General features: G+C 31.4%; 48 protein-coding genes and 5 pseudogenes (1 of these 53 running past the window's edge). 19 read left to right on the top strand and 34 right to left on the bottom strand.

Features of this window, described 5'->3' with window-relative positions; all coding sequences use genetic code 11:
- The 4 genes from DT250_RS13560 to DT250_RS13545 form a co-directional block, all read left to right on the top strand.
- Positions 1–155: the 3' portion of a type II CAAX endopeptidase family protein gene (locus tag DT250_RS13560; RefSeq protein WP_149213147.1), read on the top strand. 688 nt of this gene lie to the left of the window's left edge; 155 of the gene's 843 nt are visible here — the last part of the coding sequence; the start codon falls outside the window, past its left edge; it ends in the stop codon at positions 153–155.
- A 397-nt stretch (positions 156–552) separates the two neighbouring features.
- The gene (locus DT250_RS13555) at positions 553–975 is read left to right on the top strand and encodes a hypothetical protein (protein ID WP_149213146.1); all 423 of its coding nucleotides are present in this window, start codon (positions 553–555) and stop codon (positions 973–975) included.
- Between the two features lie 692 nt (positions 976–1667).
- On the top strand, positions 1668–2237 hold the full coding sequence (locus tag DT250_RS13550; RefSeq protein WP_073515827.1) for a methyltransferase: 570 nt from the start codon (positions 1668–1670) through the stop codon (positions 2235–2237).
- Positions 2238–2646: 409 nt separating this feature from the next.
- Positions 2647–4056 carry a phosphatidylinositol-specific phospholipase C gene (locus DT250_RS13545; RefSeq protein WP_149213145.1) on the top strand — a complete coding sequence of 470 codons (1410 nt, stop codon included), beginning with the start codon at positions 2647–2649 and terminating at the stop codon, positions 4054–4056.
- Positions 4057–4232: 176 nt separating this feature from the next.
- Here DT250_RS13545 and DT250_RS13540 read toward each other — a convergent pair whose 3' ends face one another.
- Positions 4233–5609 carry a lytic polysaccharide monooxygenase gene (locus tag DT250_RS13540; protein ID WP_088063493.1) on the bottom strand — a complete coding sequence of 459 codons (1377 nt, stop codon included), beginning with the start codon at positions 5607–5609 and terminating at the stop codon, positions 4233–4235.
- 1470 nt (positions 5610–7079) lie between these two features.
- Between DT250_RS13540 and DT250_RS13535 the strand changes: the two genes are divergently transcribed.
- The 9 genes and pseudogenes from DT250_RS13535 to DT250_RS13500 all read left to right on the top strand — a co-directional run bounded on the left by DT250_RS13535 (position 7080) and on the right by DT250_RS13500 (position 17462).
- Positions 7080–8123, top strand: a complete 1044-nt coding sequence (locus DT250_RS13535; RefSeq protein WP_149213144.1) for a Fic family protein — start codon at positions 7080–7082, stop codon at positions 8121–8123.
- Between the two features lie 855 nt (positions 8124–8978).
- Positions 8979–10487: a spore germination protein gene (locus tag DT250_RS13530; protein ID WP_149213143.1), complete on the top strand. Its 1509-nt coding sequence runs from the start codon at positions 8979–8981 to the stop codon at positions 10485–10487.
- Positions 10474–11577: a GerAB/ArcD/ProY family transporter gene (locus DT250_RS13525; RefSeq protein WP_149213142.1), complete on the top strand. Its 1104-nt coding sequence runs from the start codon at positions 10474–10476 to the stop codon at positions 11575–11577. Before DT250_RS13530 ends, DT250_RS13525 begins: the two co-directional genes overlap by 14 nt.
- Entirely contained in the window at positions 11574–12701 is a 1128-nt protein-coding gene (locus tag DT250_RS13520; RefSeq protein ID WP_149213141.1) for a Ger(x)C family spore germination protein, read from the top strand. The genes DT250_RS13525 and DT250_RS13520 overlap by 4 nt, the downstream gene beginning before the upstream one ends.
- A gap of 409 nt (positions 12702–13110) precedes the next feature.
- Positions 13111–13293: pseudogene (locus tag DT250_RS13515) on the top strand (DUF1796 family putative cysteine peptidase); the annotation flags it as partial.
- Positions 13290–14116: pseudogene (gene rfbG, locus DT250_RS13510) on the top strand (CDP-glucose 4,6-dehydratase); the annotation flags it as partial. The pseudogenes DT250_RS13515 and rfbG, both read left to right, overlap by 4 nt.
- A 1006-nt stretch (positions 14117–15122) precedes the next feature.
- Complete coding sequence (locus DT250_RS13505; RefSeq protein WP_097892001.1) at positions 15123–16238, top strand: response regulator aspartate phosphatase; 1116 nt, start codon at positions 15123–15125, stop codon at positions 16236–16238.
- Positions 16238–16399, top strand: a complete 162-nt coding sequence (locus DT250_RS31665; protein WP_088065107.1) for a hypothetical protein — start codon at positions 16238–16240, stop codon at positions 16397–16399. Before DT250_RS13505 ends, DT250_RS31665 begins: the two co-directional genes overlap by 1 nt.
- A 688-nt stretch (positions 16400–17087) precedes the next feature.
- Positions 17088–17462, top strand: coding sequence for a hypothetical protein (locus DT250_RS13500; protein WP_149213140.1), 375 nt, complete (start codon positions 17088–17090; stop codon positions 17460–17462).
- A 475-nt stretch (positions 17463–17937) separates the two neighbouring features.
- Here the strand turns inward: DT250_RS13500 and DT250_RS13495 are convergent, their stop codons facing one another.
- The 5 genes from DT250_RS13495 to DT250_RS13465 all read right to left on the bottom strand — a co-directional run bounded on the left by DT250_RS13495 (position 17938) and on the right by DT250_RS13465 (position 26198).
- Positions 17938–18273, bottom strand: coding sequence for a hypothetical protein (locus tag DT250_RS13495; RefSeq protein ID WP_149213139.1), 336 nt, complete (start codon positions 18271–18273; stop codon positions 17938–17940).
- Positions 18274–19835: 1562 nt separating this feature from the next.
- Positions 19836–20384 (bottom strand): fascin domain-containing protein, encoded by a 549-nt coding sequence (locus tag DT250_RS13485; RefSeq protein WP_149213137.1) that lies wholly within the window; start codon positions 20382–20384, stop codon positions 19836–19838.
- A 255-nt stretch (positions 20385–20639) separates the two neighbouring features.
- Positions 20640–23249: a putative mucin/carbohydrate-binding domain-containing protein gene (locus DT250_RS13475; RefSeq protein ID WP_149213136.1), complete on the bottom strand. Its 2610-nt coding sequence runs from the start codon at positions 23247–23249 to the stop codon at positions 20640–20642.
- A 560-nt stretch (positions 23250–23809) separates the two neighbouring features.
- Complete coding sequence (locus DT250_RS13470) at positions 23810–25078, bottom strand: glycoside hydrolase family 5 protein (RefSeq protein ID WP_149213135.1); 1269 nt, start codon at positions 25076–25078, stop codon at positions 23810–23812.
- Between the two features lie 289 nt (positions 25079–25367).
- A complete protein-coding gene (locus DT250_RS13465; RefSeq protein ID WP_149213134.1) occupies positions 25368–26198 on the bottom strand; it encodes an alpha/beta fold hydrolase in 831 nt (276 codons plus the stop codon).
- A gap of 387 nt (positions 26199–26585) precedes the next feature.
- On the opposite strand from DT250_RS13465, the gene DT250_RS13460 reads away from it, so the two are divergent.
- Genes DT250_RS13460 through DT250_RS13450 form a run of 3 tightly spaced genes read left to right on the top strand, consistent with a single transcriptional unit; the run spans position 26586 to position 28612 of the window.
- Positions 26586–27851 carry a Y-family DNA polymerase gene (locus DT250_RS13460; protein WP_149213133.1) on the top strand — a complete coding sequence of 422 codons (1266 nt, stop codon included), beginning with the start codon at positions 26586–26588 and terminating at the stop codon, positions 27849–27851.
- Complete coding sequence (locus DT250_RS13455) at positions 27848–28189, top strand: YolD-like family protein (protein WP_149213132.1); 342 nt, start codon at positions 27848–27850, stop codon at positions 28187–28189. Before DT250_RS13460 ends, DT250_RS13455 begins: the two co-directional genes overlap by 4 nt.
- 48 nt (positions 28190–28237) lie before the next feature.
- Positions 28238–28612, top strand: a complete 375-nt coding sequence (locus DT250_RS13450) for a hypothetical protein (protein WP_149213131.1) — start codon at positions 28238–28240, stop codon at positions 28610–28612.
- A gap of 95 nt (positions 28613–28707) precedes the next feature.
- Here DT250_RS13450 and DT250_RS13445 read toward each other — a convergent pair whose 3' ends face one another.
- The 20 genes and pseudogenes from DT250_RS13445 to DT250_RS13345 form a co-directional block, all read right to left on the bottom strand.
- Positions 28708–30690, bottom strand: a complete 1983-nt coding sequence (locus tag DT250_RS13445) for a methyl-accepting chemotaxis protein (RefSeq protein WP_149213130.1) — start codon at positions 30688–30690, stop codon at positions 28708–28710.
- Positions 30691–31971: 1281 nt separating this feature from the next.
- Positions 31972–32313 carry a zinc ribbon domain-containing protein YjdM gene (locus DT250_RS13440; RefSeq protein WP_016090022.1) on the bottom strand — a complete coding sequence of 114 codons (342 nt, stop codon included), beginning with the start codon at positions 32311–32313 and terminating at the stop codon, positions 31972–31974.
- Between the two features lie 132 nt (positions 32314–32445).
- Entirely contained in the window at positions 32446–32685 is a 240-nt protein-coding gene (gene dltC / locus DT250_RS13435; RefSeq protein ID WP_149213129.1) for a D-alanine--poly(phosphoribitol) ligase subunit DltC, read from the bottom strand.
- An 80-nt stretch (positions 32686–32765) separates the two neighbouring features.
- Positions 32766–33034: pseudogene (locus tag DT250_RS32240) on the bottom strand (hypothetical protein).
- A 79-nt stretch (positions 33035–33113) separates the two neighbouring features.
- Positions 33114–34877, bottom strand: coding sequence for a SulP family inorganic anion transporter (locus DT250_RS13425; protein ID WP_149213128.1), 1764 nt, complete (start codon positions 34875–34877; stop codon positions 33114–33116).
- A gap of 135 nt (positions 34878–35012) precedes the next feature.
- Positions 35013–35453: a DNA mismatch repair protein gene (locus DT250_RS13420; RefSeq protein WP_149213127.1), complete on the bottom strand. Its 441-nt coding sequence runs from the start codon at positions 35451–35453 to the stop codon at positions 35013–35015.
- A 1-nt stretch (position 35454) separates the two neighbouring features.
- The gene (locus tag DT250_RS13415; RefSeq protein ID WP_016090018.1) at positions 35455–35808 is read right to left on the bottom strand and encodes an ArsR/SmtB family transcription factor; all 354 of its coding nucleotides are present in this window, start codon (positions 35806–35808) and stop codon (positions 35455–35457) included.
- A gap of 675 nt (positions 35809–36483) precedes the next feature.
- Positions 36484–36990 (bottom strand): GNAT family N-acetyltransferase, encoded by a 507-nt coding sequence (locus DT250_RS13405; RefSeq protein ID WP_149213126.1) that lies wholly within the window; start codon positions 36988–36990, stop codon positions 36484–36486.
- Between the two features lie 724 nt (positions 36991–37714).
- A pseudogene (locus DT250_RS13400) lies at positions 37715–37984 on the bottom strand (Rpn family recombination-promoting nuclease/putative transposase); the annotation flags it as partial.
- Positions 37985–38141: 157 nt separating this feature from the next.
- Positions 38142–38789 (bottom strand): pentapeptide repeat-containing protein, encoded by a 648-nt coding sequence (locus DT250_RS13395; RefSeq protein WP_149213125.1) that lies wholly within the window; start codon positions 38787–38789, stop codon positions 38142–38144.
- Between the two features lie 92 nt (positions 38790–38881).
- Entirely contained in the window at positions 38882–39904 is a 1023-nt protein-coding gene (locus DT250_RS13390; protein WP_149213124.1) for a metallopeptidase TldD-related protein, read from the bottom strand.
- Complete coding sequence (locus DT250_RS13385) at positions 39901–41046, bottom strand: hypothetical protein (protein ID WP_149213123.1); 1146 nt, start codon at positions 41044–41046, stop codon at positions 39901–39903. Before DT250_RS13385 ends, DT250_RS13390 begins: the two co-directional genes overlap by 4 nt.
- 10 nt (positions 41047–41056) lie before the next feature.
- Positions 41057–42112: a cytochrome P450 gene (locus tag DT250_RS13380; protein ID WP_149213122.1), complete on the bottom strand. Its 1056-nt coding sequence runs from the start codon at positions 42110–42112 to the stop codon at positions 41057–41059.
- Between the two features lie 21 nt (positions 42113–42133).
- The gene (locus DT250_RS13375; RefSeq protein ID WP_149213121.1) at positions 42134–44242 is read right to left on the bottom strand and encodes a carbamoyltransferase C-terminal domain-containing protein; all 2109 of its coding nucleotides are present in this window, start codon (positions 44240–44242) and stop codon (positions 42134–42136) included.
- Positions 44239–45762, bottom strand: a complete 1524-nt coding sequence (locus DT250_RS13370; protein WP_149213120.1) for a B12-binding domain-containing radical SAM protein — start codon at positions 45760–45762, stop codon at positions 44239–44241. The genes DT250_RS13375 and DT250_RS13370 overlap by 4 nt, the downstream gene beginning before the upstream one ends.
- Positions 45737–46051 carry a hypothetical protein gene (locus DT250_RS13365; RefSeq protein ID WP_149213119.1) on the bottom strand — a complete coding sequence of 105 codons (315 nt, stop codon included), beginning with the start codon at positions 46049–46051 and terminating at the stop codon, positions 45737–45739. Before DT250_RS13365 ends, DT250_RS13370 begins: the two co-directional genes overlap by 26 nt.
- On the bottom strand, positions 46044–47189 hold the full coding sequence (locus DT250_RS13360; protein ID WP_149213118.1) for a radical SAM/SPASM domain-containing protein: 1146 nt from the start codon (positions 47187–47189) through the stop codon (positions 46044–46046). The genes DT250_RS13365 and DT250_RS13360 overlap by 8 nt, the downstream gene beginning before the upstream one ends.
- A gap of 113 nt (positions 47190–47302) precedes the next feature.
- A complete protein-coding gene (locus DT250_RS31660; RefSeq protein WP_164970745.1) occupies positions 47303–47476 on the bottom strand; it encodes a hypothetical protein in 174 nt (57 codons plus the stop codon).
- Positions 47477–47506: 30 nt separating this feature from the next.
- Entirely contained in the window at positions 47507–48715 is a 1209-nt protein-coding gene (locus DT250_RS13355) for an MFS transporter (protein WP_149213117.1), read from the bottom strand.
- Positions 48716–49435: 720 nt separating this feature from the next.
- Positions 49436–49666, bottom strand: a complete 231-nt coding sequence (locus DT250_RS13345) for a hypothetical protein (protein WP_255450120.1) — start codon at positions 49664–49666, stop codon at positions 49436–49438.
- 188 nt (positions 49667–49854) lie between these two features.
- Here DT250_RS13345 and DT250_RS13340 point away from each other — a divergent pair, with 188 nt between their 5' ends.
- From DT250_RS13340 to hfq, 3 genes are all read left to right on the top strand, one after another.
- Positions 49855–50949 (top strand): Rap family tetratricopeptide repeat protein, encoded by a 1095-nt coding sequence (locus DT250_RS13340; RefSeq protein WP_149213115.1) that lies wholly within the window; start codon positions 49855–49857, stop codon positions 50947–50949.
- Entirely contained in the window at positions 50946–51086 is a 141-nt protein-coding gene (locus DT250_RS31655; protein ID WP_179952841.1) for a hypothetical protein, read from the top strand. Before DT250_RS13340 ends, DT250_RS31655 begins: the two co-directional genes overlap by 4 nt.
- Positions 51087–51276: 190 nt before the next feature.
- Complete coding sequence (gene hfq, locus DT250_RS13335; protein ID WP_098837574.1) at positions 51277–51462, top strand: RNA chaperone Hfq; 186 nt, start codon at positions 51277–51279, stop codon at positions 51460–51462.
- Between the two features lie 307 nt (positions 51463–51769).
- On the opposite strand, the gene DT250_RS13330 is transcribed toward hfq, so the two are convergent.
- The 8 genes and pseudogenes from DT250_RS13330 to DT250_RS13280 form a co-directional block, all read right to left on the bottom strand.
- Complete coding sequence (locus DT250_RS13330; protein WP_000207868.1) at positions 51770–52063, bottom strand: ArsR/SmtB family transcription factor; 294 nt, start codon at positions 52061–52063, stop codon at positions 51770–51772.
- A 73-nt stretch (positions 52064–52136) separates the two neighbouring features.
- Positions 52137–52574, bottom strand: a complete 438-nt coding sequence (locus tag DT250_RS13325; RefSeq protein WP_149213114.1) for a disulfide oxidoreductase — start codon at positions 52572–52574, stop codon at positions 52137–52139.
- Positions 52575–52617: 43 nt separating this feature from the next.
- Complete coding sequence (locus tag DT250_RS13320) at positions 52618–52905, bottom strand: hypothetical protein (RefSeq protein WP_088113978.1); 288 nt, start codon at positions 52903–52905, stop codon at positions 52618–52620.
- Between the two features lie 73 nt (positions 52906–52978).
- Positions 52979–53182 (bottom strand): hypothetical protein, encoded by a 204-nt coding sequence (locus tag DT250_RS13315; RefSeq protein WP_149213113.1) that lies wholly within the window; start codon positions 53180–53182, stop codon positions 52979–52981.
- A 50-nt stretch (positions 53183–53232) separates the two neighbouring features.
- Positions 53233–53857: pseudogene (locus DT250_RS32230) on the bottom strand (thermonuclease family protein).
- A gap of 1255 nt (positions 53858–55112) precedes the next feature.
- Positions 55113–56309: a serine hydrolase domain-containing protein gene (locus DT250_RS13290; RefSeq protein WP_149213112.1), complete on the bottom strand. Its 1197-nt coding sequence runs from the start codon at positions 56307–56309 to the stop codon at positions 55113–55115.
- A 54-nt stretch (positions 56310–56363) separates the two neighbouring features.
- On the bottom strand, positions 56364–56798 hold the full coding sequence (locus tag DT250_RS13285; RefSeq protein WP_255450118.1) for a MarR family winged helix-turn-helix transcriptional regulator: 435 nt from the start codon (positions 56796–56798) through the stop codon (positions 56364–56366).
- Positions 56799–57028: 230 nt separating this feature from the next.
- A partial coding sequence (locus DT250_RS13280) for a methyl-accepting chemotaxis protein (RefSeq protein ID WP_255450116.1) occupies positions 57029–57671 on the bottom strand: 643 nt, incomplete at its 5' end.

Below are 57671 nucleotides of genomic sequence, written 5' to 3'. Positions count from 1 at the left end.
GCACACCTTCAGCACAACCTGAATTAACTATCATTCTTTTAATGTCTGTTGTGCTAATATCAATTGGTTTAATGTGGATTATTCCTTTTATTAGAAGACATTCTGAACTATTAAGATATGATAGTTTACCGCCTGTAAAGTACACCACAACCTAATTAAATTTGTTATGGTGTATAAAAAATAGTAATAGAAGTTTTTGAGTAGTAAACGTAATCATTTGTAGTACAGAAAAGGATAGATAAGGCTAAAATGCCTTTATCTATCCTTTTCTATCATATATTATGTGAAGGATTTTTTTGTTCTGGGGGTGCTATAAAATTTTAGCTTGATGGCGATGTGGCGCTACCCCTATTTGGTGATGCGAGTACTATTAATGATTGATCTAATTTTTTTGAGAAGTTAGATAAAATTAAAAGATAGACCTACTGCATTATTTACTGGAAAAGATTACGGATATGGAGTGAAGATGACCTAATTGGCATCTTCACTCCATATCCAGCAATAAATCTCATAGTATGCTAATATTTAGATATTGATATTAGGAGGATTTAGATGATGAAGAAATCAGTATTAGCAGTTGGTTTATCGGTTGTAATGTTAGCAGCTTGCGGCGAAAAAGAAATAGTTCAAAAGGAGCAACCAAAAACACAACAAACAACGGCGAAAACAGAACAACCAAAAGATGAGCAGACACGAATGGTGAAAAGTGTTGAACGTAGAACCAATGAGATTATAGAATATTTCGGTGGTATTGTAACAGCGGTTGAATTAAATAAAGAAAGTAACTTGTATGTCTTATATGTTTTCGTTGATAAAACAGCATTGTCAAATGCTGACGAAGGCCTACGGAAAAATTTTGGCTATAGAACAAGAACAAAGTTAAAAGACGCCGTTGCGCAGAGTGGCTTGCAAGAATACGACAAAACAACCATAAGATACTTCACATCAGATGGTAAAACAGAAATCGAATTTTAATAAGCACTCACGGGAGTGCTTATTATTTTCACTTGTTATTTCAAGGGACGAAAGATTGTTCCGAACTTTTGACAATTAACCAAGGTACGTAAAATTATTACGCTCTTTTCTTTCAATGCATCTTAACTTTGATTCTTTCTCATTATTATAAAAGCTACCATTCTAGCAAGAATAGAACTAGTTTATGGATCAATTATTACAGTTAAAAAATCGTTCAAAAGCGTACTCCCTTTGAATCCCCCCCACTTTCACTTCATTTAAAAATGAGGGATTCCTAAGTAAAGATTCTTTCAAACTCTAATTTATTTGACTATCCCCGCATCCCTTACGGTTTGAAGCCTTATCGCTTCATTCTTTAAAATAAAAAATTGTGAAATTTTATAGCATTATGTAAGACATTTGATATCAAATATACTATATTCACTATGAAATTAGTTTATTTATAGGATTTCTATTGATAAACAAGGTACTAAATTGACTCTTAAGAAGTCATTACCATTTCATTTGTCGAAAAATTGAAAAAATATGTGTAGATAGATATCATCTTAAATACATATATAATTAATTTTAATTCTCTGACATAATTCCACATAATTCTTAAACCAGTTTTTTGTGCATTATTAAATACAATATTACACAATGTCAGTCTTTAAAAGATTATATATCAAAACTTTAAGAGAGGAAGATAAACTATGAAGATGAAAAGAAAAATCATGATGACAACAGCACTTGCAGCTACGTTAGCTACAGGTGCACTACCTTCTACATCAGTGTTTGCTGCAGAAAAAGAGGCTCCTATCCAACAAAAAGAGGCACAAATGAGTATTCAACCATTAGCACAAAATAATTTAGAAACAGCTGTTAATGCTGCCTTAAATGGTCCAGAAGTCAAAAAAATAAAAGTATTTGAGCATGAATTTAATGTAAAAGAAATAGAGGTAGTAAATCTAGGTGGAGGAAAAAAATATGTTAAAGGACAAATTTCTCATCATTTAAGTTTCCGTCCAGATGATCAATTTTATTATGAGTTTACTGTGCAAGATGGAAAAGTAGTAGATAAGCCTGTATTTAATATTGATAGAGGTGGTTGGACACCATTTGCTGCTCCACTTTTATCAATTCTTGCTGCGTATAATGGAATTCCAGTTAATCCAAATGATTTAAATGCACTTGGTCAGCAGCTTGGGAAAGTTATAGATGGAAGCTGGGAACATGCAGCTCAATCTATCGCAACTGTAGTTAGTCTAAGTTTTAATGAATAGAATCTTTTAATTTTTATTAGCATTGTAGGGACCACTTTTCCTGAATAGCCTTGTTTTAAGAAATTCCTGAAACAGCTATAAATAGATTTTTACCGCTCACTCACATTATCTTAATTTGTTAACCACCTTATCATTCATAATATGTCACAAAATAGAAGTCTTTTTAAGGCTTCTGTTTTGTTTGTATACAATACAGCAAAAAGCTTATTTTTTACCTATCTATGCTTCCATTCTTTAAAAATCCGTTTGGCTATTAGATATAAATTATTACAATAAACTAATACTATCTCAAGTTAGCTTACTACCCCTTTTTCAATTACAAAAATTCATTACATTAGGAATAGAAAACAATAAATATAGTAAAAAACCATCTTATTATAGCTATTGTTTAAAGGTTAGGAGAGATAAAATGAACAAAATAAAAAATTTCTTTAAAGTTAGCATCCTCACTTGTTTTACACTAGCAAGTTTAAGTACACCATCTACAATTTTAGCTGATAGTCATCCAGGTTATTCCTATGAATCCAATATAGGTTATCAAAATCCATCGTGGATGTCAGAAGTTGCAGATTCAACAAAATTAAGTGAAATATCTATTCCAGGCACTCATGGTACAATGGCTTTACATGGAGCAAGTTTTCTTGATGAAAATTTGACAAGAAATCAAACTATGAGTCTACCCCAACAATTAAATTCTGGAATTCGATATGTAGATATGCGCGTTAAACGTGTAAAAGATTCTTTTGCAATGTACCATGGTATTGTCAATCAAAAAGCAGTATTTGAAGATGTATTAAAAGAAGCAATTCAATTTTTGAAAGATTATCCGACAGAAACAATTTTAATGCGCTTAAAAGAAGAAACTACCCCCGAAAGTGGATTCCTATCATTTGAGGAGATATTTTTAAAATATAAAAACGATAATGCTTCCTATTTTTGGGATCCTAATTCCGTACCAACTATAGACAGAAACAACCCTACTTTAGGAGATATCCGGGGAAAAATTGTAATCTTACAAAACTTTACATCCTCTCAATTGTACGGTATTGATTACGATGGATTGAATATTCAAGATAAATTTGAAATTGGAAGCGGACCAGACGAAATATATGAAAAATGGAATGCGATAAAAAATCATTTGCAAAGTGCAAATACTAACTATAATAATGGAAAAATATATCTTAATCATTTTAGTGGTACGGGTGGTGCAGCCGCATTTTTAAATAATGTATATCCTTGGTTTGTTGCAAGCGGAAAAGAGAATAGAAATACTGATAGTAACCCTAAGTTGATTCAAACGAATTCGACTCATGCTTGGAGTGATTTCCCTCGCGATAGAAATGGGCAAGTATATTATGGTGGGATGAATACACTTGGGACTGAACTCTTACAACAAGGTGGAATTAGACATTCTGGTATTATCGCAGCTGATTTTCCTGGGCCAGGTTTAATTGATAGTATCATTAAATTAAATGGTGTACATTCAAATGAAAAAGAGATATTAATTTCGCAAATTTCATCCGAATCTAGTCCTTTATCCGGACAAAAAAATCGATCCAGTCAAAACTTTAAAATTGATAGTTTACCTGCAGGTACCAAAGAATTAAAATGGGTTATTGAGCCTTCAGAAATAGATCATCCTTCTACTATCTCTTTCAATGTAATGATTGATGTTTCCCTAGGTACCGATTCTATTCGTTGGAAAAATATTTCACATGGATCTAGGACTGAAGCTTACACAAATACAAAATATTATATCGCAAGTCCAATTGGTGCCACTAACAAATTCACTGTGAAAATATACGCGATTACAAATTAGAAAATAAAGAATCCCAATGGAATACCATTGGGATTCTTTTTCGATTTCATTTCGTCAACATTAGATGGAGATTAAATTTATTTGCAAATCATTTAAACCATTCGAGAATTTATATTTTGAACGACCGTTTATTTTCAAAGAAAAATCCAAAAATGTTAACTACATTTGCCCACTTATCATTTATTCAAAACTGGCTTCCAAAGCGATAGGGCAAAAATCCAATTTGTGTCACCATTGCCTTGATAATCTTGAACTGCTTCATACACTTTTCCCTCATGTACTACTCTATCACCTTTTGTATATGCTTTTCTTGCATCCCATTTTTCATATGTGGAATCCTCTGACTTTGTTACTACATTTAATACATCACTTCTACTAGATTCATTTCCAGCTAAATCAACCGCCGTCACTACATATTTATACGATGTATTAGCCTTTAATTCTTTATCCATAAAGGATGTATTAGCCGTTGTCCCAATTTTATTCATAACTCCAAAGCTTTCTCTATATACAATATAATGGTCTACACCTACATTATCTTCAGACGGACTCCACATCAAATCAACAGTGGTCGCTGTTGTACTCATACTATGTAATCCTTTCGGTTGGGTCGGAGCTTCTATATCTGGGATTTCATTTGTTGTCTTAACCTTTAGTTCTTCACTTTCTTTTGATATGTTTCCAGCAGAGTCTAACGCCTTTATTGTATAGGTATATTCCGTATTTGCTTTTAGTTTTTTATCTATAAATGTTGTACCTGGTACCGTATCAATTACTTCCCCATTGCGTAACACTTGATATTCCTTTACACCTATATTATCCGTAGAAGCCTTCCATGTTAGTGCAACACTATTGGCAGTAACTTTAGACGCATTTAATTCAGTTGGTTGACTTGGAGCTACTGTATCGGGAGTTTCATTATTTACTAGATTTACATCAATTACATTATAAAACGCATTTGACGTATCTGCTACATCCCATACAGCTAAAATAACATGATAACCATTGCGATCAGTTGGTACATTAATTGTATGTGTTAAATTATTTGATGCGGCAGAACCATCATGTTTCACAGTTCCAATTGGTTCTAATTCAGCACGTGTTAATGGTTTATTAGGATCCCATCCCTTTTTTGTAATGTAATAATGCCATTTACTTGTAGGATGTGCAGCTGTATATTTCCATGTAAAGGTATTTGCTCCACCTTTAATCGTATTTTTGAACCAGCGATTTGATGTTTGTTGGTCAAGAATTCCTCCAAACAGTCCTCCTGCCGAAGCGATTTTTCCATCAATCGGTCCCCCATCTGGGAATCCTTTAGGTGCTTCTAGGCTTTGAGGTTCGTACATTATATTTCCACAATTTAAATTCAACGCTCCATAATTCTGACTACATAAAGCAGCACGACTGCTTGGCTTTTCAACAAATCCATGTGCATAAGCACTTTGAGGAATCATAGTAATAGCCGTCACCCCTGCGGCTAAAACACAAGCACCAATTCCTTTTTTACTTTTTCTTAATCTTTCAAATTTAGATGTAAATTTCAAATTCATTCTTGTCCCCCCAATATATTATTGCTATCGCTAATATAATAGCAATATAGAGATAAACGAACAAATTACTAATAAATATACTAATATCTCTCATACATTGGTACGTTTATTATTATTTTTAATCTCATATAAAAATAAAATAAATACAATAAGTCTATTTTGTAACATTATGTATTAATAGAGCAATGAAAACCCCTCTTATTTTCACAAAAAATTCAAATGTTAATTTAAAGAATTATATTTAACCTTATGTAAAAAAATACAGTTTTAAAGTAAAAAAGTCTGGAAGGAACTGATAATATCAGTTTCTTCCAGACTTCACATTCCCATTATATAACTTGCAAATAAGTCATTTCTAAAGCTAAATTCACGCATATTTTCTAAATCTTAAAAAATACAATAAATAACCTACTTATATTCACATGGTGAATACACACAAATCCTTTAATCTTAGACATTTACTCCTATAACCACATAACTACTGTAATTTATATATTGATTTACTTCAGAATGTTCAAACTCATATAATAAAATTACCAGGCAAAATGAACTACTCACCACTTAGCAAAACATAAAGTGGGGGCTTCTCAGTTACACGACGAAATTAACCTTTCGTTTCCCTGATCGTTTTGTCCAACTTAACTTTATAGTCCTTTTTAATAGTCATCTCCTACCCTATTAATCCTTATTTTAAACAAATCATCAAGAGAGTGATTATGTAAGATAAGAAAAGAGAATTATAAATCCAATTTTAACCATAAATTTCTACCAATTTATTATATTATTTTTACCTAATAAGGTACAGAAACAAAAGGGAAAACTTCAGTATGTTTGAGGTTTTCACTAACGTTTTTAGGGTGAAACGTTTAAAGGGTACATTACTGAATTTTTATTACATGTTCCTGTACCTAGTATTTAAATTAACTTATGTCAAAATATTTTACAATACCAGTATGAAACGTTACATATTTCTATATTTAATGATACATTTCATCAACTTACTCCCCTAATATTTATGCTAAATATAGAAAATTAAGCTCGTTTAGATTTAATTTTAGAATTCTCATAATAGCAAATGAATAGATTAGGCACATAACTGTCACAAATTAATGACTTATCTATTTTTTCATCCATGAAAACTTTATTACCACTTCAATATTTACACTTAAACTAAAACACATCTATACTCACACTTAATTAATAATCTTTCAAATGAGTCGATTCTTTTATGTTTTTTATTTTTTTATTGTACATTTGTACATTTGATGTTAGGATTATGCCTATTAAAATTGAATCCTAACGATTCTTCTTTATAATTCCTATATTTTTATTTTCAAATGAAAATACAGATTCTAAAACACGATCAAAATCAAAACAAAAATGTCGTTATTTCACAATGATGTCATGAAATACCTTTAGAATGGAAAGATGTATGCAACAACGTGTTAAGGGGTTACAGGGGGAACAAAAATGAGAGACTTTTTTGATGATAAGTATAAAAATATTGAATTAAAAAGGAGGTTAATCAATTTAATAAGTGAAATTAGCGAGTTCAAAGGAAAATTAGCTGCTTATCAGGAACAAAACCCTGAAATATTTAATAGTTTAGAAAAAACTATACCGTTACATTACATAAAAAATTTCACTACTATTTATGAGGATATAAAAGTTCCTCATAAAAGATTAAAAGAACTTATTTTAGATGATATAGTACCTCAGAACATTTCGGAAGATGCTATTTTTTGTTATTATCAAACACTTTCTTTTGTACATAAAAACTCCTGTACTTTATCAATTAATCCAGCAACTATACAGGAATTACATTTTCAACTAATACATTACATTACCTCTGACAGTGCCAATTGGCGTGAAAAACCTTTTATTATTCCAGGTATTCCCGAGCATGGAATGCACTTGAATAGTTACCGCATTCTTCCACATAAACTTATCCCACAGTTTATGGAGCAATTATGTGATCAATACAACTCATTAAATACTAGTAAGGGGCTACATTCGCTTTTATTAATAGCTCGTTTTATATTAAATTTTTATTGCATAGTCCCTTTCAATCAGGGTAATGGCAGGCTAGCATTTATGTTAATGCAGTTGCTGCTAATTAAGAGTGGACATACATTTGTAAAATACGTATGTTTGGATAAATATATTAAGAAAAATGAATCAGAATATTACAATTCGATTTATAAATCTTCGGTAAATTGGTACTGCGAGGAACATAATAGTAGCTTTTGGTTAAAAACGTTTTTAACTATTATATTAGAGGCTTACAAAGATCTGCATAACACCGTTCTAGATTCTATATGTAAACATACTAAAGTTGAAAGAATTCAGGATTTTATACTTAAACAAAAACAACCCTTTACTAAGGAAAGTATTCGTAACAGATATCCAGACATTGCAGAGAGCACAATTAGTAAGGCTTTAAATTCCTTGCAATTATTTGGCCAGATTAGGTTAGTTACAAAAGGAAGGAACGCAAAGTGGACTAAAGTTTGATCATATTTTTAAAACTCTTACAGCTCAAAAATTCAATTATAACGTTAGCAATCGTTCCCATGATTTTGGGCTTAAGTTCATTGAATTACATTCTAATTTTAAGCTATTATTACTACTTTAATTAATTCTAATTCCTAAACAACATTTTATAGGAAAAGGTACGTTTCCCTCCACCTTTTCCTATAAAAATATTAGATATTAACACATAAAAACTGTCGAAAAAAGTCGTAATTTAATATTTTTTCTTTATTTTCTGGTTGTAAACGTTTCATTTTCATGTTACCATCTTAATCAAACAATAGATGGTAACAAAACTGAAAGTATTTCTTTCCCTTAGAAACATATAAACGTACGGTAATATCAAGAAAATAAGGCCAAAGAAATATTTGATACCTACCATAATAACCAATAAGAATTTTGCGCACCAATATTTCTGTTAATTCAGAAAAACATTTTGTCCCTAAACAAAATTTATTAGCGCGCAAAATTCAATTACACTAGAACACCCAAATAAATGTAATTTCCTTTTTTATCGAGCATTAAGATATGAAAAAAGTTCTTCCTAAAAAATTCAACTGATTAACTTAAAGACATCTATATTATTACCTTAATTGCCATCTATTGTTGAGAACATATTTATCAACTATGAAAAAGAGCCCATCAAGGGTTCTTTTTTATTATAATCATTCAAATTTCAATGCTAACTTGATACTTAGATTTGCGCACAAATCACCTCTACTTTTATGCTCTCAATTTTTAATTTTTATTCCCAATTTGTTTAAATTTGTGAATAAAATCCCACCAAATAAAAATAATAAATACAACTAATCGTTACATATTAAAGAGGTGTCAATATTGTCCTTAAATGAAGAGACCATAGAAACTAAAACAAATAATACCATTGAAAAAATCCAAACAAGTAACTTAAAAGAACTTAAAAATACTTTAGATAATATCTTTGATATTAGTGCCGATTTAATTGAACACCCTTTGCAATTAAAAACTCACACGAATATTTTACTATATTATTTTGAAGGCCTTACAGATGGTGTCGCTTTAAAAGGAAATGTTGTTACCCCATTATTACAAAAGGTAAGTGAAGACAGTCAAATATTTAATTCTAATATTATTGCTACTCATACGAAAATAGTATATACATGGAATGAAATTAAAGAAGGATTACTTGAAGGTCAATGTGTTCTATTTATGGAAGGAGAAAAGCGCTCACTTCTAATAAATACAAAAGGCTGGGCAGAAAGAGCAATTCAAGAACCGATTTCAGAAGTTACTATTAAAGGATCCCATGATGGATTTATTGAAAATGCCACAAAAAATATAGGCTTAATTCGTCGATATCTCCCTTCTACAGAGTTAAAAATCAAAAAGCTGACGATTGGAGAACGAGCCACTTCTTTAGTCTATTTAATCTACTTAGGTGATGTTGCGAGCGCAGATGTAGTCCAAGAAGTAGAAAACAGAATCTGTAGAATTAAAACAGATGCTGTATTAAGCATTGGTGAACTATCCAATTTTACAAAGGATCAAAATTGGTCTCCTTTTCCACAGGCTTATTTAAGCGAACGCCCAGATGCCATTTCAAATCATATACTTGATGGAAAAGTAGCAGTGTTAATGGATAGATCTCCTGGCGCAATGATTGTTCCAATGAATTTGATTGGATTCTTTCAAACTCCAGATGATTATAATATTCATTGGCTCGTTGCATCATTTTTTCGTTTATTACGATTTGCAGGATTTATTATAGCTATTTTTTTACCAGCATTTTATATTGCTATAGTCTCTTTTCACTTTGAAATCATTCCTATAGATTTATACACTTCTATTGCAACATCAAGAGTCAAAGTCCCATTCTCTCCCTTATTGGAAGCTTTTATAATGGAAATCACACTAGAAATGCTACGTGAAGCTGGTATTCGCTTACCGCAACCAATTGGACAAACCATTGGAATTGTTGGAGGGATTGTAATTGGACAGGCGGCTGTTCAAGCGGGGCTTGTTAGTAACGTTATGGTTATTATCGTATCTATTACAGCCATTGCTTCATTTATTGTTTCTAATTATGATTTATCGAGTTCTATACGCCTTATTCGTTTTCCAATGATGTTATTAGCTTACTTTTATGGGATTGTAGGTATTGTTAGTGGATTAATGCTCTTATTTGCTCATTTTGTTTCACTAACATCTTATGGTTCACCATACGGATTGCCAATCGCACCATTTCGTCTCCAAGAGTTAAAAGACTCTTTTGTAAGATTTCCTATTTCTATGCTTACCAGCCGCTCGAGTACAGGACAGCCGAAACAAAGAAAGAAAAAAGAAGGTGGTTCACATGGGGAATCTTAAGTTCCAAAAAGTAACTTTATTCGAATTCATTATTTTCATTCATTCGCTGCAACTTGCATCTGGTATGTTAATTATGCCAAGCCCACTTGCTACTACGGCAGGGACAGATGGCTGGATTTCGATCATTCTTGGATGGATAACTACTTCTATAATCGGTGTATTTATTATATTAATGTTACAAAAAAATCCTAACAAAAATTTCTCGCAAATCTTAAAAATATACTTTGGTAAATGGATAGGGACAATTCTTTTTCTTTTATATGCCTTTTATCTATTTTTGGCTGGCTTTAATACTTTATTAAAAGCAACTGATATTGTAAAAGTGTGGATATTCCCTTCCACTCCTGCTTATCAAATCACCATATTATTACTATTACCTTTTATTATTTTAGCTCTGAGTGGGTTAAGGGCTCTTACTAGTTATTCTATGCTTGTTTTCTTCTTCACTACTTGGATGCCACTATTTCTTCTTTTTTCACTAAAGAGTAACTACAACCCTTTACACCTACTACCTATTTTTAAAGAGGGGTTATACCCTATTTTAAAGGCAACAAAAGAAACTATTACTCCTTATGCTGGCTTAGAAATTGCATATTATATATATCCGTTCTTACAAAAAAAACAAAAGGCCATAAAAGGACTACTAATAGCTAATACTGTAACCATGGTTTTCTATCTATATGTGACTATTCTTTCTTATATATACTTTAGTCCCGAGGGGATAAAAGACGTAATTTGGCCCGTTTTTCATTTGTTAAAAGGGGTTCGTTTTTCTTTCATGGAACGATTAGAAATTATTTATATCGCTTACTATTTAATTGTATTCTCCACTACTTTATATCCGTATTTATTTTTCAGTTTTAAATCTATGACCATATCCCTTCAAAAAAACGCCCGAAATTGGGCGCTGCTTGCTTTTATGTTATTTATAGTTGGCCTATTTATTTTCGTAAATCCCGATGTAGATCAATATTTGTTTATATATTCTCTTATGGATATCTTAAATGTCATTTTCTTTATTCTATTACCAATCTTATTTTTCGCTTACAGTATTCTTTTTACTTGGATTACTAGGAGGAAACAACTTTGATTCGAAAATGGATATGGATTGTAATTTGTTGTGTATATATAATTGGTTGTAGTCAGAGAATTCCTCTTGAAAAGGTTTCATTAATCCTGTTAATTGGCCTGGATAGAACCTCTAATGGAGACATAAAAGTTGGAACAAGTATACCACTCTTTCATCATAAACAGCCAAAAAGTACTATAGAACATTGGACACAAGCATCAACTGTATATACTGGATTCAGTAAGATAGATACGAAGTTAACGGGCTATCTGACAGCTTCCAAAGCTGAAATCATTTTAATTGGAAAAAAATTAGCGCAAGAAACAAATTGGTTGCAGGAACTTGATTCTTCTTACCGTGATCCTTACGCTACCATTAATGCTAAAGTAGTACTTGTAGATGGACCTGCAGAAGAAATTTTTAAAATTCACAAGCCTAGTAAACCATCACTTTCATCTTATATAAATGGTGTAATCGAATCCTCAATTCAAAATAACCAATCCGTCTCTTCTACAATTCAACAATTAATGAGAGAACAAAATGAAGAAGGAATGACGCAAACTGTTCCAATTATCAAAAAAACAAAGAATGAAATCGACACAGTAGGAATTGCATTTTTAAATCGCCGAGGGAAATATTTAACTCATATCCCTAAAAAAAATGTTAAATTTTTCAATATTATAAATAAGCCAAAAAGTAACGGCCGAATGATACTACACCTTGCGCTTCCTCCTAAAAAATTTAACAAAAAAACAAACACTTCTATCTTCATACAGAATGCGACAAGGAAGGTAGATGTTACTTTTCAAAACGGAAAGTTTATATTTAATCTCGATATCAATGCCAATGTAGCTTTAATAGAAAAAACCAATCCGAATTTAATGAAGGGGCACTATGATAATAAAAAAAATATAGATAATTTAAAAAGTGCTATTGAAAAAGAAATTAATAATAATTTACAAAATATATTAAATCAAATACAGCAGAATAAAATTGATCCAATTGGATTATCCCTATACGCTAGAGCCTTTCAATATAAAGAGTGGAAAAAAGTAAAAGGAGATTGGTTACAATCGTTAGCAGAGGCTAAAATAAATGTAAAAACACACGTCAAAATAAAAGATACTGGGACCATTAGAAATTAGTCTAGTATTTAATAGCATTTCTTACTGGAATTTTCCATCTTCAATAATTATTATGTAAAAGATGCTAATTCAAAGAAAAATCTACTGGTTAAATACTAACCAATAGATTTTTCTTTTTTATCTAAGGATTTTTTAAAAGGATTAAAATTTTACTGAAGTAAACAAGGACAGGTTTCTAATTTAGGTTGCTGAAGAATATATAACCCTCGTGTAATCTCCCTACCACTTTCATTCCAATGGCAACTCCATGATATAACATCAAAGATTAAATTCCTTACCTTAGGCATTTTGATTTTTTAAGTTTGTATGATTGGCTTTATCTACTTTGATATATAGGTCCACATCAATATATTATTGCATCATATACTGAAGAGATAATTTAAATTATTCTCTAAAAAGGATGATGAGGATGAACCTAGAGGATATACAAAAATCCTATGGCCTAATTGTAAGTTTAGGAGGATTGTGCCAAGTTACTAACCAAATCAAAAGGCACCATTTAAGAACATTTTCTGGACCTTTAGATTGGTTTTATTATCCATCACTTTCAGATGTAAACAGATTACTTCAAAATCGATTTGAAAAATTATTGTATTCCATTTAGCTGCACAACCGCTAGTTAAGTATTCATATGAATATCCTAGAGAAACATACGAGGTAAACGTTCTAGGAACTATGAATGTACTAGAGGCAATTCGATTACATGAATCAGCTAAAATAGGAATTATGGTGACAAGTGCTATGAAAATAAAGAATGGCCTTGGGGTTATCGTGAAATTGATCCTATGGGCGGTCATGACATATATAGTTCAAGTAAAGGATGCTGTGAGCTTTTAATTTCTTCCTATCGAAATTCTTATTTTTCAGAAGAAAAATTTTCTCACCACAAGAAAATAATTGCAAGCGTTCGAGCTGGTAATGTAATTGGTGGTGGTGATTGGTCAATAGATAGGATTATTCCTGATTGTATACGAGCATTAGAATCGAATAAATAGATTATTATTAGAAATCCTACTGCTATTAGACCCTGGCAACATGTATTAGAACCCTTAAGCGGTTATTTACTCCTCACAGAAAAAATTATTAATAATGATATTATTTTTTCAGGTGCATGGAATTTCGGACCATCCCTAGACAATATTGTTCCAGTAGAAAAATTAGTGACGAGTTTACTAGATATTTTGGGTTGCGGGGATTGGACAACAGAAAATATGGGTCCAATGAATTTCCATGAAGCAAATTTACTAAACCTTGACGTTAGTAAAGCAAAATTCAAGCTTAATTGGCAACCGAGGTGGTCCCTACAACAGACTTTAGAAAATACAATAGAATGGTATAAACATTATAATTCTTACACCAGTACAGAGATGCTAAATTTATGTGTTAACCAAATCAAACAATATTCCGCACTTTAAACTACCCCCCTTACTCATACTCACTGCTTGTTTCTTAAGGAGGGAGTCTTCTTAGCTAAAGAGACATTAACTTTTATAGTCTAAATTGTGAACCTATTATACCTAGAATCCTGTGACTGCCCATTAACAAAGATTATATTTCTTCGGTTATTTCAAATTACTCATAGACATTATACTTAAGAACCAAGGAATCACATATTGTGCTAGTGATTCCTTGGTTCAGAGAGAATAATGTCTTACTTTAACGACAATACAGTATATGAACTTATTCATTTATTTGTTCTAGTTATGAAAAAAACTTTTTCCTATCAAAAAAGCTTATTTCAAAGAAAAACTTCCTATCTTCTTCAACTTATCCTATTAGAAAAGCAAACAAAGTGAAAATCTCGATAATTATACTAAGCTTTAACAATTTTATAACTATACCTTTCTGGTATATACTCCCCCAAAGTTCTTACTTATATATTGAGTCTCTCATTTACTTTCACCAATGGGGATAATTTCATGAACTATTTATTCTACAGACAAATAACTTTTAGAACGTTTAAAGGAGATTTTCCCTTTTATGCGCCTTTTCCACTACCTTTCTTTAATTTGTCTTAATCACAGCGAGAACAAATCCTTAAAATAGTACATCTTCAGCATAAATTCACATAATTTTCAAACACAAAAATTCTAAATGCTAAAACTCGTTATATAATGAAAGCAAGCCATAAGTAAGATAGTTTCCCTGTTACGAGTAATGAGATTGTTTCACATTTTTACATTATCTAAAAAAACTTGTAGGAATTTCTACAAGTTTTTTTCTTTCTTTATTCTCTTCTTATTTACATACGCAAAGTTTATACATTTGTGTTAAATTCTAAGTACATTCGACATAAATTGATTGTTTTTTATGAATTTTATTGAAAAACATTGTAAAATACCTCCATTTTTTCTTCTATTTTGCTATGATAGTTACAATTATATAGGATTAAGATATTTCTATAGGATGGGGGCGTATATAGTGAGTGTTTCAGTAAAGGGAAATGAGCAATTAACCTCTCTATTGAACGACTGGTATCGATCTATGCTATCTCAACAAGTTATAAAAGCTACTAATCTAAAAAAGAAGATTGATGAAAAAATTAATAAGTTAAGCATTGAGCCAAATCAAGAACGTCAGGATCAAAATTTGTTACTTTATTACTCACTACTTGAATTTCGTTACACGGTCTTAACAGATAGCCTCGGTATTCAACAAAATAGTTTTGATGCTATTAGTGATTATGATATGCCTACAGACCATTTTCTACGCTTCTATTATCACTTTTTTAAATCCATTCATTCCACTTTTATATCAAGTTTTACTGAGGCAGAGGAACATTATAAACTGGCAGAAAAGATATTAGTAAACATTCCAGATGAAATTGAACACGCTGAATTCTACTATAGAATTGCTACTTTTTATCACCATACCTATAACATGCTCGCTTCTATCGAATACGCAAATAAATCAAGGGCAATCTTTTCGAAGTATGAAGGTTATGAAGTAAAAACAGCCTTTTGTAATAGTTTGCTAGGTGGTTGCTGTATCTATTTAAAGCAGTACGAACAAGCAGAAGAATATCTACATTGTGCAATTGAATTACTACAGAATAATAAGGAAGAAGATTCTTTGTTATACGTAAAAAGTACTATGGGGTGGCTGTATTCTGATCAAAGTATGTCTACGTTAGCTATTCGTCACCTTTCAGAAGTAACAGAAAAAATCCCTACACACTTCAAGGCTATCTTCCTACAAGCTAAGGAACATTATAAATTAGGAGAACAATCAGCAGCTAGCAAACTCATTGATAAGGGATTACAGATTTGCAGAGGAATTCATAATGAAGAATACACACACCACTTCTCTATTTTAAAAAGATTAAATGAAAATATTCCACTTGAAGAATTAGAAAAAATCATTCAAGAAGGAATCTTATACTTTGAGGAAGAAGAATTATGGGAATATGTTGTCGAATACGCCGAATTATTTGCCACAAAATGTAGACAATTAGAGAACCACCAAAAGGTAAGTGACTATTTCCATATTTGTTACCAAGCAAGACGAAAATCAATCGAAAAAGGAGTGTTGAAATAATGAAAAAAATCAGCCTATTATTATCGGGTATTGCTTTTATTGGGGTTCTAACGGTGGGAATTTCTCAATTTTCTAAAGCGGATCAGTTTGCTACCCATGGACATTACCCCGCTCCCACATATAGTGTTGGCGATCATGGTGGTGCACCACAACAAACTTAATGTAAGTGTATGTAAAGCCCCTCCGAATGGAGGGGCTTTACATATCAAAATTTATCTCTCACGTATCAACCTGTACAAGCTTAAGGAAGGCGAATCTTTTAGGAAAATCTGTTAAATAATAATGGAAACACTCTAGCTATTATAACTACCGACTCTACATATGCAATATTACATGTGAATAGCCTTAAATATTTTGTTATACTATTCATGTGGATTTTTCATCCGAAAATCCTTTTAAACGCATATTTATGTATATGCCACCCTAATTGATGAAAGTGAGAAGAATGTTTATCATTTTTCTCACTTTTTTATATTTAAATCTTAATAATTCACACATGTGAATAATACTATAAAAATAAACTTAAAAGAGAATCTAACTTCCAAGTTTAATCTTTGAAATCATTTATTTTCTAAAAAAATTCCCACATCTTTATCAACTCATTTTAGAATATTTAAACAATAATTTTATATACACTCTCTGCATAAATTATTCATTTTCTTTTATATAAGACCTACTTTTTTACTTCTGATAAATTATTAAACATTGGATTATTATACACAACCCCAAAAAACATGAGGTATTTTGTAGAATTTTGTCTATTAATATGTATGTACACCCTTTGGTAGTGGATATAGACTGTGAGGTGTAAGGAGATACCTTACAAAATAATGAAAAGGAGATCATAAAATGATTAGATTAACGCAATTCTCAAAGTTAGCATTTGCAACATTAATTGCTGGAAGTGGTTTAAGCGTCCTTGTGCCTTCACACAGTGTACAGGCTGACACCTTAGATCATAATTACCAAGACACTGTAAGATTCATACCACCTTCTAGTGCTAGGCAAACATTGGAACAAAAAAACACTATTGTTCCAGAATCAAAAGTTATTAAAAATCATTATGTAAAGTACTCTAAAGCACATTTCCAAACTAAAGAAAGTATACCAAAAGAGATTTATTATTCTTCAGAAGGCTTTAAGGGCTATATACAAGCAAGTACCGTTTGGGATATGGGAGATCATTTCGCAACACTATATTCCGGAACCGTTATTCGATGTTAGACTTTTAATCCCTTCTCTCCCAATGCTTATAATAATCAATAGCTCACTGCTAACACTGTAATATCTATTGTTCAAAAAATAAACCACAAAATCTTTCGATTTCATGGTTTATCAAATATAAAGATAATGCTAAACGAATACTCAAACATTACCTTCCCCAAAGTTAATTATAGAGTATTTCCCCAAAAAAGACACTCTTGTAGTGTCTTTTTTATAATATTTTAATTTACTCTCATCTTACTTTTGTTAAACTCGGATATGTAATAATGCATATTATTTTGATTATATATTATGATATAATCTCATTGTGAGCTGATACATAATTTCTTTAGATTGGAAAACTAAAACCTCATTTACCCAATTTTGGGGCGCCTTATGGCGTCTTTTTTTATGCTCTTGAAGTAAAAAACAGGATCGTAATATCATTGTTCAAAAAAATTGTATACTTTAGCCTACTAACCCTTATTTTTTGCAGCTATTTATTTGTTTCAACATAATAATTTTTCATCTCGTATATGCAATAGACAATGATAGCTAAACTCCAACTGACACCATAGTAATCATGTGTGTAGAAGTCATAACCTGCCTTAATACCTTTTTCCATTACAACTAACGTAAATCCTAACGCCACCCACTTGTTAATTTTCATCTTAATATACGTTATCGCTATAATTATTAAAAATAAAATATTTGTAAGGTAGTTTATCATTAGCTCATACTTTTGAATGTATAATGCCATTATACAAGCAGTGATATTAGTCGCAATACCAAAGGCAACCACAGCTCCCCAAATCCTGTCCGAAATTCCCACTCCCGATTCAGTCCCTTCCCTAATAACATTCTTTTCCTTAATTCGTTCCTACACCCTATTCAAGATATGCTGTATTATCCTTGTCTGATGAATATCTAATTATCTTTTCATATAGAGCAAACAAAATTTCTACTCATAATTTTTTCTTTATTAGACAAACTAGGTTTAAGCCGTTTGAACTAGCGGCTTCACTCTTCTGGTAATGAGGTAGCCAATATATAGTAATTGACTAACTCATTCAGTCCATTGGCACTGGCAGACGACAAAATTGTTGTCTGCCATTTTCATGTATACTTTTTCCAAATTCATTCCAAACCATATGTTTACCGTACTGATTTTGAAAAGAATGAAATTTAATTTTTAAATAAGTAATAAAGATACGGCTCAGTCCACCTTCGGTATAGGACTTTTTCTTTTTACATATACTATTTTTGAGCCTTTTTACCAATACGTGTTCTATTGGTGTCTTGAATTCCTCCTAAAAGGGGCGGCAGATACGACTGCATGCCCTTTTTATTTATATTGTTGTTCTATATCCAATACAGCAATTGAAAACTAAAGATGCACTATTACATATTTTTTTCAGTCCAGATTATGTTAAAATTTCTTATGTTGTTTATTTCATAGTCGAATTATGGTTTCGTATCTAATTCAACAATATGTGAGCTGTATACAAAAAGAAAAGACACCCAAAAGGTGTCTTTTCTTCTTTTAATCTAAAAAACATTTTTCTTTTTCAGGAAGATTAATTATCTCACTAACCTAAACCTCTAATTCAATGACCTTTTGATCACGGCGCTCAAAAGGTTTCATCTATATTAACATGTAAATAGTTCACTTCCTAATCATATTTCCACCACTATATTTGATTTCTCAAAGATTTTCTGTCTTGTTCTTAATTTTGTCAAAATCCTCATATAGCTACACAAAATATATATGCTATTATGTTTTTAAGAAACTATGCGTTCCCTTAACCCTGTATCCGACCCTGTATTTTTTTACAGGGTCTTTGTTTATTTTATTTACTTTCATTAGCTTATAAGAGTTAATACACACCCCATTTCAATTAAAATCGTTTAAATGTTAGTTAGAATTTGAAATGATAAATCTATTAGCTTTTTTGACAATTATAATCTAATACTAGATTTCTAAATGTATACTACACTAAACATCAGTTAACATTATACACATGGTGTTAACTTTATTAATTGAATATTAGTAATAGTAAGTAAAAACATTATCAATTTACTATATCTTACATTTATGTAAAAATAGATGTATGTTAAGCTTTTTCAAAATCTTTCCCCTAATAAAGATTTGAAGTAGCATTTCATGATTCTCCTTACTGTTAATATGCCTTGAAAAAGAACCCAATAGGGTTCTTTTTCTTCTCATTATATCCTCCGTAATTACTTATTTAACATACAAAAAGGACTGACAATTACTTGCAGTCAGTCCTTTTTACACCTTAATATACACTTGTATTAAGTACTTAACTCTTTATTTAGCATGCATATGAACTAAACCAGTCATTATTATTTATATATCAAACACTTCAAAATTTAGAAATACACAATAACAAATCTTTCCCAGCTTCCAGCTACATAACTATTAGCTGTTAATTCTCTACCGCCATTTGCTGATATAAATCTACCATTACTTAGCGCTTGTAATACATATATCCTATTGTCTCCACCATTATATAAGATAAATTTTTCCCATGCCCCAATTGATGTACGATCTGCTACTACTCTACCATTTGGCTCAAACGAAACATACTTGCCATTACTTTTCGCTTTTAAAGCATACGTATATAATTCCCCAGTCGGAATTAATTCAAATTTCTCCCATTCATTAATTGCACTACGATTTGCTACTACATTTCCCGATGGTTCAGCAGACACATATTGTAAATTTGCAGCTTGTATAGCAACAGTCCAGCTTCCATTAAATAGATTCACACCTTTTAGTGAACTTGCATTTGATTGGTTGGCTGCCAATGCATCATTCGATGGGGTTATCATCATTATCATTAGAACCATTGGTAACACCATTAAAACTAACTTTTTAAAGATCTTATTACCATTTGCATGAGCTATGAACCTCTTCATTCTCATTCCTCCCTTAATATATAGCACTCATATACATCATACCAAATATGTAAAATATTGTAATACAAGAGAGTCTTTATCAACAAATACCTTATTATTCTGTTTCTTTTTTCTCAAATCTACAGCACCTAAACATCACTCAGTCCTCAAACATATTTTTAAAATTAATTTCACTTTATATTAAATAAAAGCCAAATAGCCGTTCATAATGAACGACTATTAAGCATCTAACTAAAAATTCGAATATTTTTCATGTTAATCTATTTTGTTTAATCCCATTGAAGTAACTTGATAAATTCTTTTTTTGCCTATATATTCTTGTTTATTATTCTCAAGGTTAGTAAGTGTAGCACGAGTCTTTTCATTCACTGCTTCCCCTTCTATATGGGTAAACTCAATATAATCTCCCACTTTGACTGGCACAGTTTGGCTTTCAGCAGTTTGCTGTCTATTTCCCACTATTTCCTTATTGTACACAACACTACCGGATGAATTCTGTACTTTGATACTCGCATACGTATTATTAAAATAAGAATGTGGTACGCCTGCTTCTAAATTCACCTGCATTTTCTCTGTTACCCTATTATAATTTACTTTTGCAATTTCTCTATCACTATATCCTTTTAAAGACCAGCTAAATTGATTTCCATCTAAAACCGTTGTTTCTGGCATTTTTTCTACTTTCTTCAGACCTTCTTTTGTAACTTCGTACATTGCTTTTTTTCCAAAGCTTTCTTGTTTACTATTATCTACATTTGTTAAAGTAGCTCTATGCACACCTTCTTGATGTGTTAACTCAATATAATCTCCTACTTTAACTGGAACTTTTTGCGATTCAGCATTTTGTTGTTTGTTTCCATAAATGTCTTTATTGTATACTACTTTGCCTGATGCATTTTGTACTTTAATACTCGCATATGTTTCATTAAAATAGTGATGCGGTATTCCTGCTTTTAAGTCCACTTGCATTTCTTCTGCTGACTTACTGAAATTGATTTTAGCAAACTCGAAATCACTTATTCCTTTTAGTGACCATGCAAATTGATTTCCATCTAAAATTGTTGCTTCTGGCATTTTTTCTACTTTTTTCAGGCCTTCTTTTGTAACTTCGTACATTGCTTTTTTTCCAAAGCTTTCTTGTTTACTGTTATCTACATTTGTTAAAGTAGCTCTATGCACACCTTCTTGATGTGTTAACTCAATATAATCTCCTACTTTGACTGGAACTTTTTGCGATTCAGCATTTTGTTGTTTGTTTCCATAAATGTCTTTATTGTATACTACTTTGCCTGATGCATTTTGTACTTTAATACTCGCATATGTTTCATTAAAATAGTGATGCGGTATTCCTGCTTTTAAGTCCACTTGCATTTCTTCTGTTGACTTACTGAAATTGATTTTAGCAAACTCGAAATCACTAATCCCTTTCATTGACCATGCAAACTGGCTTCCTTCTAAAATATTATTTGTATTAGGGACATCTGGTTTAATCGGATTAGAATCCGTGCCCTTCCAAATCTCTGCTGTTAAAATCGGATATCCTAATGCAGCCACTTTTTGAATGGTATCATTATTTGGACGTAATCCCCACTTCTCAAAGAAAGGCATCAAATTTTGTTTGGCTACTTTTGATGCTGAGATCATAAATAATTGTTTTTTATTTTCATCAGTTTGTGGAAGTTCATTAGAAGGCATATCTCTATACAATTGATGCAGTTTAGGATAGAAGTCTTCTCCATATGCTAATTGTAGTTGCCAGAGCATAACAAGCTTAACAAAAACATCACTAACTTCGTCATAATTTTTATTAGGTTGTTCTAAGTATTGAAATGCCTTAGTATAAGCGCCCTCTTGTTGCAATCTAAAAGGTTGATTAGATGTAAATGCTTTTTCTACAGAAAGGCTGTAAATATTATTTTGTACTTCTGTCATATTATAAAACTTCCATGGTGATTGCTGTCTCAAATGCCCTGCCTCATGCCAAGGACCCCAACCATCTTTTATAAATTTATTGATATCTAACACGTATTGAATTGCATCTCCTACATATGCAGTTCGATAAGAAGTCGCATACATATAATAATCTGGTGAATGATTTTCTTCTACGTAATGAATATAATGCTTGTCTGCTTGTTCTTCGGATAATCCAGCTACTTTGTCTTGAATTCGGGTAGCTTCATCCATCTTTTTTAAGAGTTGTACAGGATCTGTATTAGAACCTAGCAAATATTTCTTAACACGTGCAAGGCTGGCCGTAATTAATACCCGTTCTCCTTTTAGCTCCACTGCATGTGCATTTGGATATTGGTTCAGCATGTCTATTAAATCTTGTTTTGTATGCTTGCCTAGTTCAAAGAGAGGAGTAGTCGTTCCACCAGTTGTGACCGTTGTTCGAATGGTACCACCTTGTTGTTTATTGTAAAAATAAATCATTCCTCCATTTGGCGATTGGATTGTGTTTATACCTGGTTTTAATGTAAATGATTTTATTTTAGAATCTTCTCTCCAAGAAGCATCATACGAATACGTTCCAATGTATGCTTGAATATTTTGATTTCCTTCTACATTAATCGTTATTTGTTCATTTGGCTTTGCATATAAACCAGTCGGTTCATATGGACTAAATGCCATACTTTTTCTTTCCTGTTGTTTCAGTACCTCAACATCCCCTTTTCCTGGGACTGTATACGTTCTGTTTTCTGATTTAACTGAATTTTCACCTTGAAGTGATGTCGATATTTTATTTTGCTGCTGCGTTTCCTCTGCAATGATATCTGTTGTAGAAATCATTCCAGTTGCAAGCATAGTTACTGTAGCAGTGGCTGCAAGTATTTTTCTAGTTTTATGTTTTGAATTATTCCCCATATTAACTCCCTCATTTTTCCTTAATGCACTTAAGGATTTTTGTTTTTTATGTTTTTACACCCCAAGCTATTCATGCTATCTATGTTGTATCTTTTAATCTATTTTTTCTCATAATAATCTCCTTTTCTTTATTTATCATTGTATACAAATACTATTTGATGACACATTAAATAACAACTTTACGATAAACTCATCAATAACAAACTATTATGTTTTGATTCAACACCCATAACTTCCATCTAATTGTATAAATGTATTCATTTGGCGAAATAAGTAAATAAATTTCAACATTTAAAGCTTATAATCTAACGAAAAATTCATAAAAGTTTTTTAACTTCAATGGTTTACATAATTGCAATCACATTTATTTAAACTTTCTTAACTTTTTTTAAACTATTCTCTAAGAATCTTATTGTTTATTGTAAATAAACCAGGTTGCTACTATATATGTAAAAGAAAGGCGGAATCTTTAATATAACTCCACCTTTTTTAAAATAAAAAGCATCTAATTCTATTTGAATTAGATGCTTACATTTAGTTCTTAAACCAAGAATTCTAAACTATTTATGCCCCTGTAAATCTTTTTTTATTACATCCCATAGTGGATTATCTTGGCGTATCGGTTTCCCCTCTTCGTCCCATTTTATTTTTCCTGTTCCTAATTCATAATTCATTCCCGTCCATGTGTCTTCACGGAATGCATAGAATGATTTATGCCAACCTTTTTGGTTGAAGATAGAAATAAGATCTTGCATGTATTGGGTAGCTCCTGGAACGGTACGGTTAATTCCAAACTCCCCTGCAATAATTCGGTTAGATGGTACATGATTTTTCTTAGACCATTGTTGGAGCGGCTTTAAAAATTTTTCTAATCCCTGTTTATCCCACATTACAGGTTTCTCTAAATCCCCTACTTTTACTAATCCTGGATATTGATATTCCTTGTTTTGTTTTTCACCTTGACTCGTTAATTCATATGGTTCATACATATGAAATGCATAAAGTGTTTTTTTATCCTTTACTGGGTTTAAATATTTAAAGGCCCATGGAGTAGCATATAAACCTGAATCTAATATAACCGGTGTTTCTTGATCCACTTCTCGAATGGAATTGATCACCTTTTCATAAAATCTGTTTAAATCTGCTGTCGTTCCTTTTACTTTTGCATACCATTTCTCATAATCTTCCGTCCAAAAATCATTATATCTATTATTTTTAGCTGTTTCTGGATGCGGTTCATTTATAATATTATAACCGACCACTGCAGGGTGATCTTTTAGCTCCAAAGCAAGGTCTTTCCAAAATTGACTTGCTTGTTCTTGATACTTCTCTTCTTCCCATATTCTGTCGTCATTCTTGTTATTATTAAATTGGCGCCACCGATCACCAGGCAAGGATAACATTGTAAGAAGAACTTTCATTCCCTGCGATTGCGCGGCATCTAAATCCGCTTTTAATTTTTCTAAATCCTCCTTTACTAATCCCTGATAGTTATCTGCATTACCTATCAGAAAATCCTTTCCAGAGGTATCTGGTTTATCCTCAAATAAAAAATCTTTATCCTTTGCCCATTTATCAGGTGCTAAACGAACATATTCAATATTAGCTTCTTTTGCACTTTTATAGTTCTCAGGTAATGACGTACTATTCATGAAATTAGTACCCTTCCTTTTTGAATCCCAAAAACTAATTTTTGAATCGCTCTTGTAATAGGTATCAGCTCTTACATTCATTTCCTGTACTCCAAAATTCATCATGCCTAACAACGCAACAATTGGTAAAAATTTTTTCACAACTTTGCCTTCTTTCTCTTTATATTTTACACACATAACATACCTGTGTTTTGTTACAGGAATATGGCAATTTTCCAAAAATACCTTTTATGTTTATAAAACGGGAGGCCATACACTCATAAATAAAATAGAAATAATTAGGAAGTTGCTTCATTTTCTAAAAAACAAAAAAGGAATCCTTTACGGATTCCTTTTTGACTTGCACTCTTTTTCAAATAGTGCATTTTTGCACCTACTTTTAATATAACTTATAATTCTAATAAAATAAATGAGATTAAATAGAATTTATTACTTGATTTTTGGTTAAAGAAGTTAATAATTGTATTTACTCGCTTGATTTGTAAACCAAATTGCTCCTTATTAGCCAGGCTTCGATTAATCCTTGTACTATTTTTCGTTTTTCTATCTGAAGCATATGACCAGCACCGTCTAAAATGGAAAACGTACCGTTCTGAAATTTTTCTATAAGAAAGAAGTGATCTTTATACCCACAGATAGAATCCTGTTTCCCTAGAATGATGAGCGCAGGTTGTGTAAGTGTACCTACATTATTAAGTGGTTCTTCAGAAAGAAAATACCCTGTCTCTCTCCAATTTGACATTAAAAAATTTTTATTAGCTAACAATCGTCCAGGTTGGATTTCGTTTAAAAAGTATTTAAGGTTCTCTTTATTTTGATAATTCATCAATGTTTCAAAAGCCATCCTTATATCAGCATCCAATTCTTTTAATGCATCTTCATCTTTTGTCACGACTATTTTTTCAGGAAGATCTCTTTCTTTCAAATGAAGTGCAGTAGCTAGCAAACAAATACTCTTTACATTTTTATGCCTATGATGCAAAATACCTTGTGCCAAATATCCTCCAAATGAAAAACCAATAAGAGAAAATATTTGGTTAGGAATTTTAATATTGATAAAATCCAAAATATTTAAAAGCATATCATCCGAAGAGTTGAAATCTTCATCAATTAAACTTCGACCATGAGCGGGTAAATCTATATATATTCTCTGAAAACCCTGAATTTCATCAAAAATTGGCTCTATCCAAGCTTTCATAGATTTATGGTCTGTACCCATTGAATGCATTATTAATATTGGAAAGCCATTACCTACGGTTTCATAATAAATACTACCTTTTGCAACTAAACATTCCATCGGAATTTTTCTCCTTTTTCATGTTACTTTTATCCAAACCAAATTATGTCCACCTACTATAGAGAGTTCTGTATTAAGTTTAGAAAACCTTTTAAATTATCTATGCGTTAGAATATACGATAAATGACAGTCAACTCTTACATCTTATGTATTCAGAATATGATATAACAGGCTTGCCTTCCATCATTTTCTTCCTGTACTTTCTAATATAGATAAAAACGTTTATATCCTAGAAACCTCAAAAACATTAGGCTGTTACTTCTCTCTGTCGATCAACATATTTCTACTACATATAATTAAATATTTCTTCAAAAACCACTTCATCAAAGAACGTAAGTTCGTGTATAATAAGAACAAACGTTCTTTATTTTATTAGGAGGAGTTATAGTGTATGACTATTCAATTTTACCGAATAGAATCATTTTATGTGTTGATCTTCGTAGCTTTTATGCTTCTGTTAGTTGCATCAAAATGGGATTAGACCCACTTCATACAAAATTAGCTGTAGTCGGTGATGTGAATAGGAGTGGGTCCATTGTTTTAGCCGCAACCCCACCTTTAAAAGCTATAGGTGTAAAGAAGATGGCAAGGCTATACGAGATTCCCCGACAAAAAGATATCCTTATTGTGAATCCAATTATGGGAACCTATATTAAGTGCTCCAATTACATAACGAAATTAGCTCTACAATATGTTCCTATTGAAGACTTTCATCAATACAGCATTGATGAATTTTTTATGGATATTACCAATAGCATCCATCTATTTGCCCGAGATCCAATTGAATTTGCATTACAGTTTAAACGTGAGATATATGAACATACACGAATTGAATGCACAATCGGGATTGCCCCTAACCTATTGATGAGTAAGGTGGCCTTAGATATTGAAGCAAAGAAAAATAAAGACGGAATCGCTTATTGGAAATACGAAGATGTACCTACAAAATTATGGAACATACGGCCGCTTAGTAAGTTTTGGGGGATTTCATATAAAACTGAAACAAAATTAAATCAAAAAGGAATACATTCTATTGGAGATTTAGCTAATTATCCTCTTAAATATTTAAAACAAAGCTTTGGCGTGATTGGCGAAGAATTACACTTACATAGTCATGGGATTGATTTTAGTCGGATTTCAGAAAAATATGTTCCGGTTACAACTTCTATAGGAAAAAGCCAAATTTTAATGCGTGATTATACGATAGAAGAATTTCCGATTATCCTACTGGAACATACCGAAGAAGTTTGCTATCGATTAAGACAACAAAACAAACTTGCTCAAACCGTTCATTTTTCCGTTGGATATAGTAAAAATTATTCGGGTGGCTTTAGCAAAACACATACCTTAAGCCGTCCGACAAACCTAACCATGGACATTTATCAAGTTTGTCTATATTTTCTACATCAACAATATACTGGAGAACCAATTAGAAGTATTACTATTTCTCTAACAAAACTAATTGGTGAAGGAGAAGAACAAATTTCCCTTTTTGATAACATCATACAACGAGAAAAAGAAATAAAGCTAACGAAAGTAATGGATGAAATACGCACAAAGTTTGGAAAAAATAGCATATTAAGAGGAATTTCCTATACAAATAATGCAACAGCAAGATACAGAAACACACTGTTAGGGGGACACAAAGCATGAACAACGCTAATATGCCAAAAGGAAGAGGAATGGTAAAATGGACGCCATTTGCAGCAATGCCAGAACAATTCGTCGGAATACATGAAATGATCAAAGAAAAAAATAAAGTAGCACGCCCCATTTTAACCTCTGAAGAGAAAGAACTGATTGAAAACATGTTACTATGTTCGTTGCTATCTGAAGAAGAGATATTAATTACATATTATGAAGAAGGTTATTTACTCACTAATTATATAACTGTTATCGATATAGATCCATTACATAGCTCTATCATATGTACTGATGCTTTCTATAATAAGATGACAATACAATTTACGAATATAATAGACGTAAAATAGAATAGATTTAGGTGATTAACTTTGGAGTATTATAAAGGAGTATATAAAATGCAAGGGAATCAGATAAGAAAGAATATAGCGAGAACAATTACTCATAATGATATAAATAACTACCCCTATTTAAATATACCTATGATTATCAATGAGAAAGATGGACTAACTTACGAGGTTTTAAGCGCTGGTTTTCATAATAATGATGCAGTAGCGATGATAACAACAGATGGTTTCGCTACAACTAGAGTAAATACACCGATTGTAACAGTAAAAAACAATGATGGTAGTATCCAAGCATTCCGCTTACCTTTAGAATTGGAATATTGGGTACTTTCATGTATGTGTGTTGCTTCAACAGGGAGAAATCCGTTCCCATGTAAAGTTGCTTTTGGAATCATTGATACTAAATTCCATGTAGAATTCAAGTGAAAAAGGAGCAAATTAATTTGCTCCTTTTATCGTTAAAAGATTTTTAACTTCTATCCTTAAACATACTATCTAGGATTCTATCCTAGAATCTGAACTTATATCTTAAATCCACCAATTAATTCTTGAAGTTCTTCGGCCATCTGTGCTAATTGTATTGCTGAAGAATTTATCTCTTCCATAGAAGCATGTTGCTCCTCAGATGAACCGGCTATCGTTTGCATACTTGAAGAATTCTCTTTCACAACCATAGATATTTGATTAATTGATGTATCGACTTCCATTACATCACTTGTCATTTTATTTGATAATTCCACCATACCATGTACTTTTGACACGATATCATTTGCAGATTTTGAGATTTCATAAAAACTTTGTTTTGTATCATTCGCAACCTGAATCCCCGACTGCACTTCAACTCCTACTTCATTCATAGCTTTTACAGTCTCATGTACATCTGCTTGTATTTCATTAATTAAACTTCCAATTTCCATTGAAGATTCGGATGATTGCTCCGCTAACTTCCTGACCTCATCGGCAACAATTGCAAAGCCACGCCCCTGTTCTCCTGCTCTAGCCGCTTCAATCGCTGCATTCAATGCTAATAAATTTGTTTGTGCTGCAATATTTTGAATTACTTCTAATATACTTCCGATTTGCTGCGATTTCTTATCTAATAATTTAATTACATTATCGGATTGAGAAACAGAATGATGGATGGACTGCATTTGCGTTACAGTCTGTTCTACTAATTGTTCACCCTCATTGGCTTTTTGTTTTGTGTATAAGGATGAAGCCGATACTTCAGAAGCATTATCAGCTACGCATTGAATGTTTCGTGTTACCTCACCAATTAATTTCGCACCAGACGCCACTTCATTATTTTGAACTTCTGCACTATTCGATATTTCTTCCATTTCTTTTGTAATTTGTTCTGTCGCAACACTGGCTTGCTCTACGCTAGCGGTTAGTTCCTCAGATGAAGCAGCCACATGTCCTGCAGATGTATTAATTTGAGAAATTAAATTACGCAACGACTCTGCCATTGCATTGAAACTACCACCTAATTGACCAAGTTCATCCTTTGAACGAATATCTATTTTCTCAGTTAAATCTCCCTGGCTAATTCTTTGAGCTGAAATAACTAATTGCCTTAGTGGATTAATAATAGATTTAAGAATGAAGAAAATTACAATTCCACCTAACAACAATGAAGCCCCTATTATAGTGAGCGTTTTATAAAAAATAGGATTGGTAGCTTCTTCAATTTCTTTAATAGGCATTACACCAGCTATTTTCCAACCTGTTTTTTTGTTTGTTTTAAAGCTTATGTTTCGATCCTCACCATTAAGGCTATAAGTAATTACTCCATCTTCTTTCTTGTATAGTTCATCTGCTAATGATTTCTCTAATTTCTCACCTGGCTTAAGTGTAGGATGAACAACGATAGTCTTATCTTGACTTACTATAGATACAAAGCCTTGTTTTCCTATTTTTATCATTTTAGAAGTTTTTACGATATCATCAATATTCAAGTCCACACCAATGACACCACTTTTATCAGCATTTTGCTTTGCAATTGCTATTACCATATTCCCTGTAGCCTTTGATTTATAGGGAGACGAAACAATAATCTCTCCATTAGCTTTTACTGCATCCTTATACCAACTACTTTCTAACGGATTAAATCCTTCTGGTATTTTTCCAACCGGTGCATGAATAAATTGATTATTACTGGATGTAGTATAAATTGTTTCTATCTCTGGATGTAACTGTATATATTGATCAAATTTAATTTGTACATTTTGCAATTGGTCAGCATTATAATCACCTTGTGTAAGTATCTTTGCAAAATGAGTTACATCTACATGTTTATTTTCTAATTCATCATCAACTATCTTATTTAAGATACTCACATTATCTTTCGCAGTTTGTAGAATTGTTTCATTAAGATCTGTTTTTGCTTTATCATAAGACGATACTCCTACGATAAGACTAGGTATAATTAATATTGCAATAAATGCCATAGACAACTTCGTTTTAAGCTTCATTTGTTCTAATCTTTCTTTTATTTTAAACACTCTCTACTTCTCCCTTTCATTCTTACAACTGATATAGTTTATTTAATTGTTTGCTCCTTTATTTTTTCTACATTAATTTATGGCATCATTCGATATGAAATCACCGTTATATTGTTTTACACATATCTTCTCATATAACAATTTAATTTTTACAAGCGGAGTTGTATCTATCCCCCTTTCAAATATGTAATTTTTCTATAGTAAGCACTGTTAAGACTACGAATTATTCTAAATTAATTGGATGAAATCCTTACCACAATAAATTTCCTTTAACTTAACTAAGTGAATTTATTCTTTGGATAACTATACTTAACAGCCTTTTAACCACTCTGGCCGCTTCACTTCATTCTTTTATCTATTTACTACAGCCACTTTTGTTTTATTGGGTACTAAACCATAAATTCCAAATAGAAGAATAAAATAAATTGGAGGACTTCATTGTAACACGTATACATAAGTTTTAAATATTAAAATGAAAAAATATTTTTTCATTATCTTATCTTCATGAATTACTAATAATAGATTGCGAACTTTTTTGGGCTAGTGTTTATATCAGGGTATTACTAAGATTCAAATGAATAACAGCACCAATCAATATGTATTTTAATGATGATGTTCTTTATTTAACCCACCACTAAGTTATTTGTATATTCTATAGATATATCATTACTCTATCCTTATTAATAAAACAGGACACTTAGTCAGTAAAGAAAGTTATTCTATTACCTAATTTGTTAATTTCCGCTAGATTCTCTTTTGATATTTTCTTACTCTTTTTTTAATAAATATATAACTACGTTCTTCCCATATGTATACATTATAGACGCTTACTTTTCTTTAAACTGAAACTTACATTAAAATATTTTTCTTTATTTCTCAATATTAAGACCCTAGGATTTTTATTGATAATCATGTAATATACGAGCCAGAAATAAATAAAAAGACTTACTCTGCGCTATTGAGGGAGAGTCTGAGGGCCATCTCAATATGTGGCTACATAGATTCTTGCCACCAAAACTTGGATATTATACGCTAAGAGACAGTTCAGATTTAAAAGCCAATTTTCACACGTTAAGGAATTTCCCTTCTTATGTTTCTAGCATATTCACACATCATTTTTTTAAAATACAGTTGAGATGAGTTCAAAAAATAGAAAGACCTCATTCAAGCATACTTATCATGAATGAAATCTTTCCCTTATAAAAGTTATTTAATTTCCACCTTGAAAATGGTATATGTTAATTGATTTTAAATAATTAAGTCCAACTAGTTCTATTTCATTTAAATCTTTTTAACAAATTTAGATTTTAATTTCATAGCTCCAAAACCATCAATTTTACAGTCAATATCATGGTCGCCATCTACTAAACGTATACTTTTTACTTTTGTACCGATTTTCACAACCGATGAAGTTCCTTTTACTTTAAGATCTTTGATTACTGTTACAGAATCACCATCGTTTAAGACATTTCCATTAGCATCTTTAATAACCTTTGTATCTTCATTATTTTCAGTTTCTGATTCTAAAGTCCACTCATGAGCACATTCTGGGCAAACAAAAAGATTTCCATCTTCATAAGTGTATTCTGAATTACATTTTGGGCAATTTGGTAAATTAGACATATTTTCATTTCCTCCACACTTTATCATTCTAATAAGTATTTTTTAAAATTTCTGTTTACAACTTCATAAGAATAGCAATTATGAACTTTAATTTTGAAAAGTGATTCTTATCTGTATCTCAAACACCTATTTTCATTCCATAGCTTTCAATTTCTTAATAATCATGTTCGGTGTCGCCCATTCGTCACGGTCAAAGTCAGAAATAGACACTTCGATGTTTAAACGGTCTTGAAATTCTACTAATAAAGATACTGTAGCAAAAGAATCTAGAATTCCTTCTTCAAATAATTGCACATCTGGGTTCTCTTTTACGATATCATTTTCACATACTTCTTCTAACACATTTAACACTTGATCTTTAAATTCAGACATTATTTTTTCTCCTCTATAACTATAATTTATATTAAACTTCTTCATTGACTTCTATTTTTTAACACATTATTTTTAAAAATCTATCCCATCATCATTACAAAATTATGCCTGGTCTTTGTATAATTGTTATTAAGGCATAACAGATAGTTGTTCCCCGGAACATATGTGATTACAAATCTGGTATTTGTTACTTGTGGAAAAGGAATATATAATCGATACCGTTTATATAATCTATTTTTCGTTTAAACGTAAGGAAAATATTCTCTTCTTGCTGTTCGATAATCATTTATTGGATGTATGAAAAATCTTCTTGTTCACACCCTGTAAAAATATTCTCCGCATTCCCCAAAGTAAACTTTCTCCTTCTCTATTTTTATAAAAGGATTAAAAGAGTGAATCAAACAAACTTTGTATGTGAAGTGAATTTTTTAAAAATCTAATGCATTTGTCTTATTCTTTATTGCATTCACTTCCTGGGATTGCTGAGAAAGCCCGGTACACTCATGAAATGCGAAATGCTTACATCCTATACATTTTTTTGTATTCAAATGTCCTAAAGCACAATTAATAGCTTCCCCGGTATGATCAAAAAAGTTTTCTTCCCCAATCTCAGCATACAATCCACTCTTATCTAGTGTTACTTTTAGTTCTGATTGAATTCCTGAAACAAGAAGTATGCCACCTTGTTTTTTAAAATGCTGAACGATATTCCTAAAGTAAGACTCTCCTGTGGTATCAATAAAAGGAACTTTTCCCATACGCAAAATTAGAACTTTTGGTTTATAATTAATGGTCGTTAAAATACTTTGTTCAAAAGTTTGAGCAGCCCCAAAGAATAATGGTCCTTCTATTGTATAAATACTAATTTGTGGGCAGTCATGAGCTTTGTTTACCACATGTGGTAACAATTTTTCATTCTTTTTTGTATGATCAGGAAGCACTTTTGTTATGACAAGCATATTACTCATACGTTTTGTAAACAAAATAATAGCTAAAATAAGACCAATTTCCACAGCTGTTGTTAAACTAGTAAATACAGTAAGTAAAAATGTTACCAATAATACAAGAGAGTCTCCAGTCTTCATTTTAAGTATGTGATAAAAATGTTTTTGTTCGCTCATATTCCAAGCTACCACCATTAAAATGGGAGCCATACTAGCAAGAGGAATATGTGAAGCATATGGAGCTAACAATAAGAGTGTAAATAACACAAATCCCCCATGAATAATACCCGACATAGGAGATACAGCTCCACTCTTAATATTAGTTGCTGTACGGGCAATTGCTCCAGTTGCAGGAATTCCACCAAATAACGGGGTTACAATATTAGCAACTCCCTGACCGATAAGCTCTTTGTTGCTGTTGTGTTTACTATTTGTCATACCATCTGCCACGACAGCAGATAAAAGAGATTCAATTCCACCGAGCATCGCAATAACAAATGCAGGACCAATTAACTGTTTTATACGTTCTAATGTGATTTCTGGTATATCAAACTGAGGAAGTATATTTGGAATCGTACCATATGCTGTACCAATAGTAGGTACCTGACCTGAGAAGAATACAGTTGCAATTACAGTTGAAATAACAACACCCACTAATGAACCTGGTACTTTTGGCAAAATCTTTGGTGTGATGAGTATAACAAAAAAGCAAATCAAAGCAGTTATAACACAATAAAAATTGGTAGTATTGATATGCGTAAAGATTTCCTTCAGATTCGCTAAAAATTCCTCATGCTTTTTTATACCTGTTAGACCTAAGAAACTAGCAATTTGTCCCGTAAAGATAATAACAGCAATACCTGACGTAAAGCCAATTGTTACAGAACGTGGGATAAACTTAATCAAAGATCCTAGTTTAAAAATTCCCATAAGGCATAAGATGATTCCGGCTAATAAACCAGCAAGCAGTAAATTTTCATACCCATAGGTAATTACAATTCCTAAAAGAATCGGAACAAAAGCACCTGTAGGCCCTCCAATTTGATACTTCGAACCACCCAATAGTGAAATGAGTATCCCAGCAATACATGTTGTATAAATCCCATACTCCGGCTTAACGCCAGAAGCTATAGCAAAGGACATAGCAAGTGGAATCGCTACAACTCCGACTATCATTCCAGAAAGAAGGTCCCTTTGAAAATGTCCCAATGAGTATCCTTCAAACCTTCCCGTAAATAACCCTCTCATTACAAACCCTTCTTTTCTATTTTTAATAAATCTTACTTCTTTTGAAAGAATATTTTTTTGATAAAATTGAGCTACAAGTGCGTTTCTCATACCCTTATACAGACAATTTTTAACTCTTTACACAAGAAAATCATCCTAATATTGGTTATATGTTTTACTTAAATGACGTTCTAATTTACCAATATCTCCTCCTTCTTGTATATAGGAATTTAATCTTTCTACTAAAAGTAAACTACCTCGACTATCTAAATTTTTCATTTCAATAAACGATTTAATTTTCACATTATCTGGGGTGCAATCTCTACGAAACATTTGCCCCGGAATTTCATTCCAGAAACGATTCCATTCGTTCAGTAACCCTATTTGATCAAATAAAAAGCTTTGAATCCCACATAACCAAGCTGTACAAGCTGTATTTCTCTTTTGACATCCAACTCCATCCTGTAGATGCTGGCATGAAAAACAGCAAGAATGCCCACTTTTAATACAAACATTACAAACATGATGCGCTCCTATTGAGCTAAATACTTCAATCCCATGCTGAATGATATCTTCTTTTTTAACGTCAATGCTCAACCTATCCCTCCGTTACCATGGTTTCACTTTCTGTTTCATCTAGCTCTTCTAACATTGAAATTGTATCGATTAAATGGTTGTTAAAAATTTTACGTGCAACTACCAGTAAATCCACAATCATAGGGTCTCGTAGAGAATATAAAACTCGTTTTCCATCTTTAGTACCAACAACAATGTTTTTTGAACGTAGCACACTTAATTGTTGAGAAACAGCTGAACCTTCCTTGTTAAGGATAGTTTGAATTTCATTTACACTTCTTTCACCCTCTGACAATAGTTCTAGAATACCTATTCGTAATGGATGTGATAAGGCTTTAAAAAAATCAGCTTTAAATTGTTGCATTTCATTTCCCATAAAAACACCTACTTATTTTTGATTAAAAACACAAAAGTATCATATACATCTTCAAATGTTTGAATATGTATATGATACTTCCAGGACTTTAAATTTTCAATACAAATCATAAAATATTAAATAAGAAACAAAAAGCACAGAAAACATTTGCTACACCCTATTCGCAAAGAAACAGCATCAGATTCCATTGTCATGAGCAAAATGGACTCTTACTCCCGGCAAAACAGTCTTATACCAGTACTAAGGGACGCATTGAAAAACACTGTTTAACCTAGTCTATATTTTTTCAAAACCTTACGCCGATAGATTCCACGAAGATTGAAATTATGAGAAGTTACGAATGCCTTAGCACACGTAATTTTTTTGGAAAATACGGAGATTTTCGAGAATGAGCACTACAAGACCAATTACAGCGTGCCAGTGCATTAAATTTAATTATCAATACAATCAGCATATGGAATACTGTGTATCTAACCAATGTTTATTCAAATAAAAACTCCCGTATCATTAAACAGATACGGGAGTTTTTTTATCAATTTCACTTTCCTCATTGTATAAACTTTACTTTTCAGACACATCGCTCACATTTTAACGATTTTATACACCAAGCGATTCCCAAAAATCAAAATCACAATTTAAATTGTGATTTTGATTTAAATAATGCGCTCCGAAACACTACTCTTCTGCTAAAATAGCGTAATAATATTCATCCCACCATTCATTTCCATGGGGTATACACTTCTTGAAATAGCCTTCTCTCCTCATTCCAATTTTATCCATCACTCGATATGATGGGGTATTTTCTGGCTGACATGTAGCTATAATTCTATGTAATTTCATTTCCTTAAACCCATATTTCAATGTAGCTTGTGCTGCTTCAGAAGCATATCCTTTATTGAAATATTTAGGGTTGAATACCCAACCAATCTCATAAGTATGTTCACCAAAATATTTATGAAAAACAATATGACCAATCAGGATATTTTCATCTATTAGTATCACAGGAAAGTTCTTAGCATTTTCACCCATATTTTTATTTACAAAGTTTCTTGCATCTTCTTCAGTAAAAACCCCTTCAGGTATGTATTTCATAACATTACTATCTGATGTATACTCATGAACAGCTTCCCAATCCTTGAATTCAAATTTTCGTATTAGTAATCTTTCTGCTTCTATAAACATTTACTTTTCTCCCCTCAAAAAATCGTTACTTTATTTCAAATTTACATTTAATCCTTAAAAAAAGAACTTGCAGGAATCTCTACAAGTTTTTTTGTATCAGGTGAATATATGGGACAAACAAACTATTTTACAGATTCATCATTAAAACTACAGGAATAGTACTTTGACAAATATATCATATAAAAAATATTAACACCTATACATTTTTGAAAATTATGTTAATTAATAACAAAATTTTTTTTACTTAAATAAACTGCTCAATCTATTTTTTTGTAACTCTTGCGAATGCGTAACAACAATTTCGCATTTACCTTCTTTATGTTCGAGTTCCTGAAACAGGTCAATAATTCCATTTGCTATTGGCTCATTAGCAATAATTAAATCAACATAGTAAGATAGTCCCTAGCAATTGCTAAACATTGTTGGTGTCCGCGACTTAGTCGAATTAAATTAATCAACTGTATCTGTATATAAAGAATATGTTTACCTTTATTTTGAAAATTCTCTTCTTTAACTAGGTTTATACATTTCTTGGTGATATATATTGTGGTACCCACTCAAATAATTTAAAAATATTACTACGTAATTGATTCGAGTTAAGAAAAGCATTACTGAAACCTTCAGCAATGCTTTTCTATTAGACGTACTATATTAATAAGCATCTACTTTCTTTTATTCATGTGTACTGTAGGTTCATATATATTTACTATAATTTTAAGATACGTTATATTTCCTCCACACTTAACTTACTTGCTTTTGCAATTGTTTCAAGCGGTACACCAATTTCATGCATCCCTCGAATCATTTGCAACTTATCTTGCTCAATACCTTTTTCCATCCCCTTTTATTCTGCATGTGCTAGCTTGGCTTGTTCATCTAAAAGCAATTTCTCTCGAGCTTCATATGCGGTTCGGAAAGAAGAATCATGGATCATATTTTCACATTTGTTTATCGCTTTCTTTAAATTTGAACCTTGATTTATTGCAATCGATTCACCGTTTATCACCTTTATATCACCATATAAAGGTGATTACTCATATCTCGATTAATCACGGATTTAATGTGAAATTGATTGTTAATTATCCTCCTCTTTTTGATTTATATATTCCTATGGAATTAATAGTATTAAGATATTAATTCCATAGGAATTATTAAGAATCTTTAACAATTACCCCTAAAAGTTTTGAAAATCCAATGGCCTGTTCAGTAGAAATTATACACCCTTGCAATTTCCCTAAAGAAATAGTGATATTATCAAATAGACAAGTGCTTAAATCAACACCTTTAAGAACTACACCAGCAAGATTGGCTTGATGCATTTTACACTCATTGAAATTTACATTTTTAAATTTAGATTCATAAAGGTCAGCATTACTAAGCGTACATTTCTGAAATTTAACATTCTTTATATTGGAGTAGCCAAAAGAAGCATAATCTGCAAAGCATTCATCGAAAAATACATTTCTTAGAGTAGACTCTGATAAATTTATCCCTAATAGTTTGCACCCTTTAAATTTCACCCTATGAATAATAGCATTACTAAAATCAACATTTGATAAATCACATTTCTCAAAAATAACGTCTGTCAACTCAACAGATCTAAATGCAACATCTTGAAAAGTAACGTTTTGAAAAAATATTTTTTCAAAACACATTTTGTCAATAGATTCTCCAGAAATTTCACTGTTAGTTATAATTCCTGTACTAACCTGCCTTTCTTCTTTGTGGCTATCACTAATTTTAATCTCATCTAATTGTCTAGGTATTTTGGGTGATAAAATTTTTGCTTCCACAGCCATAAATAGTCCCCTTTACTAAATTTACTATTCCCCCTTAAATATAACTGATTTTTCATTTTCTTCACATTTAAACGTACAAATATCCAAACTTATTATTGGAAATAATCAAATATAAATAATGGTTTAGTTAATAAAAGCCATTTAATTTTAAAAGGTTTTATCCCCATACTAATGGTACCAATCCACTTTCCCTCATTAAATAGTTTTTCAATGTCTACTATTTTATACATATAACTTCCTAATTCATAAAAGGTTAAAATAACATATTTTGTCTTAAGATCATTATTAATTATGTTAACATCATAAATTAAAAGTACATGGTTATTTTCTTCTAATACCCTATCCATATCTAATTCCTCTGAATCCACAATTAAATTTTGAATGCTAGTACCATTTAACCCACCATGACCTGTTGCCTCTGCTTTTCTTTTCTTTGCTGTAAATAAATCAAATGCAGGTGTAATTAATTTCCCATTTTCAACAAAAGTGATAGCTTTAACCTTAGTCCCTTCAAAATCAAAATTAGAATATGTTCCTGGATCTTTAATTATTAAATTTCCTAGAGAAAAATCGAGATTCGTATTTCCAATAATAATATTTAATAGCAGACTATGTAGTAGTTTAGATGCTGCATAAGGAGTAAACAACCATGGTAAGTTAGCAACACTATTGATACAAGCTGTAACAGTCAATTTTAATTCCTCAGCAATTACCTTAGGGTTCAAATAATCGTATTCATACCAATTATTAATAATTCTTTCTCGTATATTACCATCAGAACTTGTAACTAATGAATACCTAATTTCTTCTTCTGTACTAGACAAAACACTTAAGCGATTGTTTGGGCCATCTATATGTTTTCTATGGAGATTATCGCTATTAAACTGATGGCTTGAGAAAGAAATTTTCAAGCCATCAAGAGGATATAAATTTTCAAAAGCTTTTTTTATTAAAAAATCTTCGTCTACACATTGATTCGTTATAAAAGTCCCAATCATATTATTGTATATAATTCGCATTCGTCGATAACTCTCGTTTTTTTCTTCGAGATAATTATTACCTTCTTTGCTAATGTTAGTTTGTATAGTTAAAAACTCCCATTGAATTTGTATCATCTCCTTAATAAAGTAACTTGATTTAATAGAATTGAAGGTGAATAATTGATAGTTGGTATTGAAATTCCATTTTTAGTACAACGTGCTGAATTAGCAAGCATCACATCATTCCCTATTCCACTAATTCTGTTTAATAATTGAGTGATAGGAATATAAAAGTAAAATGGATATATACTCTTCTCTGGTTTCCCTTTAATATATTTAACTGCATGTTCAACATGAAATATTCCAAAGCCATTAGTATATTCTGCACCACCCAATTTAATGCATTTAATGATTTCTCTATCAAAGTTGTAAAAATCGCCGACTCCCACTCCACCTGAAAGCGTCATCAATTCTGTACACCTGATGAGGCCTAGACCGGAATGAGGTGCGGCTTTAACAAGTCCAGAAGGTTTGTTAACATTATTTTTTCTTTCGAATATTTTATTTGCTATGTATCCTTGTTTTATAAAGAAATTATTTCTTACTTTAATACCTTCATCATCATAAAATCTAGTACACAAATTTTTTACATTGAGCTCTTTAATTCCAATTCTATCAAGATTGTAACTTGAATTTGATTCTAAGAAATGTCCTATCATTTCATGAATTAGAATTGATGCAGGTGTTGGTGGTAACAGCAAATTCACACTTTGATTTAAATCTAAGTCTTCATTGTTTTTAGGATAATCTAAAATATAATTTGTATAATAAAAAGAAAAATTCTTTTTTATCATATCTAGTATTTTATATATGGAATCTGTGCCATCAGTAATTTTTATTAATTTTCCATTTAAATTAAATGAAAAATATAAGTCAAACCAAGATTTCACAATTTCAAATTGGATATCTTCACTATTAGCATAATTCCTTCTTAAATGAGTCACATGTATATTTATTTCAAAATCTTTTTCTTTTTGTTTACTTAAGAACTCGTTCCATTTTTCAACTTCTTTAAAATCAATTTTAAAGTAATTAGTCATATGTTCACTTATATTCATTTGATCTACTTCTAGTTTGCTAAACCACTTTCCAAATTTATATACTCTACAAAAGGAAGAAGCATCAAAATAATAATTAGAGATATAATATGCACTTTGATTTAACTCAATTTTAAACTCAAGGGTAAAATCTTTTCTGTATTCTTTATAAAAATCCACATTCTCCCCCCTAAGTAATAGTTCTAAAAGAGTTAGAATCTGCAAAGTACTCTATATTTCTTAAAAGAATTTGTTCGGCTGCAATCAGAGACATTGCCTTAATTGTATCTTTCCCTAAACAAAAATGACTTCCATGTCCAAAAGAAAGACTTTGATACAGATTTTCTCTATTCCATATAAATTTACTAGCCTTTTTAAAATAGCTCTCATTTCTATTTGCTTCTGAAACTAAAATATTTATTTTATCTCCTTTCTTTATGGTTTCATGATTATTAATTTCAATATCTTGTATTGCTACCCTAGTAAGGCATATATTATTTAATAACCTTGCTGATTCTTCAAATACCTTCTCAAACAAAAATTTATCTAAATTTATTTTATTTATCCCTTCCTTCATTTCCAATAAATTCTTCAAAAAAACCACAGGAAGCTCCATTGTCATCTCTGCACAAAGCATTTCAATAAACGGGTAAACAAATGTTACTTTTTCTTCTAGCGTCAAAGTTTCTGAACTTCTTAAAAAGAATACAAAACCGTCTGAACTAACAGGTTCTGAAATAATTAAATTTCGAATTTGTTCAAAAACAATATGATACGCTGCTTTTGAATACTCTTCGCTCACATCTTGCTTTCTAGTAAAGTTCACACCTGCCATTAGCTCAAATCCTTTACGATCCGAGATTCCTAATAACGAAAAGATAGCCTGTTTTATATAAGGCGAAATATATGTTTCTTTAACATCATGTATTTCCCCACCCTCAAGCATATCTAGGATATTAGAGGCTATAGGAATAAAGTATAAGTCTGATAGGTATATTATATTTTTATAAGTAAAAAAGCGGGAAAATACTTTTTTTAATCTTGGTAAACTTTCATCATTCGACAGTGTTAAGGCTAGAAAAAAACTAGCGGTTTCTTCATCAAATTCACTTAAGTGAGGAGTTCTTACAGAATTAGAATTTAGTATATTTTTCGCTAAATTCAAGTCATCTACTATCCATTTGTTTTTTTGAATAGAAAAATAAACTTCATTAGAAAATGGGCATCCATTTTGTTTTTCTTCCAAAAATATTCTCTCCTTTCTAAATTATATTTGCTCACTAAGTAGTTTTCTAAAGAAATTACTTGCCTCCCCTTGGGGTGCTATCTGATTAATTAAGTACGCAATATCTCTATACTCATCATTTTTATAATTTACTAAAAACTCTATCGCAGTTGCTGATTCTTTCGAATAAGCACTCCATTCTAATATACTTTTCGCATAGTTTTCAGCCATATTGAAATTTTTTTGTCTTATAGCTAGTTTTAGCATATATTCACAATATGAACGAAAATCACTAGCACCTAATGAAAGATAATCTTTTTCACACAAACCAAAATTCGATAGAATATTATCTGCTTTTTCTTCGTATCCTAAATACTCTAAATTAAGTAATAACTTTAACTTATCCACATAAGTTTGATTAAAAGCTTCCTTTTGTATTTCTTTATAGAGCGATGTTGGTATATTCTCTCTGTTTAACACATAATTATCAATAATTAATACGTCAGCCTCGGTTAACAGAAATTGCCTTACTGCATCATTTGGGCTCTCTACTAACGGTTCACCCAATACATTAAAAGATGTATTAATTACTGCTTCAATACCTGTTATTCCCCCAAATTCTCTTATAAGCTTATAATAGTTAGGTTGTAGATTTGGATTAACCACTTGAAATCTGACTGTATCATCTTTATGTTTAATCTCATCTAAATTATGATTTTTCACTTTACCCACAGCCAGCATATATGGCTTTAAGGAAGTGGCAACATTATCAGTATAAAGTAATTTTTCAATACCTTTTTCAGTTCCACTAATACCAAACGGCCTAAAATGCTCTCTAAGCTTAATTTTAGAATTTAGTATTTTGGTTACTCCATTCATCAAAGGGTTTGCTAATATACTCCTCGCACCTAATGCCCGAGGTCCCCACTCACTTTGCCCTTGAAACCAGCAAATAATTTTATTATTTAATAATAGGTCTACAGCTATAGTTATGGGATTAGTTTTTTCAACATATCCATCTAGATTATAATTTTTTAAACTCATCATAATATCATCAATTTTATATTTTTTTCCTAGAAATGGATTGAATTCCATGGGTACATCTAATTGATTTTTGAGTACTTTATGCCAACCATATAAAGCTAGCCCAATTGCATTACCATCATCAGTTGCCGCAGGGTGCACAAAGATGTCCTCCCACCCGATATCTAATAATTTTCCATTAGCAGTACAATTCAAAGCTACTCCACCAGCATAGCATAAACATTTTGCACTAGTACGCTCTAATAAATCAGTAGATAAATACAAGATAGCCCTTTCAAGTTCTTCCTGAGCTTTATATGCTAAATCATATGCTAGGGTTGTATCCCAATGAATTGCAATATATTTTTTTAGCAGTCCATCTATATGAGTTACCAAATAATTTTCCATACCTTTTCTAATAGGAAGAATGTTTGACAAAAAATTATCAATTCTTGTTAGCGAAATATAAGTGTCTCCATTTATGAGAGTTATTAATTCTGGCCATTCATCACGTTTATTCCCATAAGGAGCTAATCCCATAAGTTTACCAGCAGCAGGGGTCCTTGCTTCACTTAAACCAATCAGTGAGGCAAAAATATCATAAAACATTCCTAAAGAAATATCTTCTTTATTACCGAAATATTTTCTTACTTCTTGGATTTCTCCTGAGGTATAATGGTATAAGGAACATTTTTCGAAATTTCCATTTAAATGATGACCTTGCTCATCTATGACAAGTATTGCGGCCTCTTTAAAAGGTGCTGTCCCGATAGCACTATATGCATGAGCTAGATGATGACCAGGTAAAGGAATTTCAACTACTTTTGTAGAGTCTATAGGGAAATAAGATAGGAAATCATTTTTACAAGAATTTATTGATCTTCCACATACAACTAAATCTAGTTCATCTAAAGATATATTAGCTTCTTGCAGTACATATGTAATTGAAGCCAACGGAGGAATGACTATACTTCTAGGATTGTTCTCATAGAATCCTTCGGATTTCTTCCTTCTATCTAGTCTCTCTTCTGAAATTGCAACTAAAACCTCTCCGTTTTTCAATAAACAGGCGGACCTATCATGATTTGACATATTTACTCCGAGAATATATACATGATTACTTTTCATCGTCTTCCTCCTATACCATCTACCACATGGGTGCCACTAATTGAATTAAAAAGATATCTAAGCTCTTTTTTATTTTGAAACCTTACAGAAGTTTTGATTCCAGAGTGTTCTCTTGCTTGCTTAGCCTCTATAATGATTAGTTGGCTCATTAAATAAGCAGTAAATATTTGATTCCTATTCAGTTTATCGGTAGAGTATGTGGGATATCCACCTGACTCCTGCATATAATCAAAATCTTCAACAATATTTAAATTATATTTCTCTGGATCCATGGCATACTCTGTTCCTGGATGTGGACAGTATACATAAGTATTTATATTATCCACTATTCCTGTGCTTAACAAATTAAAAATTGTAGTCAAAGAAGTTAATAAGGAATCAATATCTTCTTCTGGCGTACCAATAATCCATTCTAAGTGAACTTTTAACCCTTTATCCCTAGCTAATTCAATGGCATGTAAAACTGTATCTAACTTTTGCCCCTTCCCCATTTTTTTTAAAATATTGTCATTTGCATTGTCTAAGCCAAAATATACTCTATTTGTTATGGGTAATAATAATTGAGCTATCTCAGAACTCATTAAAGAGGAGTGTGTATACAATCCTTCTAAGAAAATTCCATTCTCTTTGAATATATTTGTTACTTTTTTCACATGTTCAATATCTTTTGTAAAGATTTCATCTTCCAAAAATGAGATTGTAGCTATTTCTCCTAAAAATCTTTTCATTCTTTTAATTTCTTTATCTATCCTTTCAGGTGATTTCTTTCTATAATTTAACCAGTTGGGAACCCCACTGCAGAATCTACACCTGAATTTGCAACCTAAAGTTGTTCTGATACTAAATGGGATGTTTTTAGGCTTAATACCTGTTAAATCCTCATATATTTCAAATGTGTGTTCCAACAATTCATATGCTGGTAAAGCCATATTTTCTAAATCCATTACCATTGCAGGAACTGTAACTTTATTTACATTATTTTTAGTTAATAAAGAATTAAATTTTTTATCAGCTGCTCCTAATCCGTTAATTAATATTTCTGCAGAAATATCCCCTATCACTTCTTCCGGCTCACCAATTATTGAAAAATCAAGTTCTGGAACTATTTTATATAATTTTTCCTTAAGAACTGTGGCCATTCTTCCAGTAACCCCAACAATTACTCTAGGATTCATATCTCGTAGAATACGAGATATAGTTCTAATTCCATACACAGAAGCTGTGCTTCTACTTGGTATAAAATTGTCTGCACTAAAAACAACCATTTTAGAAGGATTATTTTTCAATAATTCGTATAATTTTGGGTAGTCAGTTTCTTCGTTGTAACCATTAAAAAGATTAATTAATGGAAAATAATTTACTCCCAGACCTTTACTTTGTATTGCTCCAGCAACAAGTAACGGGGGCGAATCAATAGGTTCTATAAAAGGGTAAAGTGAGGATACAGCGTTTCTGAAAACAGCTCTTCGGAATGGTGCCAATACTAATACATCTCTATACTCCGGAATTTTGTTTATCAAAGTTTAACCACTCCTCATTCCAAATTTCAAGTGAAACACCTGCTTTGTTTAAATTTAATAAGACTTCCTTAACCATTTTATAGTTTTGTAAAATCTCATTTTCACCAGTTAATGTAGCAAGTATTTTTAACCCCTCTTTAGGGCTGCTAGTTGTAACGATGTCTAATATCCTTGCAGCATCTTCATTACAAGTAATTAATGCGCTTCCAAATCGAATCTCACAACCAAACTGATCCCGATAAATTCTAATGGCATTGCAACTATTTCCAATTATCTTCATGTTATACATTTATTACTTCTCTCCCTTTAACCAGTGGACATGTATAATCTTCAGCCAAAATGTTACCAATACCTGCAAAGGCTCTAGATCTAGAACCTCCACCACACATTTCTTTTATTCCACATTTATTACACATTCCTCGTATTAGTTCTATATCCAAATCTTTAAAGCTTCTTAATACCTCGCTATCATTCCAAATATTCCGAATATTTTCTTCCCTCAAATTCCCACACAATAATTCATCTTCCCCAATTAAAAGTATTGATGGAAATACATCGCCATTTGATGAAATAGATAATTCTGCTACTCCCGCGATATCCCCAACACTTCTATCTTTTCGATACTCTTTCTCCTGTAATGGACTTCGGTAATTCCAAACATCTTCACCTGATTTAATATCTATATTCCCTTGAATAAAGGGTAAATAAAACTCCCAGGCAGCAGGAACTGAAATTTGCATTTTATTATACTTACCTTTTAACTTTTCTCTGGTTACTGCTGTGAAATAACTACTCCAAAGATCATAAGGTAACTCAAACTTTTCTAAGTGCTCTTTACCATACCCTCCTGGGAAAAATTTAATTCCAACCAAAGCATGTGCACCTAAATCGTTTACTAGCTCATATGTTGGTATCCAATCTTCAATTGTGGCTTTAGTTAAAGTGAAGTTAACAGATGTATTAAATCCGGCTTTCACCATATCCTTAATACTTTTTACAACTTTTTTAAATAAAGGAACAGGATTGAAATTAGGATTGTTAACCTGCTTTCTTAATATACTATAATTTTCAGCAGTGGATCCGTCTAAGCTAATATTAACGTTTAAGTTCGGACATTTTTCCTTTAATAATTTAATGTTTCGTTCCGTAAAAAACAATCCATTTGATATAACAGATACCTGCCATCCTGGAAATGAACAAGCATGTGAAAGAATATCAATAATATCTCTTCTAATAAAAGGCTCTCCACCAGCAAAAGCAATCCTTAGAACACCCATAGAATAAATTTCAGTTATAACATCTAAAATTTCTTCAGTCTTAAGTTCATTATCTAATCTTGGTCCTGAAGAACTGTGACAGTGAGAACAAGCTAAATTACACCCATTAGTCAAATTGAAATCTACATGAACTGGTCCTCTAAATTTCATAATATTTCTCCTTCTTTAAAATATAAAGGCAGGCTTTATAAAATTAATAAAGTACCTACCTTTATATTTAAGAATTTTTATTATTAACTAAGTATAAATCTTATTCATTTTCATTATCCTTTACTAATTTCAGCTTTAATTGCATTTTTCACTTGTTCTAGAACATCCTGAGGAATATCTACCGCTTTCCCTTGATTTGTTGCTTCAACAATTGAACCTGGGTTCGTACGATTCCATTGCATGGATCCTACTTGTGTTACCTCAAAAGCTGGCTTGAATTTTTTCATAATATTTCACCTCCTTTCAATTCAGATTTACTACCAAGAAACTTCATCAACATCTTTTTCTTTTTCATCTCTTAATGAAGGGGCTGCAATAGTATAAATAATTATTATTAAAGAAATTACAGTTACAAAAATCATTAATTCAGTTAAGTCCAATATATCTAAACCCGCACCTAGGGTTAACAATGCAATTTGTCCAATACCTGTTTCTACAATTCTTTTAAAAGAAAAAAATCTCCCGTGAAATTCACTCTCAATTTGTCGTTGATATAAAGTAGCTGTTAATGGCATAAATATCCCACAAGATAAACCAAATAGGAAGAATGAGATAAAAGGGATAATTGTTGCAGATGAAAAAATCAATAAAAATTCAGAGATAAACATTAGCACACAAGATAGGATTATAAAATTTATAATATCCTTTTTTTTCACTAAAGACTTCACTAAAAACCCAGTTACTATCATACTTAATCCTTCAACTGTATATAATAAACCTTTAATTGAAGGATCACTTTGAATATTACTGACTTCTATTACTATTAGGTTAAATCCTGAAATGAAACTAAAAGGTATAATCGATAAAACTAACGATTTAAACACTAGAGGATTTGATTTAATAATTGGGAATACTTCTTTGAATGCAAATTTCTTTTTTCCTCTTTTACTAACTACTTTTTTTGGTTCTTCAAATTTTAAAAAGAATGTACTTATTAGCAGTATTGAATAGGCTATTAAACTATATGTATATATTTCTTTTAAAGAGATTATTAAAAGTAAAGCACCTGCTAGTGCAGTACCTATAATTCTTGCAAAGGTCATTACATTCATTTGAATGGCATTTGCTTCTATTAAGGATTTTTCCTCTTTTACGATTAATGGGATTATTGACTGAACTCCTGGAAAATAAAATGATGAAGCTATGCCTATTAAAAACATAGATACCAGCATCCAAATTACAGAATTTAAATTTACAGCCATTAACATAAATAAGACCGCAAAAATTCGAACTACTCCTGATAGAATAAGTACAAACTTTTTATTTAATGTGTCAATAAGGGTACCTGCCCACGGGCCAAAAATGAAACCAGTTGCTATACCTATTATTAATATGAGTGACTGATTGAAACTGGATTCTACATTCTTCTGAAGAAATTCTAAATTCCCTATAAGTCCCAGCCACATCCCAAGCTCTGCACCAAGTACTCCAAACATAAGTATCCACAAATTTTTATTATTTCTCATTTAATTAGCTCCTTTATGCCGAATGATATTACTAAGGATGTTTTATGAATTCTAGCAAATTTTTAGTGGTAATCAATCTATAATATAGTAAATATTGTATACAATTACCAAAAATATGTCAATTAATTATCTAAATTATCTGATTATTTTTTTAAAATAATAAAGCGTTTAGATCTTATCCAAACACTAATATCTTTTAAGTGGAAATGCCATGCTTACGATATATATTATAGTAGGCATATTAACGCAGTACTGAATCTTAGAAATTTTAATGAATGATGTAGAATTTAATTGTACAGACACTTGTTAAATTTTTTATTATGTTGTATCTAATATTTTTTTCTATTGCTATAAAACCTGCTATTCTTACTGCAGCATACACAGAATATAATAGGTTACAATTTTTTATGCTATTACTTCTACTCATTTTAGTTTCTATAATATATGTTTTAATATTAATTCGGCATAATTCTAGATCATCTCATTCTATTGCAAATGAAAGTATATTATTTATATTTAGTCATATTTTTATGGCACTTAACTTCTTTTCACCTATTTTTATTTGTAGCTTTAAAATAAATTTTTATCAAAGTGAGTTATAAACATTGATGTAATAATACAAAAAACCACGTATTTTGAAAGAAGATTGATCAAAATACGTGGTTTTAGGAGTGGAATTTGATATATGTACTTTAACGCCACTCAAAAACCAGCCATGACTTATAAATATGTCGTGCCAATTTTACGAATTGAGCCTTTCGGGAAATCATTTATTCTTTTACGTAATGTCGATAATTCAATTCCCCATTCTACATCTTCAAAATTAAATCCATCCATCTCTAACTGCTGCAGTATGTCTCTTTCTTCCCCTTTTACCGCAAATAAATTATGATCCTCTCCCTGACGGACTTCTTCTAATACTTCTACATTTAGATAAACATGGTTAGTCACCTAAATTGAATTATCATAATATATATTAATATATATATTATTTTAAAACATAATGAGGATATTTTTAATTGACTAATTTTTCTGAATTTTATTGAAAAATAAATATAAAATAGTTAAATACAAAGGGGATTTTGCTGCAATGGTAATATATAACATTAGCATACTTCTATAGGATGGGGGAATATATAATGATTGTTTCAGTAAAGGGGAACGAGCAAGTTACCAAAATGTTAAATGACTGGTACATAGAGATACGTGCCAGACATGTAGGAAAGGCACATAATTTAAAACTTGAGATTGATCAAAAAATACATAACATTGAAGAAGATCAAAACCTACTTTTATACTATGCTCTTTTAGACTTTCGTCATCAATATATGCTTGATAGTTTAAGTATTGGAAAAGATAGTTTTGATAAAGTAGATTCATTGGGTGTACCTGCAGATCAGTTTCTACAATACTACTACCACTTCTTTAAAGCTATTCATTCAAATATTACAGGTGATTTTACATGTGCAAAAGAACATTATAATCAAGCTGAATTACTCTTAAAACACATTCCCGATGAAATTGAGCATGCTGAATTCTATTTTAAATTATCAACTTTCCATTATCATATTTACAAACCGCTTGCTGCAATTAAAGAAGCTACCAAAGCAAAGGATATCTTTAAAAAGCATGCAGGATATGAAACTAATATTGGATTATGTGATAATTTAATTGGATTAGCTTGTACTCATTTAAAACAATTTGAGGAAGCTGAAGAACATTTCATTACAGCTATTAATACATTCAAAAAATCTGGTGAAGAAAAGAATATCACGTTTGTACGTCATAACTTAGGTTTAATGTATTCAGGTCAAAATTTATCTGAACTAGCAATACGATACCTCTCTGAAGTAATACAAGAACTCCCTAAAGATTATAAAGCAATCTTTATTAAAGCTAGGGAGCATATGAAAATCGGTGAGTCCAAAGAAACTTCTAATCTTATAGTGAAAGGCTTAGATATTTGTAAAGAGCTAAAGAATGAGGAATACGAACATCACTTTTTAATTTTAGAAAAATTAAATCAAAAGGTCGCTGCTGACGAATTAGAGAAGACAATTAAAACAGGAATTTCTTATTTTAATAAGGAAGACCTACATGAATATGTACAAGAATACGCTAAAAAGTTAGCGGTTTTATTCCATCAAGAAAATAACCGTTCAAAAGCAAGCGATTATTTTTATCTTAGCCATCAAGCAGAAGAACAAAACTTTGAAAAGGAGGCTTTAAAATGAAAAAAGTAATGTTTAGCTTAATTGGATTAACAGCCGTATTCACGATTATGTTTAACGCTAGCAATGTAACTGATACACAAAAAGCTCTTAGCGAGGATAAAGTCGTACAATATGCTCACGGCCATACTGGCGGATGATAAATAAACAAAGGTCTTCACTTCATTGTGAGGACTTTTATTTTTATATGGGGTCCCCTTGTAAGAATAACAAAATATTAAAATCACAAAATTTTAATATGTAGAAAATGTTATAATTATACCGTTCTTTTTGCATCCATAAGAAGGATCTAAAAAGATTAGAACATTTAAAGAAAGGAAGAAACTATTAATGCATACACAAGAAAATTTTTATACGAAATTAATAGAGGAAAAAAGATTAGTAACGATATTTTTAATAAACGGAGTAAGGGTGCCAGGGATAATTATCGCTGTTGATAAATTTTCAGTGCTAGTTTCCAGTCACGGAAAGCAACAATTCATTTACAAACAGGCTATTTCAACAGTTTCTTTATGAATACCAGCTTAAAATCCAATTTGAATTACGTTTATTTTTGAAGTAGTGTAAAATAAAAAAGGAATCCTCAGTACAAGGATTCACCCCAGGAAATATGCATAAATAAAAAGAATTAAGTTTATTATAATATAAAAGTAAACGAAACATATTGAGAAAAAATAAGGTTGAAGTTTGATAGAAAAGAATAATATTTGCTATACTAAACGCACACAAATATATGCAAAATCACAATTAAAATAAGGGCAGCTTGGCATAGCTGCCCTTATTTTATATTTATTCATGTAATCTGCTATTTAATTTTCGTTATTTATAAACCTAGTACACTAACAATCTGACATGCTTTTGAATTTACAATATGATAATACATCTCTAATCCCCTTCTTTCCGAACGAAGAATCTTCCCACGCATTTTAGATAAATGCTGAGATACGGTAGATTGAGGAATATCTAATAGCTCCGTTAATTGTGTTACATTACAAATCTTGCGGTGTTCTAGCTCCTTCACGATTTGTAACCTAACTGGATGGGCCATAATCTTTAATAATTCTACATCCGCCTCTGGGATTTTGTGCATTTCATTACTTGCTTGAATAGTTGTCATTTTAATTTCTCCTTTTTAGTTTCTTTTTTTATTTTTAAGTTATGAGTATTTTGTGTTTGTATGAGTATATCGATTATAATCGCTGTGTTATTTGTTCTTTTGTCTCTTTATCAGGTTTAATATATAAAAGTATTATGATGGCTAAAAATCCAACAAAAGATAGCATAGGGATCGAGATGAAACCAAACAAATTCAAATAATCTTCTGTACAAGAAACACCTACTGAACATATCTTCATTTCATTTGTTGGAAAAGCCTGAATCGTAATTTGATAGACCGATATTATTAATCCAATACATGCAAATGGAAATGCATATATACTTACATTAGGGTCTTTTCTATACATTCCTATACCCAATATTAACACTAATGAATACATGGCCATCCTTTGATACCAGCACAAATCACATGGAGGCAGCTTCATCCATTCACTAAAAATTAAACTTATAAGCATTGCACTAGTAGCTATCGTCCAAGCAATTGCAATGTGATACTTTTGAATGATCGACATCTTATTTTCGCCTCACGTGTTTTTTTAAAATGCAAAATATTTGCTAATATATGACTAGTTTATTTCCGTGTTTCGAGTACCCTGTTTCAATAGAAAGTATCCAATCGTTGATATCTTCCCAGTCGTATCCCCTCTCTTTTAATTCTAGAGGGAAAAGATTTTCAAAATCACCACGCATTTCGTACATGGTTTCTAATGCTTTTTCTAGCGGACCAAATCTATATACCATGTGTGTATGTACTTTTTTGTTTTTCTTTTCTGCTACAACTAAATATACATACCGTCTTTCTTTCGCTAAAACAAACTTCAAAAATCCAGGTACTTGACTCACCTTTCACACTCCTTTTCGGTTTTCCTTACCAAGCTTAAAAAGATATGAGTAAGGAAAACTATTAAGTTTTAATTTACTGATTTAATAAATGTCCCGTTTTTTTGCTTTGAAAATACAAGAAAACACTCATCATCACAATATTTATTACACCAGCTGCAGCACCGATTTTGGAGATAACATACACATATTCATTATTACTAAATGGTAATAGGCTCGCGAAAATAAATAAAATTGAAATGATAAAGGATAAGAGCATATTTCTTTTGTTTTCATTCATTCAAAAAACCTCCATTTTGTACGAATATTTATATTGCAATAGATTGGGTGCTAAGTCGCATCATTACGATTATAATGATGTTTCTCTTCATCCACATATCCTTTAATGTTCCACACACCAATCTTTGATGCCTTACTTCTTTTTCAATTTCTAGCATTTGTGGAAATAGTAAAGTGTTAGGTTTTGAAATGTAAGCTACAGTCCCATATCCTGATTTGACCATTAATTCGTTGATATGTATCCCTTCACAAAATACATATGCCGATTCCCTACCATACTTGTCCTATTTTGGTCCATAATCATAGACCAATGTTACACTTTTTCCATATAATTGTTTCTTTAGAAATGAGGATGCTTCTTTTTCCATCTTTTGTGGTGGAATTATTTTGAGATACAGACTCCGGGGTATCCAATAAGAGCAATCTTACGGTCTGGTTCTGCCCATTTATGATCTCGTCTATCGTATCTCCATCCTTTAACTACCTTTCCTTTAACTATTTTTAAGCCTTTAAGTTTCTTAAATGTCAACAATACCTTTCCCTTCTGCGTGCTGTTGTATTCCTTTGTGTAGGATTCCGTCCGGCTTTGAATCATTTATTTGTGTCGAACTGCTGCATACAGACATTTCAAAAAGAAAGGTGTAATCCAAATAACCTTAATCCAAGACTTCTTAATGTATTATCCTACTAATTCTAGCTTGTAAAGCACTCTATCACCCTAAATACCATAATAACCATAAGGAAAAATGTAGGAATAATAGACTCAGAAAAACACATAATTGCACTTTAGCGTGAAGTGATTTTCCCCATGATGAAATGCGCCATAAAGCCAATGGATAAATATAGGGATAAAGAACTACGAACCTGTTTCGAAAAATACAGCTAAATAAATTATAAATAATATAAGTTGTTGATGTTTTCATTAATTACTCCTTTAAAAGCTTATCTTTATAGGGGATATTTGCTGGATTCATTTCCTTATAAGCACACCATAGACAAAATGGAACCCACTTTTTTAGATGTTCTTTAAACGTAACCCTGAATGATTGCTTTTTACATTTGGCGCATGTTGGCATCTCACATCCCTTATTCTGCTTCTCCACATTCCCAAAAGATACATTGATTGTTGATATGTTACTTATAAACAATTCCCGTTCCCGCTCTTTTTTCAGAAACTTATAGAAAACAAAAAAGGACACACCGATGGCATATGTATGCGTAGGTGTGTCCTTTTGCAAGATAGATTTAGAAGTATTTTGATACTTTCATCATATCATAAATCTTATTAATTTTATATACAAAATTAATAATTCTAAAACAGTTGTAGGTGAGGATGGTTTGATACTTACATTCATATAACCCAATTGATCACCTGCTACTAAAATAATACCTTTTTACCCAGTATTTCTTTCAATATACTAAAAAAATTAACATGTTGAGTATTAGCAGAAAAGCTATTATGCATAGCGCAAACTGATAACTTATACTGATCATCAATATCATATTGTTTAACAAAAATGGATGACTTTGAAAAACCTGTTGAAAAGTTGTCTAACTGAGGCGACACTCTAGAAAAAGGAATAAGGGGAATTATACATGTGATATTTTAAAGTATTCCGCGAAAGAATTCTCCTTCCTCAAGCGTGTGAAGGGCGTAACCCAACGATAGGTGGGAGATGAATTTCGGTTTGGCAAAGTCAAAAAACTTTTGATAAACGAGCTATATGAAGTTCTTTGATAACTTGATATAGGAGGTTGTAGTAAGAAAATAGAGTGCGAAAACCAAGCCATTCGGTCCCTGTGTAAAATATCAATCTTACCACAAGAGCGTTATTTCAGGGAATCTAAAGGTTACTTTCTTCTGTGAACTACTCGCCACTTCAAGCTTTGCTAAGTGGCGAGTAGTTCACAACAGAACCTTCCTGACCATATCAATTGACTTTTTGATATGGTATTTCAACACCTTCATCGATAAATAAATGCTTCGCATCATCTACATAACTCATCGTATTACGTATCCAATAATATGACTCATTTATTTTAAAAAGTGGCACAGACAACTGATGTTCAAATGAAATCATAAATTGTACATCCTTTTTAATTGTAAATCTTGTGCCAAGTCCATCTGCTAATTCATAACAACCCGTAATATCATCTTTAGTTGTGAGCGGTAAAGTCATCACATATTTTGGTGCTTCTACAGCATATTGTATTCCCATTAAGTATTGCATAATTTCTTGTTCATATTGAGGAAACACTTCTTGATTCGTCGCTAACACAATCACTTCCCCTGTAGATATATTCATAAAGGCTTGTGCTGAGCAACCAAGCCATCCACCTGTATGGCCAACCCACTCATTTTGAATGATAAAACCATAACTATAATTATTATTGACTTCTGTCGGTGTTAACATAAATTGAACAATCTCTTTGCTAATGTACTGCCCTTGCCAAAATGCTTTTAAAAACTTCGCTACCTCTGCGACTGGTGCATAAATACCACCGTCACCATATTGATCATTATATTTTTCGATTTCGTGTAAATATGGGTCATCAAGCACATTTTTATATTGTTGCTCCTCATAATTAAACGTTTGACCTTGCGCTACAAATTGCTTTACGGGTTGCGTGGTCATATGAGTAAGATTTAATGGTTCTGCAATATATTGTTGCAAATACGTTTCATACGATAAACCACTCACTTTTTCAATTATTTTGGCAAGTAAAACATAATTCGTATTACTATAAGACCAATGCTCATTTGATGTATATTGTGGTAGCACTCCTTCGATAAATGTTTCAACACATATTGTTAAATCTTCCGTGATATACTCTGGAATACCAGATGTGTGTGTAAGTAATTCTGCAACTGTTACTTCTGTAAAATATGGTACGTTAAACCAACATGTAATTTTATCTTCTAACTGTAGCTGTCCTGTTTCGATTAGCTGAAACGCCATTACCGCTGTAATCATTTTACTTAATGATGCTAGATTAAATTGTGTATCTTTGTTAATAAGGCGCTTCTTTTCGAGTTCTTGATAACCATGAAAATACTGCTTGATTTGACCGTTTTTTTCATAATAAACTGCACCGTTAAAAGCGATATTTTCAAGTAAACCTCTCATATTTTAGCCCCCTAAACAAATTAGACATCTAACACATTAGGCATGAAGGGATTTTTATAATTCCTTCATTACAATCCCCCTTAATTTATCAACAATTCTTTCAAATTCATCTAGCTCTTCTGATGAAAGTTTACTGTAAATTTTATCTGCAATTTGCTTTTCTACATAATCTTGCTTCGAAAAATACTCCAATCCATTTTCATCTAACGTTATATATATTTCACGTCGATTTTGAAGATTAATTTCTCGTTTGATATATTTATTCTTTTCTAATTTCGCTATTAATTGGCTAACCGCGCTAGAGCTTATATTCATTTCAATCGCAATTTCGCCGACCGTAATACGTTTCGCTAAATATACAATATCTAATACAACAGCTTGTTGTGTTGTAATGCCACTATTTAAATATTGCTTGTAATGTTTATATATCAAGCGGTTTATTGTATATTCAGCTTCATTAATGCGTTTAACTTGTTCATATAAAGACAAAAAATCACCCACTAACATGTTAGATATCTAATATATTATCAAGTGATTTATTAAACGTCAATCGTATGTCAACCTTTTTACGTTTTTTCATTCTTAGTTGGCTTACGTTGAACTGAAAGCTTGCTGATTTTTGTTGATAAGTCATAAAAAAAGAGGTTCAGGTACAAAAAAACAGGCTGTGGAGAAGACTTTCTTCACAGCCTGACTAATATGTAGACTTACATACACTACTATTTTTGAAGAGTAAATTGGGAAACAATCTGTTTTAATTCCCCAGCTACGCTGTGCAGATGTTCAACTGAAATTGAAATCTCCTGAACAGATTTTTCTTGCTGTTGAATAGACTCTTTTACCCTATCAGTTCGGTCAGATGATCTTTGGGAAATTTGAGCCATGTCTTCTGCAGAGGCAGAAACCTCTTCACTACTCTTTGCAATTTCATCTGTAGACATAGATACCGTTTGAATTTTCTCAGATACTTGTTTTACTTTTTCTGTAATTGTTCCAAATACTTTTTCTGTGTGCATTACTACTTGTGTACCTGCCTGTACCTCATTATCTACTTTCCCCATCATGTCTACGGTGTGGTTCGTTGCTCCCATAACTTGAGTAATAAGCTTCTCAATTTTTTTTGCAGAATCACTAGATTGTTCTGCTAATTTTCTTACTTCATCTGCCACAATTGCAAATCCTCTACCACTTTCCCCAGCACGTGCAGCCTCAATTGCGGCATTTAATGCTAATAAGTTAATTTGAGAGGTAATACCCTGCATAACATCAATGATTTTAACAATTTCTTCTGATTGTTCTTTCATAGTCTCTACTTGTTTCACACCGTTATGTACTGAATTTTGGATTGTATCCATCTGTTGA

The sequence above is a fragment of the Bacillus sp. AR2-1 genome (assembly GCF_008368755.1).
Classification (GTDB): Bacteria; Bacillota; Bacilli; order Bacillales; family Bacillaceae_G; genus Bacillus_A; species Bacillus_A wiedmannii.
This window is presented reverse-complemented; position numbering and strand designations above follow the sequence as displayed.

Bases quoted from the DNA above. Each gene is read 5' to 3' on its own strand.
- DT250_RS13555 (WP_149213146.1), top strand. From the start codon at position 553: ATGATGAAGAAATCAGTATTAGCAGTTGGTTTATCGGTTGTAATGTTA.
- DT250_RS13550 (WP_073515827.1), top strand. From the start codon at position 1,668: ATGAAGATGAAAAGAAAAATCATGATGACAACAGCACTTGCAGCTACG.
- DT250_RS13545 (WP_149213145.1), top strand. From the start codon at position 2,647: ATGAACAAAATAAAAAATTTCTTTAAAGTTAGCATCCTCACTTGTTTT.
- DT250_RS13540 (WP_088063493.1), bottom strand. From the start codon at position 5,609: ATGAATTTGAAATTTACATCTAAATTTGAAAGATTAAGAAAAAGTAAA.
- DT250_RS13535 (WP_149213144.1), top strand. From the start codon at position 7,080: ATGAGAGACTTTTTTGATGATAAGTATAAAAATATTGAATTAAAAAGG.
- DT250_RS13525 (WP_149213142.1), top strand. From the start codon at position 10,474: ATGGGGAATCTTAAGTTCCAAAAAGTAACTTTATTCGAATTCATTATT.
- DT250_RS31665 (WP_088065107.1), top strand. From the start codon at position 16,238: ATGAAAAAAATCAGCCTATTATTATCGGGTATTGCTTTTATTGGGGTT.
- DT250_RS13500 (WP_149213140.1), top strand. From the start codon at position 17,088: ATGATTAGATTAACGCAATTCTCAAAGTTAGCATTTGCAACATTAATT.
- DT250_RS13485 (WP_149213137.1), bottom strand. From the start codon at position 20,384: ATGAAGAGGTTCATAGCTCATGCAAATGGTAATAAGATCTTTAAAAAG.
- DT250_RS13475 (WP_149213136.1), bottom strand. From the start codon at position 23,249: ATGGGGAATAATTCAAAACATAAAACTAGAAAAATACTTGCAGCCACT.
- DT250_RS13470 (WP_149213135.1), bottom strand. From the start codon at position 25,078: ATGTGTGTAAAATATAAAGAGAAAGAAGGCAAAGTTGTGAAAAAATTT.
- DT250_RS13465 (WP_149213134.1), bottom strand. From the start codon at position 26,198: ATGGAATGTTTAGTTGCAAAAGGTAGTATTTATTATGAAACCGTAGGT.
- DT250_RS13455 (WP_149213132.1), top strand. From the start codon at position 27,848: ATGAACAACGCTAATATGCCAAAAGGAAGAGGAATGGTAAAATGGACG.
- DT250_RS13450 (WP_149213131.1), top strand. From the start codon at position 28,238: ATGCAAGGGAATCAGATAAGAAAGAATATAGCGAGAACAATTACTCAT.
- DT250_RS13440 (WP_016090022.1), bottom strand. From the start codon at position 32,313: ATGTCTAATTTACCAAATTGCCCAAAATGTAATTCAGAATACACTTAT.
- dltC (WP_149213129.1), bottom strand. From the start codon at position 32,685: ATGTCTGAATTTAAAGATCAAGTGTTAAATGTGTTAGAAGAAGTATGT.
- DT250_RS13425 (WP_149213128.1), bottom strand. From the start codon at position 34,877: ATGAGAGGGTTATTTACGGGAAGGTTTGAAGGATACTCATTGGGACAT.
- DT250_RS13415 (WP_016090018.1), bottom strand. From the start codon at position 35,808: ATGGGAAATGAAATGCAACAATTTAAAGCTGATTTTTTTAAAGCCTTA.
- DT250_RS13405 (WP_149213126.1), bottom strand. From the start codon at position 36,990: ATGTTTATAGAAGCAGAAAGATTACTAATACGAAAATTTGAATTCAAG.
- DT250_RS13395 (WP_149213125.1), bottom strand. From the start codon at position 38,789: ATGGCTGTGGAAGCAAAAATTTTATCACCCAAAATACCTAGACAATTA.
- DT250_RS13390 (WP_149213124.1), bottom strand. From the start codon at position 39,904: ATGATACAAATTCAATGGGAGTTTTTAACTATACAAACTAACATTAGC.
- DT250_RS13375 (WP_149213121.1), bottom strand. From the start codon at position 44,242: ATGAAAAGTAATCATGTATATATTCTCGGAGTAAATATGTCAAATCAT.
- DT250_RS13365 (WP_149213119.1), bottom strand. From the start codon at position 46,051: ATGTATAACATGAAGATAATTGGAAATAGTTGCAATGCCATTAGAATT.
- DT250_RS13360 (WP_149213118.1), bottom strand. From the start codon at position 47,189: ATGAAATTTAGAGGACCAGTTCATGTAGATTTCAATTTGACTAATGGG.
- DT250_RS31660 (WP_164970745.1), bottom strand. From the start codon at position 47,476: ATGAAAAAATTCAAGCCAGCTTTTGAGGTAACACAAGTAGGATCCATG.
- DT250_RS13355 (WP_149213117.1), bottom strand. From the start codon at position 48,715: ATGAGAAATAATAAAAATTTGTGGATACTTATGTTTGGAGTACTTGGT.
- DT250_RS13340 (WP_149213115.1), top strand. From the start codon at position 49,855: ATGATTGTTTCAGTAAAGGGGAACGAGCAAGTTACCAAAATGTTAAAT.
- DT250_RS31655 (WP_179952841.1), top strand. From the start codon at position 50,946: ATGAAAAAAGTAATGTTTAGCTTAATTGGATTAACAGCCGTATTCACG.
- hfq (WP_098837574.1), top strand. From the start codon at position 51,277: ATGCATACACAAGAAAATTTTTATACGAAATTAATAGAGGAAAAAAGA.
- DT250_RS13330 (WP_000207868.1), bottom strand. From the start codon at position 52,063: ATGACAACTATTCAAGCAAGTAATGAAATGCACAAAATCCCAGAGGCG.
- DT250_RS13325 (WP_149213114.1), bottom strand. From the start codon at position 52,574: ATGTCGATCATTCAAAAGTATCACATTGCAATTGCTTGGACGATAGCT.
- DT250_RS13315 (WP_149213113.1), bottom strand. From the start codon at position 53,182: ATGAATGAAAACAAAAGAAATATGCTCTTATCCTTTATCATTTCAATT.
- DT250_RS13290 (WP_149213112.1), bottom strand. From the start codon at position 56,309: ATGAGAGGTTTACTTGAAAATATCGCTTTTAACGGTGCAGTTTATTAT.